Origin of the sequence: Rothia sp. HMSC058E10, from assembly GCF_001809415.1 — a bacterium.
Taxonomy (GTDB): Bacteria; Actinomycetota; Actinomycetes; order Actinomycetales; family Micrococcaceae; genus Rothia; species Rothia dentocariosa.
On the sequence record NZ_KV797612.1, the window covers coordinates 1 to 57,671 of the forward strand.

The 57,671-nt window shown below is 52.1% G+C and carries 54 protein-coding genes, 3 tRNA genes and 2 rRNA genes (1 of these 59 running past the window's edge); 30 read left to right on the top strand and 29 right to left on the bottom strand.

Annotation, left to right across the window (positions count from 1 at the left end):
* Positions 1-552, bottom strand: a 552-nt coding sequence (locus HMPREF2609_RS01055) for an ABC transporter permease subunit (protein ID WP_371326029.1), incomplete at its 3' end; no start/stop codon positions are given.
* A complete protein-coding gene (locus HMPREF2609_RS01060) occupies positions 553-1,593 on the bottom strand; it encodes an ABC transporter ATP-binding protein (RefSeq protein WP_070534534.1) in 1,041 nt (346 codons plus the stop codon).
* A gap of 338 nt (positions 1,594-1,931) precedes the next feature.
* Here HMPREF2609_RS01060 and HMPREF2609_RS01065 point away from each other — a divergent pair, with 338 nt between their 5' ends.
* A complete protein-coding gene (locus HMPREF2609_RS01065) occupies positions 1,932-2,924 on the top strand; it encodes an alpha/beta fold hydrolase (protein ID WP_070534536.1) in 993 nt (330 codons plus the stop codon).
* A 139-nt stretch (positions 2,925-3,063) separates the two neighbouring features.
* On the opposite strand, the gene rplI is transcribed toward HMPREF2609_RS01065, so the two are convergent.
* The 7 genes from rplI to HMPREF2609_RS01100 form a co-directional block, all read right to left on the bottom strand.
* Positions 3,064-3,516, bottom strand: coding sequence for a 50S ribosomal protein L9 (gene rplI, locus HMPREF2609_RS01070; RefSeq protein WP_004005949.1), 453 nt, complete (start codon positions 3,514-3,516; stop codon positions 3,064-3,066).
* A 23-nt stretch (positions 3,517-3,539) separates the two neighbouring features.
* Entirely contained in the window at positions 3,540-3,776 is a 237-nt protein-coding gene (gene rpsR / locus HMPREF2609_RS01075; protein ID WP_004005948.1) for a 30S ribosomal protein S18, read from the bottom strand.
* A gap of 88 nt (positions 3,777-3,864) precedes the next feature.
* Positions 3,865-4,515: a single-stranded DNA-binding protein gene (locus HMPREF2609_RS01080; RefSeq protein ID WP_004005947.1), complete on the bottom strand. Its 651-nt coding sequence runs from the start codon at positions 4,513-4,515 to the stop codon at positions 3,865-3,867.
* A gap of 85 nt (positions 4,516-4,600) precedes the next feature.
* Positions 4,601-4,903 (bottom strand): 30S ribosomal protein S6, encoded by a 303-nt coding sequence (gene rpsF, locus HMPREF2609_RS01085; protein WP_070534538.1) that lies wholly within the window; start codon positions 4,901-4,903, stop codon positions 4,601-4,603.
* Positions 4,904-5,127: 224 nt separating this feature from the next.
* Positions 5,128-5,490, bottom strand: coding sequence for a TM2 domain-containing protein (locus HMPREF2609_RS01090; protein ID WP_070534540.1), 363 nt, complete (start codon positions 5,488-5,490; stop codon positions 5,128-5,130).
* Between the two features lie 216 nt (positions 5,491-5,706).
* The gene (locus HMPREF2609_RS01095) at positions 5,707-6,075 is read right to left on the bottom strand and encodes a TM2 domain-containing protein (protein WP_102034942.1); all 369 of its coding nucleotides are present in this window, start codon (positions 6,073-6,075) and stop codon (positions 5,707-5,709) included.
* Between the two features lie 161 nt (positions 6,076-6,236).
* Positions 6,237-7,661 (bottom strand): CCA tRNA nucleotidyltransferase, encoded by a 1,425-nt coding sequence (locus HMPREF2609_RS01100; protein ID WP_070534542.1) that lies wholly within the window; start codon positions 7,659-7,661, stop codon positions 6,237-6,239.
* Between the two features lie 102 nt (positions 7,662-7,763).
* Between HMPREF2609_RS01100 and HMPREF2609_RS01105 the strand changes: the two genes are divergently transcribed.
* The 5 genes from HMPREF2609_RS01105 to trxA all read left to right on the top strand — a co-directional run bounded on the left by HMPREF2609_RS01105 (position 7,764) and on the right by trxA (position 12,938).
* A complete protein-coding gene (locus tag HMPREF2609_RS01105) occupies positions 7,764-8,264 on the top strand; it encodes an NUDIX hydrolase (protein WP_048755438.1) in 501 nt (166 codons plus the stop codon).
* A gap of 21 nt (positions 8,265-8,285) precedes the next feature.
* Entirely contained in the window at positions 8,286-9,971 is a 1,686-nt protein-coding gene (gene murJ, locus HMPREF2609_RS01110; RefSeq protein ID WP_048752390.1) for a murein biosynthesis integral membrane protein MurJ, read from the top strand.
* A 90-nt stretch (positions 9,972-10,061) separates the two neighbouring features.
* The gene (locus tag HMPREF2609_RS01115) at positions 10,062-11,297 is read left to right on the top strand and encodes a serine/threonine protein kinase (RefSeq protein ID WP_070534544.1); all 1,236 of its coding nucleotides are present in this window, start codon (positions 10,062-10,064) and stop codon (positions 11,295-11,297) included.
* A 255-nt stretch (positions 11,298-11,552) separates the two neighbouring features.
* Entirely contained in the window at positions 11,553-12,596 is a 1,044-nt protein-coding gene (gene trxB, locus HMPREF2609_RS01120; protein ID WP_013398160.1) for a thioredoxin-disulfide reductase, read from the top strand.
* Between the two features lie 15 nt (positions 12,597-12,611).
* Positions 12,612-12,938, top strand: a complete 327-nt coding sequence (gene trxA, locus HMPREF2609_RS01125; RefSeq protein ID WP_070534546.1) for a thioredoxin — start codon at positions 12,612-12,614, stop codon at positions 12,936-12,938.
* Positions 12,939-13,527: 589 nt separating this feature from the next.
* Here trxA and HMPREF2609_RS01130 read toward each other — a convergent pair.
* The 8 genes from HMPREF2609_RS01130 to rpmH form a co-directional block, all read right to left on the bottom strand.
* Entirely contained in the window at positions 13,528-15,000 is a 1,473-nt protein-coding gene (locus HMPREF2609_RS01130) for a ParB/RepB/Spo0J family partition protein (RefSeq protein WP_037231457.1), read from the bottom strand.
* 211 nt (positions 15,001-15,211) lie between these two features.
* Positions 15,212-16,048, bottom strand: a complete 837-nt coding sequence (locus HMPREF2609_RS01135) for a ParA family protein (protein WP_004005936.1) — start codon at positions 16,046-16,048, stop codon at positions 15,212-15,214.
* 504 nt (positions 16,049-16,552) lie between these two features.
* A complete protein-coding gene (gene rsmG, locus HMPREF2609_RS01140; protein ID WP_070449421.1) occupies positions 16,553-17,185 on the bottom strand; it encodes a 16S rRNA (guanine(527)-N(7))-methyltransferase RsmG in 633 nt (210 codons plus the stop codon).
* On the bottom strand, positions 17,186-17,740 hold the full coding sequence (locus HMPREF2609_RS01145; RefSeq protein ID WP_004005934.1) for a Jag family protein: 555 nt from the start codon (positions 17,738-17,740) through the stop codon (positions 17,186-17,188). It lies immediately after the preceding gene.
* A 29-nt stretch (positions 17,741-17,769) separates the two neighbouring features.
* Positions 17,770-18,798, bottom strand: coding sequence for a membrane protein insertase YidC (gene yidC, locus HMPREF2609_RS01150; RefSeq protein ID WP_070449419.1), 1,029 nt, complete (start codon positions 18,796-18,798; stop codon positions 17,770-17,772).
* 54 nt (positions 18,799-18,852) lie between these two features.
* Positions 18,853-19,299: a membrane protein insertion efficiency factor YidD gene (yidD, locus tag HMPREF2609_RS01155; protein WP_048752400.1), complete on the bottom strand. Its 447-nt coding sequence runs from the start codon at positions 19,297-19,299 to the stop codon at positions 18,853-18,855.
* Positions 19,280-19,684: a ribonuclease P protein component gene (rnpA, locus tag HMPREF2609_RS01160; protein WP_048752402.1), complete on the bottom strand. Its 405-nt coding sequence runs from the start codon at positions 19,682-19,684 to the stop codon at positions 19,280-19,282. Before rnpA ends, yidD begins: the two co-directional genes overlap by 20 nt.
* Positions 19,685-19,748: 64 nt before the next feature.
* Positions 19,749-19,886 carry a 50S ribosomal protein L34 gene (gene rpmH / locus HMPREF2609_RS01165; protein ID WP_004005930.1) on the bottom strand — a complete coding sequence of 46 codons (138 nt, stop codon included), beginning with the start codon at positions 19,884-19,886 and terminating at the stop codon, positions 19,749-19,751.
* 444 nt (positions 19,887-20,330) lie between these two features.
* On the opposite strand from rpmH, the gene dnaA reads away from it, so the two are divergent.
* The 18 genes from dnaA (at position 20,331) to HMPREF2609_RS01250 (ending at position 36,675) form a co-directional block, all read left to right on the top strand.
* Positions 20,331-21,992: a chromosomal replication initiator protein DnaA gene (dnaA, locus tag HMPREF2609_RS01170; RefSeq protein WP_070449416.1), complete on the top strand. Its 1,662-nt coding sequence runs from the start codon at positions 20,331-20,333 to the stop codon at positions 21,990-21,992.
* 614 nt (positions 21,993-22,606) lie between these two features.
* On the top strand, positions 22,607-23,734 hold the full coding sequence (gene dnaN, locus HMPREF2609_RS01175; RefSeq protein WP_004005928.1) for a DNA polymerase III subunit beta: 1,128 nt from the start codon (positions 22,607-22,609) through the stop codon (positions 23,732-23,734).
* A gap of 66 nt (positions 23,735-23,800) precedes the next feature.
* Positions 23,801-25,012 (top strand): DNA replication/repair protein RecF, encoded by a 1,212-nt coding sequence (gene recF / locus HMPREF2609_RS01180; RefSeq protein WP_070534547.1) that lies wholly within the window; start codon positions 23,801-23,803, stop codon positions 25,010-25,012.
* Positions 25,009-25,674, top strand: coding sequence for a DciA family protein (locus tag HMPREF2609_RS01185; RefSeq protein WP_083296666.1), 666 nt, complete (start codon positions 25,009-25,011; stop codon positions 25,672-25,674). Before recF ends, HMPREF2609_RS01185 begins: the two co-directional genes overlap by 4 nt.
* 247 nt (positions 25,675-25,921) lie before the next feature.
* Positions 25,922-27,982 (top strand): DNA topoisomerase (ATP-hydrolyzing) subunit B, encoded by a 2,061-nt coding sequence (gyrB, locus tag HMPREF2609_RS01190; protein WP_179958860.1) that lies wholly within the window; start codon positions 25,922-25,924, stop codon positions 27,980-27,982.
* A gap of 79 nt (positions 27,983-28,061) precedes the next feature.
* On the top strand, positions 28,062-30,701 hold the full coding sequence (gyrA, locus tag HMPREF2609_RS01195; protein ID WP_013398147.1) for a DNA gyrase subunit A: 2,640 nt from the start codon (positions 28,062-28,064) through the stop codon (positions 30,699-30,701).
* Positions 30,701-31,282: a DUF3566 domain-containing protein gene (locus HMPREF2609_RS01200; RefSeq protein WP_070534549.1), complete on the top strand. Its 582-nt coding sequence runs from the start codon at positions 30,701-30,703 to the stop codon at positions 31,280-31,282. The genes gyrA and HMPREF2609_RS01200 overlap by 1 nt, the downstream gene beginning before the upstream one ends.
* 195 nt (positions 31,283-31,477) lie before the next feature.
* Positions 31,478-31,551, top strand: a tRNA-Ile gene (locus tag HMPREF2609_RS01205).
* Between the two features lie 22 nt (positions 31,552-31,573).
* Positions 31,574-31,687 (top strand): DUF2648 domain-containing protein, encoded by a 114-nt coding sequence (locus tag HMPREF2609_RS10740; protein ID WP_115333524.1) that lies wholly within the window; start codon positions 31,574-31,576, stop codon positions 31,685-31,687.
* Between the two features lie 27 nt (positions 31,688-31,714).
* Positions 31,715-31,787, top strand: a tRNA-Ala gene (locus HMPREF2609_RS01210).
* Positions 31,788-31,790: 3 nt separating this feature from the next.
* Positions 31,791-31,907 (top strand): 5S ribosomal RNA (gene rrf, locus HMPREF2609_RS01215).
* Between the two features lie 412 nt (positions 31,908-32,319).
* Positions 32,320-33,588: an inorganic phosphate transporter gene (locus tag HMPREF2609_RS01220; protein WP_070534551.1), complete on the top strand. Its 1,269-nt coding sequence runs from the start codon at positions 32,320-32,322 to the stop codon at positions 33,586-33,588.
* Positions 33,588-33,890, top strand: coding sequence for a hypothetical protein (locus HMPREF2609_RS01225; RefSeq protein WP_004005921.1), 303 nt, complete (start codon positions 33,588-33,590; stop codon positions 33,888-33,890). Before HMPREF2609_RS01220 ends, HMPREF2609_RS01225 begins: the two co-directional genes overlap by 1 nt.
* A gap of 47 nt (positions 33,891-33,937) precedes the next feature.
* Positions 33,938-34,423, top strand: coding sequence for a DUF3349 domain-containing protein (locus HMPREF2609_RS01230; protein ID WP_004005920.1), 486 nt, complete (start codon positions 33,938-33,940; stop codon positions 34,421-34,423).
* 217 nt (positions 34,424-34,640) lie between these two features.
* On the top strand, positions 34,641-35,684 hold the full coding sequence (locus HMPREF2609_RS01235; RefSeq protein WP_070534553.1) for a Tat (twin-arginine translocation) pathway signal sequence: 1,044 nt from the start codon (positions 34,641-34,643) through the stop codon (positions 35,682-35,684).
* 83 nt (positions 35,685-35,767) lie between these two features.
* Positions 35,768-35,840: transfer RNA gene (locus HMPREF2609_RS01240), tRNA-Ala, on the top strand.
* A gap of 3 nt (positions 35,841-35,843) precedes the next feature.
* Positions 35,844-35,960, top strand: a 5S ribosomal RNA gene (gene rrf / locus HMPREF2609_RS01245).
* A gap of 325 nt (positions 35,961-36,285) precedes the next feature.
* Positions 36,286-36,675, top strand: a complete 390-nt coding sequence (locus HMPREF2609_RS01250; protein WP_048755421.1) for a hypothetical protein — start codon at positions 36,286-36,288, stop codon at positions 36,673-36,675.
* 142 nt (positions 36,676-36,817) lie between these two features.
* On the opposite strand, the gene HMPREF2609_RS01255 is transcribed toward HMPREF2609_RS01250, so the two are convergent.
* A complete protein-coding gene (locus HMPREF2609_RS01255) occupies positions 36,818-37,159 on the bottom strand; it encodes a hypothetical protein (RefSeq protein ID WP_048755420.1) in 342 nt (113 codons plus the stop codon).
* A 218-nt stretch (positions 37,160-37,377) separates the two neighbouring features.
* Between HMPREF2609_RS01255 and HMPREF2609_RS01260 the strand changes: the two genes are divergently transcribed.
* Positions 37,378-37,905 carry a peptidylprolyl isomerase gene (locus HMPREF2609_RS01260; protein ID WP_004005916.1) on the top strand — a complete coding sequence of 176 codons (528 nt, stop codon included), beginning with the start codon at positions 37,378-37,380 and terminating at the stop codon, positions 37,903-37,905.
* Between the two features lie 273 nt (positions 37,906-38,178).
* Positions 38,179-38,820, top strand: a complete 642-nt coding sequence (locus HMPREF2609_RS01265) for a rhomboid family intramembrane serine protease (RefSeq protein ID WP_239661995.1) — start codon at positions 38,179-38,181, stop codon at positions 38,818-38,820.
* Between the two features lie 362 nt (positions 38,821-39,182).
* Here the strand turns inward: HMPREF2609_RS01265 and HMPREF2609_RS01270 are convergent, their stop codons facing one another.
* The 5 genes from HMPREF2609_RS01270 to HMPREF2609_RS11230 form a co-directional block, all read right to left on the bottom strand.
* Positions 39,183-40,001, bottom strand: coding sequence for a shikimate 5-dehydrogenase (locus HMPREF2609_RS01270; RefSeq protein ID WP_070534555.1), 819 nt, complete (start codon positions 39,999-40,001; stop codon positions 39,183-39,185).
* A gap of 19 nt (positions 40,002-40,020) precedes the next feature.
* On the bottom strand, positions 40,021-40,326 hold the full coding sequence (locus tag HMPREF2609_RS01275; protein WP_013398139.1) for a glutaredoxin domain-containing protein: 306 nt from the start codon (positions 40,324-40,326) through the stop codon (positions 40,021-40,023).
* A 231-nt stretch (positions 40,327-40,557) separates the two neighbouring features.
* Positions 40,558-40,722, bottom strand: a complete 165-nt coding sequence (locus tag HMPREF2609_RS01280; protein WP_070534557.1) for a ribosome recycling factor — start codon at positions 40,720-40,722, stop codon at positions 40,558-40,560.
* A gap of 101 nt (positions 40,723-40,823) precedes the next feature.
* Positions 40,824-42,215 carry a galactokinase gene (locus HMPREF2609_RS01285; RefSeq protein WP_070534559.1) on the bottom strand — a complete coding sequence of 464 codons (1,392 nt, stop codon included), beginning with the start codon at positions 42,213-42,215 and terminating at the stop codon, positions 40,824-40,826.
* A 126-nt stretch (positions 42,216-42,341) separates the two neighbouring features.
* Entirely contained in the window at positions 42,342-42,935 is a 594-nt protein-coding gene (locus HMPREF2609_RS11230) for a TetR/AcrR family transcriptional regulator (RefSeq protein ID WP_037231446.1), read from the bottom strand.
* 160 nt (positions 42,936-43,095) lie between these two features.
* Here HMPREF2609_RS11230 and HMPREF2609_RS01295 point away from each other — a divergent pair, with 160 nt between their 5' ends.
* The 4 genes from HMPREF2609_RS01295 to HMPREF2609_RS01310 all read left to right on the top strand — a co-directional run bounded on the left by HMPREF2609_RS01295 (position 43,096) and on the right by HMPREF2609_RS01310 (position 46,956).
* Positions 43,096-43,986, top strand: coding sequence for a hypothetical protein (locus HMPREF2609_RS01295; protein WP_048751392.1), 891 nt, complete (start codon positions 43,096-43,098; stop codon positions 43,984-43,986).
* Positions 43,987-44,237: 251 nt separating this feature from the next.
* Positions 44,238-45,974, top strand: coding sequence for a cation:proton antiporter (locus HMPREF2609_RS01300; protein WP_048751393.1), 1,737 nt, complete (start codon positions 44,238-44,240; stop codon positions 45,972-45,974).
* A gap of 172 nt (positions 45,975-46,146) precedes the next feature.
* A complete protein-coding gene (locus HMPREF2609_RS01305; protein ID WP_070534561.1) occupies positions 46,147-46,578 on the top strand; it encodes a hypothetical protein in 432 nt (143 codons plus the stop codon).
* A 9-nt stretch (positions 46,579-46,587) separates the two neighbouring features.
* On the top strand, positions 46,588-46,956 hold the full coding sequence (locus HMPREF2609_RS01310) for a hypothetical protein (protein WP_070534562.1): 369 nt from the start codon (positions 46,588-46,590) through the stop codon (positions 46,954-46,956).
* Positions 46,957-47,627: 671 nt separating this feature from the next.
* Here the strand turns inward: HMPREF2609_RS01310 and HMPREF2609_RS01315 are convergent.
* From HMPREF2609_RS01315 to HMPREF2609_RS01340, 6 genes are all read right to left on the bottom strand, one after another.
* Entirely contained in the window at positions 47,628-50,486 is a 2,859-nt protein-coding gene (locus HMPREF2609_RS01315) for an SNF2-related protein (protein WP_070534564.1), read from the bottom strand.
* A 2-nt stretch (positions 50,487-50,488) separates the two neighbouring features.
* Positions 50,489-53,452: a restriction endonuclease gene (locus HMPREF2609_RS01320; protein WP_070534566.1), complete on the bottom strand. Its 2,964-nt coding sequence runs from the start codon at positions 53,450-53,452 to the stop codon at positions 50,489-50,491.
* A 16-nt stretch (positions 53,453-53,468) separates the two neighbouring features.
* On the bottom strand, positions 53,469-55,346 hold the full coding sequence (locus tag HMPREF2609_RS11065; RefSeq protein WP_070534568.1) for a site-specific DNA-methyltransferase: 1,878 nt from the start codon (positions 55,344-55,346) through the stop codon (positions 53,469-53,471).
* A gap of 392 nt (positions 55,347-55,738) precedes the next feature.
* Positions 55,739-56,167: a hypothetical protein gene (locus HMPREF2609_RS01330; RefSeq protein ID WP_048751402.1), complete on the bottom strand. Its 429-nt coding sequence runs from the start codon at positions 56,165-56,167 to the stop codon at positions 55,739-55,741.
* Positions 56,168-56,237: 70 nt separating this feature from the next.
* Positions 56,238-57,005 carry an HAD family hydrolase gene (locus tag HMPREF2609_RS01335; RefSeq protein ID WP_048755410.1) on the bottom strand — a complete coding sequence of 256 codons (768 nt, stop codon included), beginning with the start codon at positions 57,003-57,005 and terminating at the stop codon, positions 56,238-56,240.
* A gap of 104 nt (positions 57,006-57,109) precedes the next feature.
* Positions 57,110-57,671, bottom strand: partial view of a PTS system mannose/fructose/sorbose family transporter subunit IID gene (locus HMPREF2609_RS01340; RefSeq protein ID WP_004005902.1) — the 3' portion only. 302 nt of this gene lie beyond the right edge of the window; only the last 562 of its 864 coding nucleotides appear in the window; its start codon lies off the right edge, out of view; it ends in the stop codon at positions 57,110-57,112.

Consider the following 57,671-nt stretch of genomic DNA (forward strand, 5'->3'; position numbering starts at 1 on the left):
AAGTACTTCACCATCGAAAGAGACTCGTAGCTTTTCCGTGAGTATCATCTGGCCTAAGAAGAATGCCAAGATACCACTCAAGGTTCCTACGACAAAAGCTACCACCGTCACCACAAGGGCTTTAGCAGAATATAAAAGAGAACGACGCGGTACTGCTAACTGACTTGTTTGCATAGCACCCGTGGCATATTCAGATGCAATAAATACCGTCGCCATGGAAGAAAGAATAATGCCTCCCAATGAAGCGCCTACAACTCCGATAGAATACGACGCGCTCTTCATCTGGTCAATGATCTCGGAACCGTTGACTGATTGCCCATTCACAATCTGCGATGTACTCACATCTTTCTCATACTGTGCCAATTGTTCGTTAAAAACAGGAGCCAGCAGCATTGCGAGTCCTAAAATCAGCACTACCGTAATGATGAAGAGAACCTGCTGAGAACGTAGGGAGCGCATCTTTAACCATTCTGAGCGGAGCACACCCAGGAATGATAGATTATGAGCAACCGGTGCAGGCGCATTTTTAGTAGCGTAAGTTTGAGTACTCATTTATATGTTCCTCCCATTCCCCTGCTGGGTTTCATCGATAAAGCTGTGCTCTGGAGAACTAGTCACCGGTTGCAGTTGAGGATCGGCTGCCGGTGCATTCGGCACCGAAGAAACCGCGGCTACGGCACCAGCACCTGGAAGACTATCAGAGACATATTCAACCTCTGAACGTGTAATTTCAAGGTAAACATCCTCAAGAGTCGCTTCATGAGGTGCCAGCTCATAGAGCAAAATTTGCTCACGCAAAGCGAGTTCACCCAGGTCGCGAGCATCAGCCGAAACCAACAAACCATCGGTATCGACTGCTTCGAAAGGAAGCGACCGTTCTGCAAGGAGCGAAGCGAAAAGGTCACGTTCATCGGTACGAACCAGAACTTTATGACCGCCTACTCGCGAGATAAGTTCATCAATAGACGTGTGTTCCAGCAGGCGACCGCGTCCAATAATAATGAGGTCGTCAGCGGTCTGCGCCATCTCGCTCATGAGGTGTGAAGAAATCAGCACCGCCCGGCCTTCGGATGCCAAATACTTTGCCAACTGACGAACCCACACCACGCCTTCGGGATCAAGACCATTAACCGGCTCATCCAGAATAACGTTATGGGGATCGCCCAAGATAGCTGAGGCAATACCTAAACGCTGGTTCATACCGAGGGAAAAACCGCCAACCTTCCGTTTAGCGACTTGGCTTAGACCGGTCATACCGATGACTTCGTCCACACGTTTCGCCGAAATACCGTGGGTAAGCGCAATAGACATGAGATGCGCGCGTGCGCTGCGCCCCGGATGCACCGATTTACCGTCGAGGAGGGCTCCTACCGTATGGAGCGGGGATTTAAGAGACTGATAATTTTTTCCGTCGACAAGGGCTTCGCCCGAGGTGGGCTTATGGAGTCCGACCAGCATGCGCATCGTGGTCGATTTACCTGCCCCATTGGGACCCAAAAAACCGGTGACTTTACCGTCGGGAACGATAAAAGACATATCGTTAACGGCGGTTTTATCACCATACCTCTTGGTAAGATTCTGAACCTGTAACATCTATACCTATCCTTCTGCAGAAATTTAAGGATATTCTGTCACGTCCAGTCTACGTTTCTCACTCCGGAGAATATAGGATTTTTGAGGTCCTCCCGATATTTTTATTATTTCTCAATCTTTTACGCACACCGTTTCACGTGAAACATTAATGCTGTATATAAGAATATTCGGTACTAAGACAACAAAAAATAGCGTTATCCAACGTATAGAGATAGAAATACTACTATATCGAAGTATCTCCAAGATATAGTCCTGATACCCGTCCCCTAGGGTTGTGCGCCCACGTCTGTGAAATTAGTGTAGTTAAAAATAGACCGTATACGAAGGAGTAGGGAGCTATGCGTGGGACTAGCAGTACACCGGAACCACAGAAAAACCGTGCAGGATACGGCCGGTGGGGTTGGTTCCTCCTTGGTGGTACAGCGCTTGCTGCCACAACCTACATGAGTGTTCAGGGCATACGATGTCGTCGGGCACTCCACGATGCTGTGGACAAACTCGCGTCGTATCCGGCCAAAACGGTGCATCTCAGCTATGGAGAGATAGCATATCTCGACATTATGCCCACAGGATCGTCCTCAGCATATAGCGACCCTCCCGTCATCCTATATCTTCACGGACTCTACGGAGGCTACGACCAAGCCTTTGAGAACGTTAGGGATCTCTCGGAACACTACAGGATTATTGCTCCATCGCGTTTTGGGTATCCCGGAAGCTCGGTTGCAGGTGAAGGAACTCCTAAAGAACAGGCAGCGGCTCTGATGGCACTCCTTGATATCCTCAATATCGAGACGGTCTATGTGCTAGGCGCCTCTGCCGGAGGAACCCTCGCTCTTCGTTTTGCTCTGGATTATCCGGAACGGACAGCAGGTCTTATTCTCCTCAGCTCTGCCCCGCCCTGGGAGGAAAAACCACGAAAGCTGCCCACGCGTATGGGGCCTCCTGCTGCTCTGAACCATGACTACGCCATGTGGCTGCTGTCTCCGTTTTTCAAACCTCTATTTGGGCTTCCCTCACACACCATATATGGGATGCTCCCCCTACAGGAGCGACGTATGGGAGCCAAGATCGACGCAACTATCACGAACCTGGATATGGCGGTCCATCTTGAGGAATACCCCATTGAGAGCTTGGAACCGCCCGTTTTTCTAATCCACGCACAAGATGACCGAGTTGTGCCTTTTGCCCAGCCGCGAGGGCATGTGCAGAGTTCTATGTACCGATACCCGAATCTCACCACGTGTATCTTCGAAACGGGTGGTCATATGATCGAGGGGCATTCGGAAGAGGTAACCCAAGCGGTCATAGATTTTATTGACGGCACTCTATAACAGTCAATGTTTCACGTGAAACATACCCCTCCCCTACCCCGCACTTCTCGGGTAAGAACAAACAATTGTTCCACATATGAAAAGGGCGTCGCATCCCAGTCGGGATGCGACGCCCTCACAGCGTCTAAATACGCCCTGCTTATGCGGCTGCTACAACGTCCAGAGTAACGTTGGCAACAACATCCTCATGCAGACGAGCGGTCACCTGGTACTCACCAGTGCGCTTGATAGCGGAACCGAGGTGAATGGTGCGCTTGTCGATAGTGCCGAGACCTGCCTCTTCAATAGCGTCAGCAATAGCATCTGCCTTAACGGAGCCGAAGAGACGACCATCAGCACCAGCCTTGTGTGCCACTACAATCGGGCGAGCAGAGAGCTTAGCTGCGGTCTCCTGGGCTTCTTCCAGGGATGCCTTCGCACGCGCCGCACGGGCCGCACGGATAGATTCAACCTGCTTCTCGCCGCCAACGGTCCACGAAACGGCAAAGCCGCGAGGAAGAAGGTAGTTACGTGCATAGCCGTTCTTGACGGTGACGATGTCACCAGCGGCACCCAGACCGGTTACTTCCTGAGTCAGAATAATCTTAGCCATAGTACTTGTTACTCTCCTTCTCGTTAGCGGCCAGCGCCGGAGTAGGGAAGCAGTGCAACCTCACGGGCATTCTTAATTGCCTGAGCGATCTTGCGCTGTTCCTGAACGGTCACGCCAGTTACGCGGCGAGCGCGGATCTTGCCGCGATCGGAGATGAACTTGCGTAGCAAGGCGACGTCTTTGTAATCGATAACGGTGACGTCAGCAGCTTTCAGGGGGTTCTGCTTAGGTTTGGGCTTACGGATTTCAGCCTTAGCCATCGTGGTGCTCCTTTAGGTTGGGAGCCCGCGGCGTTAACCGCGGGATGGATTGATATATGGTTTGGTTTGAGGAAGACGGAACGTTTCTTTAGAACGGAGGTTCGTCATCGGCGCCGGTACCCCAATCGTAGTTTCCGCCGGACTGTGAGGTCCACGGATCAGCCGCAGGTGCCTGCTGCTGTGCCGGTTGTGCGGGGGCCTGCTGGGCTCCCCCACCGAATCCGGCATTACTGGAGTAACCGTTTCCACCCTGCTGCTGAGCGAAGCCCTGCTGCGGTGCGGAATTGTTAAAACCACCCTGCTGGGGGTTATTACCGAAGTTATTACCGCCAAAGTTGCCGCCCTGCTGACCACCGAAGTTACCTCCAGAGGTGCGCTGTGAACGGGTTACCTGGGCGGTAGCGTACCGTAGAGCGGGACCGATCTCATCGAGCTCGATCTCCATTGAGGTACGACGTTCGCCTTCCTTCGTTTCATACGAGCGAGACTTCAAACGACCCTGGGCGATCACACGGGTTCCCTTTTTCAGGGTCTCTGCGACGTTCTCTGCGTAGTCGCGCCAAATAGACGCACGCAGGAACAGTGCCTCACCGTCTTCCCACTGACCGGTTTGACGGTTGTAGGTACGCGGGGTAGATGCAATCGTAAAGTTTGCAACCGCTGCACCTGCGGGAGTGTAGCGCAACTCAGGGTCGCTGGTGAGATTCCCGACCACAGTGATAATGGTTTCGCCTGCCATTGATGCCTCCTCGAATGGATTCAAGTATATAACTCTAGGTAACCATAGGAACCTGACATTTTAATCAGGTCGCGGTTTTAGAGTCTTACTTGTTGACCTTCTGATCCTCCGGACGGATGATCTTGGTACGCATAACGGACTCGTTCAAGTTTAGAACACGGTCGAGCTCAGCGGCGGTCTCAGGGCTCGCGGTGAAGTTAACAACCGCATAGATACCTTCGGACTTCTTCTGGATCTCGTATGCCAGACGGCGGCGACCCCAGATGTCAAGGTTGTCGATGGTACCGCCAGCGTTGGTGACGATTTCCAGGAACTTCGACAGAGACGGCTCTACCGCTCGGTCCTCAACCTCGGGGTTGAGGATAATCATCAGTTCGTATGCACGCATGATTAAACCCCTCCTTTGGGCTAAACGGCTATGGGATTTCCATAGCAGGAGATTCATGTGGCACCCGGTGCAGCATCCTCTTGTTCAGGATGCACACACAGATTCTTCTATACTACACGAGAATACGCGGCAGAATCCAGCAAAGAGAAGGATGCGCCCGCCACACCGCGTGGGTGTAACGGGCGCATCCTGAAGCTAGAGTCTTGAACGCTAAAAATTCTGGTTTAGTAGTAACGAACCGAAGAGTCCCGAAGGTTGAGGATGGCGACTCGAAGAATATTCGTGAAGAGGTCTTTGAAGAGCAGAAGGCCTAGCGGAATACCGGTTATCCAACCTAAACCTAGGGGCGTCAGCAGGCTGGTTATACCGGTGAGCGCCAGATAAAGCAGCCCCTGAATTGGCTGACGCAGATAAAACTTGTGGATGCCTAACCATCCGAGGAAAAGCCACAGCACATAGGTGAGAATCACGGATTTGGGGTGGACCACAACGACGGTCGACTGTTCATGTTCGGAGTTCACATAAGTACGGCTGCCCGGAACGGTTCCATGGGCGAAAAGTTTAGGTTCATAAACCTGCTGCGACATATTTCCTTCCTTCGTGAGTGTTTCAGCGCGCTGTATATAACGCGCTCACTGCAAGTTTAGACAGTTCACATGCGCAAACCCTGGGAACGGGGTGTGTATTCGGTGGGAGTCTGTCCTCCCCCACCGCACCAACCTTCGTTCAGACAGAAATCCCGCATCCTCGACTGTGAGGATGCGGGAATCTCCAATGCGCGATGGAGTCGTGATAATGGGCTGTTACTGCTTCACGACAACGGGGGTTACACCGTTGAGTTGGTTCACTCGGCCAGGTATCAGGAAAATATCAATGATGAGCAAGATACCCAAAATTACAAGAGGAATTATCCCGATAAGAAACCAAACAGTTGCCCAGCCAGTAAGGAATAAACACAGGTATAGAATCCCTTGACCCGTTTGGTTCAGATAAAACTTGTGAATACCAGGGGAACCTAGGAAAAACCACAGCAGATATGCCACCGCCATGGATTTGGGTTGCTGCACCATCATGACCGGTGCTACGGCGATAGGTTGTACGGACTGTCCGTGAGGTTGAGAACCGTTGAATGCGGGGTTAGAAGCCGGATTAAAGGCAGAGTTATCAGACATAGTAATGCCCTTTCGGTGAATGTGTATTCGTGCGCGGCGAACGCTGCTGCTGAGTACCATCCTACACGTCAATTTAGCTTCACAGAGGCATTTAGTGAACCTTATGTACCGTAGTCTCCGTCATATTCTATTTCCGCAGTATTCCGCCGTATTATGGGGATTTAGGACTCTCCGTGCTCCTGCCACCATACGAGCAGACGGCGGGTCGCTTTTTCTTCACCAAGTTCACCCTCATCTAAACGCAGGTTCAGCAGGAATTTATACGCCTGCCCCACAAGAGGCCCAGGGCCGATGCCCAGCACCGCCATAATCTGTTCGCCATCCAGTTCAGGGCGCATCGCATCCAGCTCTTCTTGAGCGGCAAGCTCATCAATACGCCGCTCCAAATCATCGTATGCCTGCGCCAGCGAGCGCGCCATGCGCTTATTGCGCGTGGTGACATCCGACCGAGAAAGCCTGTGGAGACGCTGCAGCTGCCCCCCTGCGTCCCGCACATATCGACGTACCGCAGAGTCGGTCCACCCGGCCTCACGGTAGCCGTAGAAGCGCATATGAAGCTCTACGAGGCGCGCCACCGCCTTGATGGTGTCGTTATCAAAGCGTAGGGCGCGCATCCGTTTTTTGACCATGCGCGCGCCAACCACATCGTGCTGCAAAAAAGATACCGAGCCGTCTTTCTCGAATCTGCGGGTTTTGGGTTTGCCGATGTCGTGCAGAAGCGATGCGAAACGCAGCACAAAATCGGGCGCGGGGCAGGGACCGTCAGCGTCAGTTTCCTTCTCGATCGCCTGTTCCATGACTTTGAGCGAGTGCTCATAAACGTCTTTATGGTGGTGTGAAGGGTCCATTTCCATGCGCAGGGCGGGCAGCTCCGGGAGCACATAGTCCGCAAGCCCGGTTTCTACGAGCAAGTTCAGGCCCACGCGCGGGTAATCTGCACAGATGAGTTTGATGAGTTCGTCGCGCACCCGTTCCGCCGAAATAATCTCGATGCGCGGTGCCATCTGCCGCATCGCTTCGAATACTTCCGGCGCTACAGTGAGGTTAAACCGAGCAGCGAACCGTGCCGCGCGCATCATACGAAGCGGGTCTTCGGAAAAGGATTCTTGAGGCGAGCGCGGGGTGCGCAAAACGCCCTCTGCTAAATCTTTAGTGCCGTGGAAAAGATCCACGATCTCCCCCGAAGGCAGCGCAGCAGCCATAGCGTTGATAGTGAAGTCACGCCGTATTAGGTCAGCCTTCAGATCGGTGCCGAATTCCACTGTGGGTTTGCGGGAATCGGCGACGTACACTTCGGCGCGATAGGTCGTTACCTCGTAAACAGCGCCGTTTTTGCGGGCGCTGATGGTGCCGTATTCTTTGCCGATATCCCAGATATGCTCTCCCCAGGCGCTCAAAATCTGCTCGCTCTGGGCGGGAGTGGCGTTCGTAGTCATATCGAAATCAGTGAATTCGCCGGGGGCATTGCGTAGTTCATCACGCACCAAACCACCGACTAGATAGAGATCAAAACCCGCCTGGCGGTAGAGTTCGCCGAGTTCAACAGCATCCGGATATTTTGAGAGCACATCAAGTTTTTGCGACATAGTCTCTTAATCCTGCCAGATATTAGCGGCAAGAGCATATTAGCGGGCTCCTATCAGCCGCACCATAGCCCAAAATAGCGCCGCATCGGATAAGGTAGAACTATGAGTTTTCCCGTACCACGCGCACCCAAAATGCGCCCCTTCGCGCCCCAGCTTCCGGTGCCTGCGCTTGAAGAGGTCTCTTCGGGAGGGCTCATGATTAATTTTGATAGTCCCGACCTGCCGGTGGCAATCATTGCGCGCTATAACCGCAACAGACAGCTCGAATGGTGTCTACCTAAGGGACATGTTGAAGGTCATGAAAGTCTGATAGAAACAGCTCAGCGAGAAATAGCCGAAGAAACCGGAATTACCGGTTACATTGTTGCTACCCTCGGGTATATCGACTACTGGTTTACGTCTAGTGGGCAGCGCATCCATAAAACGGTACATCACTACCTTTTTTGTGCTACCGGCGGCCGCCTAACCATTGAGCATGACCCCGATCATGAAGCAGTCGATGTTGCGTGGGTACCCCTGGCGGAGCTTAGCCAGAAACTCTCTTTCGCTAATGAACGGCGCATCGCAGATATTGCACGAGAGTATATTAATACCCAGCTCTAACGTCACAACCAGGAGAAGAAGTTGGCACGTACCGATGCACGCTCAAGCGCCATTATGGCGGCGGGAACGCTCGTATCCCGTGTTCTAGGGTTCCTTAAGGCAATCCTTCTCACGGTGGCACTGGGTGCCCTCTCGACCGTAGGTGACGTCTTCGAGACCGCAAATACGCTCCCCAACCTCATCTACGTGTTGGTCGCCGGTGGTGTGTTCAACGCCGTGCTCGTGCCGCAGATTATCAAAGCCGCTAAAGCCCAAGACGGCGGCGAACGGTATATTTCCAAGCTCGTAACAATTACGGTGACGGCTATCGGTCTGATTACAGCGATTACGCTGGCGTGCGCCATCCCTATTATCAACGTTATGGGCTCTACATGGACGCCAGAGCAGAAAGAACTCGGGTATATATTCTCGTTCTGGTGTTTGCCGCAAATCTTCTTCTACGGGCTTTATACGGTCATTGGGCAGGTACTCAACGCGAAAGAGGCCTTCGGGGCTTTCATGTGGGCGCCCGTGCTCAATAACGTCGTTGCTATCGCTGCGCTCTTCATCTTTATTTTCACCTTCGGGGCGCAGGATACAACCATCAATCCGCCACGCCACTCGGTCGAAAGCTGGACGTCGATGCAGACGATTTTCCTCGCCGGATCGGCAACTCTGGGCGTGGCGCTGCAGGCTATCGTTCTCTTTATCCCGCTCAGGAAGCTGGGGCTGCGGCTCAAGCCGGACTTCGGCTGGCGCGGTATCGGACTGCGGGAAGCATCTCGTCTGGCGATTTGGACCCTTGCCGCCGGTGCCGTCTCCAACCTGTCGTATATGTATATGACGCGGGTTGCCGCATCCGTGGTGAGCGCCCGCGCCCAGTATGCCGATATGGGTATTCAGATTCCCGGTCTGCAGGCAATGAACTACGCCTCGATGCTCTACTCGCTCCCCCACGGCGTGATCGGCATTTCCATCGCTACAGTGCTCTTTAACCGCATGAGTTCCTCCGCCATCGCGGACGATAGTGACAGCGTCATCCACGCCCTTTCACACGGTATGCGTACCGCCGGTATTGCCACCGTTTTCTGTGCGCTCGCACTTATCGTCCTCGCCGGTCCCGTGGCGGTGCTCTTCAGCGGCGGAGATCCGGTTGCGGCAACCGTCATTGGGCGCCTCATTGCTATTACTGCATTGGGAACCCCTGCACTGACTATATCCTTCCTCTACGGGCGCGTTCTCTATGCCCGAGAGAATGCGCGCACCCCCTTCCTCATTCAGTTCTACGCCGCGATTGTTATGGTCATTATGAGTGGGGTTGCCTCCCTGCTTGACCCGCGCTACACCGTGTATGCGCTCTCCCTGATTTTCCCGGTACAGAACCTCTTCGTGGTCGCCATCAGCCACTACGAAATTCGCCGCAGACTTGGGTATTATGGGCAGAAGCGTATTATCAACATGTACGCTCGTACTACCCTCGCGGCATGTTTTGCGGGAGTTATTGCCGCCGCCGTATTGTGGGTATTGGGCGGATACAATCTTGATGGCTTCGCCTGGGCATCAAAAATTTCAGCGGTTATAACCCTTATAATCTGTGGTCTCACCATGCTCTTCAGCTATGTGGTGATGCTCAAGATTTTCCGCGTGCGTGAGGCAGATGCTCTCTTCGCACCCATTGCAGGCAAGGTGAAAGCACTCGCACGGCGAGGGGCCTCAAACGAATCTTAAACCAGCCCGCAAACCGCTAAAAACACCGTATCCGGCGTAATCCGGGTAAAATCTTTGGAAGGGCCTACTAAACTATAGGCGAGAAAATACATGACGGGAGAGAACTTGTCGCAGCAGATTCCGGTCGGAACCGTTTTGGGTGGCCGTTACGAAATCACCGCACAGATTATCATCACCGCCGAATCAGATATGATCCTCGAAGGTAAGGATCAGATTCTGAACCGTAAGGTTTCGGTGGTGGTGGCTTCTCCCGTGCGCAGCCACCTCTTGGAGAAGAATTCGCGGGCGCTGGCGGTCAATAGCCGCTACAACATTCAGATTCTCGATATGGGAATCGCCCCCGAAGGCAATAAATACCTGGTGACCTCATACAGCCGCCCGGATGTTTTGCTTGACACCCTACTGACCGATAACCCCTCGGTCTCTCCCGACGGCAACCCTGATGAGGCGCTCGGTGCCGAAATCTTCGGTGACAGCCTTACCGGTGCCGCGCCGCAAACCTACGAGAACATTCCAATGGTGGGTTCCGAAACCTCCGCTATCAGCGCTGTAAAGGCCTGGGAGGTCTCACAGATCCCCTCGATGAACGTTGCACCTATGGTCTCCGGACCGAACGATGACGGCGTCTATGAAGACGACGAAGACGAGGGTACAAACCGCGGAACCTGGGCTATTGCCTTCGCCGCCGTGCTTCTATTGGTCATTGTTGCCGGTGGCGTGCTCACCACACTGACCGGCCTGGGGTCGAATCACGCATCGAATCCGGTTAAAGGCAAGAACGCCTCGACAAGCGCAAGCGCTACGGCAGGGTCTACAGAATCTGAGGAAGCCTCCCCGTCGGCATCTCCCAGCGCCTCCAATGCGCCAGTAAAGGTTACCTCCGTATCGCGTCTGGTGCCGAGCAACCCTAACTTTATGGCGGATATGGACTCCGGTCTTCCCGCACTGACCGATGGTAGCCCCTCAACCACCTGGTCCAGCTATGGTTTTGGCAGTCCCGCCTTCGGTGGTGTCGTCAAGGAATTCGGGCTTGCCGCTAAACTGGAATCTCCCACGGTTGTCTCTAAACTAACTATTCAGCAGGCGGGCGGTTCCGGCGGTTCTTTCACCGTATACACCAATAACCAAGCCTCGATGAGCGGTGCTACCGAAGTTGGCAAGGGAAGCTTCTCTGGGCAGGACGTCACGGTTGAGCTGGATAAGGACAAGCAGTCTGCCGATAAGGGCGGCTACATCATCATCTCCTTCGATGAAGCACCCAAGCTCTCACAGCCTATCGCAGGATACAGCTACGGTCTGCGCATTGGCGAGATTAAGGCCGAGTAGCGTATAGCCTCAACGAGTGGCGCATCCTCATACATGGGGATGCGCCATTTATTTTGCCTCGATCTCACTCTCTCAAAGCTTCCGCCCAGTATTCTCCGTCGGGTGCAACCCTGAACATAAAATGTCACATTTTTCTTCGGTACCCGGCATTTTTACTTCGACCCCAGTCAATATGGATTAGCCGCCCCCAGAATGGAATAATTGGGGATACTGTTGCGTTGAGCGACTATCAGCAGAAAATTGAGGAAGAGAAGAATGAGCACTGAAAATACATTGGGCAATCTGTTCGGAGGCGCCGCTCTCGGCGGTCTGAACCTTGCCGCATCCTCTACCCCCCAAGAAAAAGCCCAAGAAACGGCCTCTGAGGGCGATCAGAAGGTCCACAACGTTATTATCGTGGGTTCCGGCCCTGCCGGGTACACTGCCGCCGTCTACGCGGCGCGTGCCAACCTTGAGCCGGTACTTTTCGCGAGCTCCCTCTCCCCCGGCGGCGCTCTCATGACCACAACCGAGGTCGAAAATTTCCCCGGTTTTGTGCAGGGCATTCAGGGACCCGAGCTCATGACCAATTTCGGTGCCCAGGCGGAGCGCTTCGGCACGGATATTCGCTACCAGGATGTCGAAAAGTTGGAACTCGACGGCGATATTAAGAAGGTTATTCTCTCCGACGGTTCCGTGCACCTCGCAAAAACCGTTATTCTCTCGACCGGTTCGCAGTACCGCAAGCTGGGTGTTGAAGGTGAGGATACGCTCTCTGGCTATGGCGTCTCGTGGTGCGCAACCTGCGATGGATTCTTCTTCAAAGATAAAGAAATCGCGGTGGTAGGCGGCGGCGATTCTGCCCTGGAAGAAGCACTCTTCCTCACCACCTACGCATCCAAGGTCTATCTGATCCACCGCCGTGATTCTTTGCGCGCATCAGATATTATGCAGCAGCGCGTCTTCGACAACCCCAAGATTGAAGTTCTCTGGAATTCCGTGGTGAGCGAGATTCACGGCGATTCCAAGCTGGAAGAGGTTGTTCTGACCGATACCGTTACTGGCGCTACCCGCGATATGAAGCTCGACGGACTGTTCATTGCTATCGGTTCTGATCCGCGTATCGAGATGGTTAAGGATCAACTGGAGATTACCGATCAGAACACGATTGCGGTTCAGGGACGCTCATCAAAAACCTCTCTGCCCGGCGTTTTCGCCGCGGGCGACGTCATTGACCCAACCTACCGTCAGGCGATTATCGCCGCCGGTTCGGGTGCGGTAGCAGCACTCGACGCACAGCACTACCTCGAAAACCTTTAGTCAGGAGAAACAGATATGAGCAACGCAAAAGCAGTAACCGATGCCACCTTTAAGGCTGAGGTTCTGGATAATTCCAAGCCGGTGATCGTCGACTTCTGGGCCGAGTGGTGCGGTCCCTGCCGCATGGTCGCCCCGGTTCTCGATGAAATCGCCGCCGAATATGGCGAGAAGGTCGATGTCGTGAAGGTCAATGTCGAAGAGAGCGGCGACACTGCTATGGAATACGGCATTACTTCTATCCCCGCGATCTACCTTTTCAAAGATGGGCAGGTTGTAAAGAAGAGCGTAGGCGCTCGTCCCAAACAGGCACTCATTGCTGATTTTGAGGAATACATCAAGTAGGTTTTCTTCAAGCCTTCATCCTCAAAAACCCATAGAAGGTGTGGATGTTTCACGTGAAACATCCACACCTTCTATCTTTATACCTGCTTCGTTTACAGGGCTAAAAACACTTTATATACTTTTTGAGGTTGTATTTTAGATAAGAATATCTTATGAAGATACTATCCATGAATCTCTGTATGACTTCGGCATAGTTCTTCCTGTAACCATTTCATAGTGTCGAAAACGTGGATTTTAGCCTGTCTCGATAAATACCCTTGTAATCCTCAATATCCAAAAAGGAGGCGCAGGCTTACAATTACCTTCAGCTCGGAGTTCGTGTTAGTCTCATCCCACTCCCCTGCTCTGCTATATACACCGTTGTAGGGTCCGCAAAGACTCGTATACCTACCGTTTTCACACATGCTCCAGACCTCTGTGAGCTCTTCTTCTCCGGAGACAATGGCAGATGGACAAGGCAAACAACCCGCCACGATGCTCACTAAACCAGATATACACGCCTTATACAGGGCTGGGGGTGGTGATGTTTCACGTGAAACATCACCACCCCCAGTAGATTACGGGGAAGGGTTCTAAGCTATCGTATGAACTAAGAACCTTTGAAATCAGAATCCAGAACCCGAATAATGCGGTTGAGATCCTCGACATTAGCAAACTCAATAGTCATCTTGCCCTTACGAGCACCGAGCGAAATCTTAACCGATGTATCCAGTTTATCGGCAAATGCATCCGCGATATAGTCCAATCGCTCGTGATGCTTCTGTGGCTGCGGGGTTTTCCGCTCTTTCTCTGCCGGAGCTTCGCTCGCATGGGCAACAAGCTCCTCAACGGCACGCACAGAAAGCCCTTCATTCACGATCTTCTGAGCAATGGTCTCTATCTTTGCCTGATCGGTTAAAGTCAGCAGGGCACGCGCATGCCCGGCAGCGATAACGCCTGCCGCTACCCTGCGCTGTACGAGAGGAGGCAACCTAAGCAAACGAATCGTGTTTGAGATCTGTGGGCGAGAGCGCCCAATACGCTTTGCAAGCTGCTCCTGGGTGGTACTGAACTCTTCCATAAGCTGCTGATATGCGGCCGCCTCTTCAATAGGATTCAGCTGGCTACGATGCAGGTTTTCCAGCAGGGCATCTCGAAGCAGATCAATATCTTGCGTGTCACGGATAATGGCAGGAATAGTTTCTAGACCCGCAGCCTGGGTTGCGCGCCAACGCCGCTCGCCCATTACCAGCTCATATTTTTCAGCATTTTTCTCGCGTGAAGGGCGCACCACAATAGGCTGCAGAACACCAATCTCGCGAACCGAATGGATGAGCTCAGCCATGTCTTGTTCATCAAAATCAACGCGAGGCTGTTTGCGGTTTGGGTGAATATCAGAAACTTTGATTTCTGCGAACTGAGCTCCAGGAACGGGTACGAGGTTGCTGTTGCCTTCTTCCTCAGCTTCCTTCGTTTCTTCACCAAAGAAGAAATCTACCGGGCGGCGTGTTAACGTCGTATTGCGAAGTGCCGCACCCATATCCATACGAGGTTTCTTCTTCTGAACTTCACGAGGCTGAGACAATGTTTCACGTGAAACATCTGATTTCTGCACAGGCTGCGATGCGGACAAAGAAGCAGATGAGACGTGTACGTTCTCTTCTTTTTTCTCCCCCGCTTTCACGGCAGGGGCTTTAAGACTAGGCATCTTAATCGCAGAAACCTTTTGCGGTTTCGATGAACCAGAAGGTTTCCGAGTCTCAGCAGAAGATTCCTGAGGTTTCGGATCCGTAGCCTTTTGCGACGAAGAGATGCGGTTCTCTTGCTGTTCTGTCCGTTTCGTTGTCGCAGACGGTTCCTTTTTCGGGGCAGATTTTTTCTGCGGCTCCGGCTTTACGTTGCGAGTCTTCGGGCGTTTTGCTGAGGATGCGGCGGCTTGTTCCTCCTGCTGAGGTTTGCGAGTCGCCGCTACCTTCTTTTCCGCCTCTTTCTCGGCAACATCGGAAGCAGTCACAACAGGCGTCGTATTGTTGGGAATGAGAGCACCCAGTCCCCTTCCGAGACCCCGTCGCTTCTCTGCCATGTTTTTCCTTCCTCACACCAAATTTCCTACCGCTCTCATGCATGCCGATTACACTTCATATGAACCTTGCAGCACCATAAAATCTGCGCTCAGAAAATTCGGTATTTCCCTAGATATAAATCTCAAAAAGTTTATTTATGGAGAATATCGGAGTAATTACCAGTCCTGATATGCCGATATTTCAGAGCATTTATATGCTCCGTATTCCTTCTTAGCGGCGCGCAATTTCCTGCGCCGCTTCACGATAGGCCTGAGCACCGGTAGACGTTGGATCATAGCTAATAACGGTCTGTTGGTAGCTCGGCGCCTCCGAAATTCGTACAGAACGCGGAATCTTGGTCTGTAGAGTTTCCTTCGGGAAATGTTCCCGAACCTCTTCCGCTACCTGATATGCAAGATTGGTACGTCCGTCGTACATAGTCAGCAGAATCGTACTAATCTCTAGATTGGAATTCAGATGTTTCTGAATCATCTGAATGTTCTTGAGCAGCTGGCTCAAACCTTCCAGGGCATAGTATTCACACTGAATAGGAATCAGGATTTCCTCTGCCGCCACGAAAGCATTAACGGTCAACAGTCCCAAGCTCGGCGGGCAGTCGATAAATACGTAGTCGAGCCGCCCCATCCCCTGCTGGGCACGCCACTCAGTATAGTCTTCCAGAGCGTTTTTAAGGCGTTTCTCACGTGCCACGACCGAAACAAGTTCAATCTCTGCCCCGGCAAGGTCTATATTCGCAGGCGCGCACCACAGATTGTCGAGATCGGGGCACTCCTGCACAATATCGGAAAGCGGAGTATCGTCAATCAAAGTGTTGTAAGTACTGGGAAGCTCCACGCCATGCTCAATACCGAGAGCCGTCGAAGCATTTCCCTGGGGGTCATTATCAATGACCAAAACGTTCATTCCCGCTTCTGCAAGGGCGGCCGCAATATTCACGGCGGTACTCGTTTTACCGACTCCACCCTTCTGATTCGAGATGGTAAAGACGCGTGTATGTGGGGGCTTGGGCAGTAAAGGCGGCGTCGAGCCACCGGGGGTGATCGTCATATATCCTCCGCGCCTGATGCTGATGGTTGATGTGTCTTTCGCCAGATAAAGATACGCACACCGTGTTTCACGTGAAACATTGAATAAAGAGCATCAAGGATGTTTCACGTGAAACACCGATGCTGTCTCCGGTCTGCGCGTTCCTCTTTAAGATTACCTGTCAAAACAGCGATATACCACGTACACCCTCGAGAAGTTGTCTAGGATTCGTATTTTTTCACGAAAATTTATGATTTCATCCCCAAGTATTCACTCTCAGCACAGCATCATGAACCGATTATCAACCTCTCAGCCAGGAAAATTTATACAACTTCTATTACTCATTTTTAATATTCCACATTCACGAAAAACTACGGTGCCCCGCCGAAAGTTCCCCTTCATCTCTCACGTACCACAAACTCTTTCTCCGGTATCAAATAAAGACCATAAGAAAAGGGGTTGAAGATACATTCTCGGATGTATCTTCAACCCCTATGAAGCTCGCAGCTTCAGAGTTTATCGAGACTAGAGTGTAACTCGCACAACGGTTGTGGGCTCATCCAGCAGCCCCTCCCCCGCCGTCAGGATTTCAGTCTCGCGAGCCCCGAAACGGTTGAGTTTCTTCTTAGCCTTCTTGATTTCCTCCCGTGCAGAACGCCCTTTGAGAGCCAGAAGCTCACCGGTACCGCGCAAAATCGGCAGGGTAATATCCACAAGACCCACCAGCGCAGATACGGCGCGAGCAGTCACCACATCGGCTTCAACCTGCCCGACAGCCTGCTCGGCACGCGAGCGCAGAATTTTTACATTCTCAAGGCCTAGATCCTCAACCACTTCATGAAGCCATATCACACGGCGTTCCAGAGGCTCTATGAGCGTGATTGATAGATCGAGGCGGGCAATAGCCAGACAAAGCCCCGGCAGACCCGCTCCAGAGCCTACATCCGCCACGGATGCGCCTTCGGCGATATATTCCTGCACGGCGGCACAGTTGAGCACGTGACGAGCCCACAGCCGCGGTACTTCGCGCGGACCAATGAGCCCGCGCTCAATCCCCGTCGTCGCCAAATGTTCCACATAGCGCTGTGCCAGAGGAAGACGATCACCAAAAATTGCGGTGGCGGCTACAAGGTCTTGACCTTCACAAGGAACCGTCATTTACGCCTCCGGAAGGGAAATCACCACATGGCGACGTGTGCCTTCGCCTTCGGATTCGCTGTAGAGTCCCTGCTCAGCAACCACATCGTGTACAACCTTGCGTTCATAGGCGCCCAGTGGTTTCAGGTGGAAATCTTCGCCGGAGGCACGCACCTTCTCGACGGCGTCGAGGGCTATTTCGGTGAGCTGTTCTCGACGTTGTGCACGGTAACCCGCAATATCGAGAATAAGACGCGAACGGTTGCCGCTGGCGGCCAGAACCGACAGGCGCACGAGTTCCTGCAGAGCGTCTAAGACCTCACCGCGGCGACCGACAAGGTGGCGCAGATCTTCATTCCCATCGTCATCATTGACCACCGAGAGATAGATGCGCTGGTTGCGCACCTCAATATCAATATCTCCGTCAAGATCAACGATATCGAGAAGTTCTTCGAGGTAGTCAGCGGCTATATCCCCTTCTTCCTCAATCATGCTGATTTCGTCGATTTCTTCGACAGCCTCAGTTTCCGATGCGGTGCTTGGCGATTCTGCGGTTTCTTCAAATATTTCAGTCATGGTTTTCCTTGAATTTATCGATGCTGTGTTTAGTTGAGTTTCGGCTTATTCGAGTTTTTATTGCCCGAATTGTTCTGCCCGCCACCTTTACGCTGCTGCTGTTTCTGGCGTTTCTTACTCATGGGCTGCTGACGCTGACCCGCGGCAGCACGCTCACGCGCCTCCTCAAGCTCTTTTTCGTGCTGTTCTTTGGTTTTCCCAACGGGGGGCAGACCTTTAGCGGCGCGGCGTTCGTTGAGTTCCTTCTCAGCCTGGGAACCGGGGGTGGGGTTATTGCGGATCACCCACCACTGCTGGCCCAGTGCCCAGAAGTTTGAGACGGTCCAGTAGTACATCACACCAAGAGGGAAGTTAATGCCCGTCACCGCGAAAATAATGGGGAAAATGTACATCATCATCTGCTGCTGACGGAACATCGGGGAGCTTTTAGCTGCCTCGGAAATGTTCTTGGCACTGAGCTGTTTCTGAATGAAGAATTGGGTACCGCTCATGAGCAGAATCATGATGATGGCCTGGGCAACGGTGGCGGCATGATTGCCGTTGCCGGGGTTCATCATGGTCGAGAAAATGGGGGCACCGAAAATGTGGGCTTCACTGAACTGTTTCACCAGATCGGCAGGAAGCATAAGGATGCCTTCATTCGCTGCTGCCGCCCCGGAAACTCCCATGAGCACCTGGTACAAACCGAAGAAGATAGGCATCTGGGCAATAATCGGCAGGCAGGAGGCAAACGGGTTGGTGCCGTGTTTTTTGTACAGCGCCATCTGCTCCTGTGCCATCGCCTGGCGGGAAAGCTGATCTTTCTTACCTTTGTATTTGGCCTGCAGCTTTGCAATATCACCCTGCATGGCGTTCATACCGCGCATCGATTTAATTTGGCGCATAAATAGGGGAATGGTTACGGCACGCATCACGAGAGTCAGACAGATAATGCACAGCACCCAGGTCAGACCTGAGGACGGATCCATACCAATACTGGTAAAGATCGTGTGGAAGAACCACAGCACCGCAGACACGGCCAATTTAAAGGGCCAAAGGATCATGTCAAAAATGTTCACGGGAGTTTTTCTCCTTATGACTCGGCTAAGTCTTCGTAGGAATCTCGACAACCGTTAGTGGTTGTTCGAGTGAGTTTCTAGGGGATGGTTCAGGAGCATAATTTTAGGTTCCTGACCGGAAGCAAAGGTCCGTTTTCCGGGCGGGACGGGATCGACTCCGCCGGTTGCCCAGGGATTACACCGCAGAATGCGCCGCACGGTTAAGCTGAGACCGCCGAGGGCTCCGTGAGTGGTGACCGCTTCCAACCCGTAGGCGGAGCAGGTCGGATAATACCGGCACACATCCCCATAGAGTGGGGATACGACTTTACGATAAGCCTTAATAAGCCCAATCAGAATATTCTGCGGCAGGGTATAGACCGCATGCAGAAAAGATACCGGATGCACAAACTCATGGGGCGCTTGTGCGAGGCATTCATCGGGATCAAGCTGATGTGTGTGGGGATGATGTGTGCTGCTGTGATGAGGGTGAAAACGCTCATCACATCGACGATGGTTCATAGTCCCCTCCCCCACGGTTTTCAACATTGCAGTGTTGATCTTGACGGTCAAGTTTTTTTAGAGAGGATTCTAGGGCACCTCGATAGTCTGCGCGTAATTCTTCCCAGTTCGCTCCAGCGGATGCGGGAAGCGCCCGCACGGCAATATACAGTCCCTGCGGGTAGGTGCTAACGGTTGCGGCAGCGAGTTCACGCAAACGCCGTTTAACACGGTTACGAGTCACAGCATTTCCAACGGCTTTTGACACAATGAAACCTATCCTGGTTGTATTTCCGGGTTTTTGAGCCGTATATACAACTAAGTTCCGGCGCCCTGAGCGGGTACCGGAACGAAAAGTCGCGGAAAATTGGGAGCTGGTGCGCATCCGGTGCTGGATTGGCAGCACGTTTTCCTTCCCTGTAGTGGAAAACCCGCTAACACGAATGCGTTAGCGGGTTTTGCTGAGTTCTTTATGCCGAAAGCTTGGAACGACCCTTGGAACGACGGTTCGACAGGATAGAACGACCGGCACGAGTACGCATACGAAGACGGAAACCGTGTTTCTTCGCACGACGGCGGTTATTCGGCTGGAAAGTACGTTTACTCATACTTATCTCCTTGGACACAAAATCCTACCCGCTGGTTAGGATTTCTAAGCTTTTTCGTGCCCGATGGTACCTCGACACTTCGAGGTAGGCGGTACACATACAACAGAACAACTTTAGAAGAGTCTATGCTGCAAAGCAAGTTAATCCGCCCCGCACATAACCCCAGGTTATCCCCAGGTTGTGGGGATTAGACTATCCACAGGTGTTCTCAACGGGTCTTCAAAACATCATATCCACAGTTTTCCACATCCTTGTTATACACTTAATTTCCTTGATATATCAAGGAAAAATAACGAAATTCAAGAATTTTTCAACCGGTTATCCTCAGGAAAGACACATTTTTTCCACATTGTGTATAACTCCTGTGGATAAGCTGTTTATGATGTGTATAACCTACGGTAGAATCGGTACATATCTTTGTCATCTTTACGAGGGGAATCACTGATGAACGCTGAGCACACGCAGCTTCAGGAACGCTGGGAACAGGTCATAAGCATTCTGCAAGCGAATCCTGAGGTCTCTCAGCGTCTGCGTGGTTTTGTGAGTCTTGCGCAGCCTCAGGCTTTCGTGGGAACCGTTCTTCTGATTGCCGTTCCCAGCGAACTAACCCGCAATATTTTTCAGTCTCAGCTCAAGGCCCCCTTCCAACAGGCTCTGACCACCGTTTTTGGCCCCGGTGTATCAGAGGCTTTCACGATTGATGAATCGCTTGCGCAAACATCTCAGACGGTTTCGCCTTCGATACCGCAGATCGAAGACGATTCTCCTATGCCCCCGCTTCATGAGGTTGAGGCCGAGCTCCACACCCCTGTACCGCCTCATCAAACTGCGGATGTGCCCGTTGCCGATGCACCGACAGCGTCACCGGTTGATCCCGCCATCTTCGCCGAGCGCCCGCAGAGTTCTTCCCCCTCCCCCACCGATTTTTCCGAAGTACACACGCCGCAGCATGTGGACTCTGCCATTCCCGCTCAGCCGATTTCTTCTCCTGCAGAGACTGAGGACATTTCTTCCCAAACCGCAGATACTCATACCGCTGTTTCTTCGGATTCCGGTTGGGATTCTTCGGCACGTCTGAACCCAAATTACACCTTTGATACTTTTGTGATTGGTCAGTCTAACCGCTTTGCACACGCCGCAGCATTTGCTGTTTCAGAGTCCCCCGCCCAAGCCTATAATCCCCTCTTTATTTATGGCGATTCGGGGCTGGGTAAAACCCACCTCCTGCACGCGATTGGGCACTATGCCAAGCATCTTTTCCCGAGCTTGCGCGTGCGGTACGTAAATTCTGAGGAGTTCACGAACGATTTCATCAATTCGATTCGTGACGATGAGGGATCATCTTTCAAGCAGATTTATCGCAATGTCGATATGCTTCTGATTGACGATATCCAGTTTTTGGCGGGTAAAGAACATACGCAGGAAGAGTTCTTCCATACTTTCAATGCCCTGCATAATCACCAAAAGCAGGTTGTGATTACTTCTGATCTGCCACCAAAACAGCTCACTGGATTTGCCGAACGTATGCGTTCGCGCTTCGAGTGGGGTCTGATTACCGATGTTCAGCCTCCCGAGTTGGAGACTCGTATCGCTATTTTGCGCAAGAAGGCACAGAGTGAATCGCTCAACGTTCCCGATGATGTGATGGAGTATATTGCATCGCATATTACGGCGAATATCCGCGAGTTGGAGGGCGCGCTCATTCGTGTAACGGCATTCGCCTCGCTCAATAAGCAGCCCGTCGATGTTGCTTTAGCCGAAGTTGTGCTCAAGGATCTCATTACAGATGCGGGCGACACCGAAATTACCTCGGGGCAAGTGCTGGCGACTACGGCTTCCTATTTCGATGTGACTTTAGAAGATTTACGGTCAAAGTCCCGCACTCGAACCCTTACAAATGCACGTCAGATTGCCATGTACTTACTGCGTGAGCTCACAGATATGTCATTGCCGCGCATCGGGCAGGAATTAGGCGGCCGCGACCACACCACGGTTATGCACGCGGTACGGAAGGTGGGAGCACAAATGGCCGAACGACGCACTACCTTTAACCAGGTCACCGATTTGACGAACAAAATCAAGCAGGATCAGCGTGAAAGTCGGTAGTTCCCCGGAATTTCAAGGTTTAAACAGCCTGTGGATAACGTGTGTGTTAAACCGGGGCGTTAAGTGGATATTAAGTGCATGATTATTCATGATGTGTGGACGAAGGTAGATGTATAAATATCCATACACAATACATCCTCAGAAACGCTAATTTTTGTCCACTTAATATCCACAGGTGATTTCCTTGATTTTACAGGGGAACTCTGGTTTTTCCACGATATCCACAGGGGTTATTAACATTACTGTACTTTAAAGAAAACACCCTCACATAACATGAAGCGCACCCACGCAGGTCCAATCGAACGCAGTATCCAACTATTTTGACGATGGTAGCGAGACAACAGCATCAGATTTTTGTAATTACAATTTTCATAACCTTCTGAAGCTGTACTGCATGATCTACCTTTCTAAAGATGTAATTACAAAATTTTCTAAACCCTCTGAGCGGAACTAACCTGTACCCTCTCCTTGACGAACCTGTATCCGGTAGGATGGATTATGCAGTTTTGCATAAACTACACACGCACGATGTCGGGTTCTCAATTCCATACGCATCCGTGAGCTCATCATCGTTTTTTTCAAACCCGTTTGCTTCATCACCGAAAGGCTCTTTGATGAAATTTACCGTTGAACGTGACGTACTTGCCGAGGCGGTTGGTTGGACCGCACGCTCGCTACCTCTTCGTCCCACCTCTCCCGTGCTCAACGGCCTTCTCATCAAAGCTAAAAGTGGTGAGGTTTCTATTTCGAGCTTCGATCATGAAATCAGTGCCAAGCAGACGATCGAGGCGTCGGTAGAGCAGGAAGGAACCTGTTTAGTACCGGGTAAGATGCTTGCCGAAATTTGCCGCTCGCTGCCTAACGCAGATGTCGAGTTCGTGGCTAATGACTCCACAATTTTTATGACCTGTCGCTCCGCAAAGTTCCAGCTGGCGGGTATGCCGGTGGCGGACTATCCGGAGCTTCCCGAACTCCCGCAGATCTCCGGTACTGTTGATGGCGCGGAATTCGCTAAGGCTGTCTCCCAGGTTCAGATCGCGGTTTCCAAAGACGAAACTTTGCCGTTGCTTACCGGTATTCGCCTGGAAATCTCCGGTTCAACCATGACTCTTCTTGCTACCGACCGGTACCGCCTGGCAATGCGCGAAATTACCTGGAATCCTGAGAACCCTGAAATTGAGGCTGCGGTTCTGCTCAAGGCCAAAACCATGACCGAGGTGGGGCGTACCCTCTCAAGCTCAGGAGAGCTTTCTATCGCACTTCCTGAAAATGGCGATCTTATCGGTTTCTCTGCGGGATCCCGCCGAACCACGAGTGTTCTCATGGACGGTCAGTACCCGAATCTTCGTGCCCTCTTCCCAACCGAAACCGCGGTTCATGCTGTGGTTCGTACATCAGATTTGGCGGAGGCGGCGCGCCGTATTTCCCTCGTGGCGGAACGTAACACTCCCCTGCGTCTACAGTTCACCGAAGACGGACAGGTCTCGATCGATGCCGGGCGTGGCGATGAGGCTCGCGCATCCGAATCGATGCCCGCGCAGCTGGACGGTCACGAAATTACGGTGGCATACAACCCCACGTACCTTTCGGAGGGGTTGGGTGCCTTCGATACCGACTTTGTACGTTTCTCCTTTACTGAGGCTCCTAAACCTGCCGTGCTCTCCGGTCAGGATGAGCCGCTAAGTGAAGAAGATCTTAGCTACCGGTACCTGGTTCAACCGATTCGACTGCCCGCTAACTAATCGCGCATTCTGGCGCCGGGGCATAGAAAATTAGAATAAACATTCGTTTTTATAGAAGGGGGTATTGTGTATCTTGATCATCTTTCGCTTCTTGATTACCGCACCTACCCCCTTCTCAACCTACCGCTGAGCGCCGGAGTTACCGTTTTTTTAGGGCCTAACGGTGTTGGAAAAACCAATATTATTGAGGCTATCGACTACACCGCGAATCTTTCCTCGCACCGCGTAAGCCATGATGGTCCGCTCGTGCGGGTGGGCGCATCCCGAGCCTATATTCGTGTGCGCACGGTGCGCGGTTCACAACAAACGGTCACCGAATTCGAGATAGCACCCGGGGCGAGCAATCGGGTGCGCATCAATCGAGCCGCTCCCGTGCGCGCCCGTGAAGCCCTAGGGATTACGCGCACCGTGTTGTTCTCGCCCGAAGATTTGCAGCTCGTCAAGGGTGAACCCGCGGGGCGACGTCGTTTTATTGATGATTTAGCGGTTTCGCTGCGACCCGTTGTTGCCGGGTACCGTCAGGAATACGAACGCATTTTGCGCCAGCGCAATTCGCTGTTGAAAACATTGCAGCGCCGCGGTTCCTTGGCGGCAGACGATGAAAACGCGATGCATACCCTTGATGTGTGGTCGGAACAATTGGCTCAGCTAGGGGCACAGCTCCTCGCAGCACGATTTCGTGTTCTATGGCTTCTGCTTCCCCACTTGAGGCGCGCCTACACCGGGCTGACCGATGGGTCAAAGGACATCTCATTTACCTACGATTCGACGGTTTTTCCCGAGATCACTGAGCGAGGGCTCGAACATGTTTCGCGTATGAGCATCGACGACATTAAAGATGCGATGGCGCAGCGCTTACGCGAGCGCCGTACCGCCGAACTGGAGCGCGGGGTGACTCTGGTGGGACCGCATCGGGACGATATAACGCTGCTTTTGGGTGGGTTAGCTGTTAAACAATTTGCCTCTCACGGGGAAAGCTGGTCGGTTGCGCTTTCTTTGCGGTTGGCTTCCTGGTTTGTACATCGTGCCGACGACGATTCCCCCGGGTCCTCCCCCATTCTTATTCTTGACGATGTTTTTGCCGAACTAGATTCAGAACGACGTCACCGTCTCGGTGCTTTAGTAGCCCAGGCAGAACAGGTTTTGCTCACCAGCGCCGTGCTGAGCGATATTCCCGAGGAACTGGGGACGTACCGCTTAGTGCGGGTGAGTGCCGCTCACGCCGAATATGCGCCCGAAACTACAGACGCACCGCAGACTGAGGATTTGTCCTCATGAGCGAGAAACTCTGGGATGACGGTGAGGAAATAGGCATTCAACCGTCGAATCATGAAGAATCTTCACTTGATCCCGAGCAAGAATACTATCGTGATGAGGTCGATGCCCCCGCCGCCATAGTAGAACGAATGCGCGCCGCCGCAGCAGCCCGCGGCGAGGGGCGACTCAACGCATTCTCTGCAAAGAAGATTCTTCGTGAATTTGGCTCTGCCATGAGCGCCGAACCGGGACAGCGGAAAACTCGCGCCCAGCGGGTCGATATGCGCGTGTTGGGCGGCTATACCGCCTCTGGAGAAGATTCTCGCGATCCGAAGCTGCTTGACGGCGTGATCTCGTACCTGATTCGTTCTCGTGGGTGGAAAGAGCCCGTGGCGGTCTCCAGTGTTATGGCGCGATGGAGTGAACTTGTTGGGCCCGAACTTGCCACGCATGCTAAACCCACGCGCTTTGAGAATGCCGTGGTCGATGTGCAGTGTGATTCGACCGCTTGGGCAACGCAGCTTAGGCTCATGCGTAATCAGATTGTGCAGATGTTCGCGCGTGAGCTTGGTGAAGGCGTGGTGGCGAACATCCGTATTTACGGGCCGAATAACGGGCGCTGGGCATCGCGCGGTCCTAAACGGGCACCGGGAGGCCGAGGGGTACGAGACACTTACGGATAACCCGCTTATTTGACACTTTTGCGTCATAAGGGCCTAAATCGCCGGAAACGAAGATAACGGTACGGTATATATCCCCCACCGCATACCGGGGTGAGTATGCTCAGAAAAGCCTTAGAAGGCTGTATATTCGAAATAAGCCGTTCCACACCCTTCAAAATATGGGCGTAAAGTCGTGAAATTCGGTAGAATAGTAGAGAATATGCTGATGCTGCGCTCATCTAGGTGCAGCGGTGATACATCACCGGGCATGAGATCTACCCCAAGGAGTTACGCACTCGTGACATCTGAACAACCCCATGAATACGGCGCATCTGACATTACCGTTTTGGAGGGTCTGGAAGCGGTTCGTAAACGTCCCGGTATGTATATCGGCTCGACAACTGAACGCGGTCTACACCATCTGGTTTACGAGGTGGTCGATAACTCCGTAGATGAGGCGCTCGCAGGCTACGCAAGTCATATTGAAGTTACAATTCAGGCCGATGGTGGCGTGCGCGTTCAAGATGATGGCCGCGGTATTCCCGTGGATGAGCATCCAACTGAGCATAAATCCACGGTCGAGGTCGTTATGACTGTTCTTCACGCTGGCGGTAAATTCGGCGGCGGCGGATATGCCGTTTCCGGTGGTTTGCACGGCGTGGGTATTTCTGTCGTTAATGCGCTCTCGAAAAAGGTTATAACCGAAGTCCACCGTCAGGGTTATTCCTGGCACATTTCTTTTGCTAACGGTGGTATTCCTGATGGTCCCCTGCGCCGCGGTAAAGCCTCTCAGAAGACCGGTACTATTCAGACGTTCTACCCTGATCCCGAGATTTTTGAGACCGTTGAGTTTGATTTTGAGACTCTGCGTGCCAGGTTCCAGCAGATGGCGTTCCTGAACAAGGGACTGACAATTTCTCTCACCGATGAGCGTGATCAATTTGAGGGGGGCGACGAGGTCGCCGAAGAAGAGGATGAGAAAGATAAAGTTCTCCCTCTCAACCGTGTAGGTGCAAACGCTGAAGGACACCGCACGGTCACCTATCGTTACGATAATGGTCTTTTCGATTACGTGCACTTCCTCAACGCAGGCTCAAAAACCGTTATCAACGAAGATATTATCTACTTTGAGGCTGAGGACACCGTGCGCCATATGGCGCTTGAGGTGGCTATGCAATGGACCGGGTCGTATAAAGAGTCGGTGCACTCCTATGCGAATACGATCAACACTCACGAAGGCGGCACTCACGAAGAAGGTTTCCGTGCTGCGCTGACTTCCCTGGTGAATCGTTATGCTCGCGAAAATAAACTGCTGCGGGATAAAGACGATAACCTCACCGGTGAAGACGTGCGTGAGGGTCTGACTGCGGTTATTTCGATTAAGATTTCCGAGCCGCAGTTCGAAGGGCAGACGAAGACGAAGCTCGGTAACTCCGAGGCAAAATCCTTTACCCAGCGCGAGATCAACGATCATATGGCCGATTGGTTCGATCGTAACCCCGCTGTTGCCAAGGATGTGGTGCGCCGCGCTATTACGGCGGCACAGGCACGTATGGCGGCACGTAAAGCGCGAGAGACGACTCGGCGTAAGGGACTGCTGGAAACCAGTTCGATGCCCGGAAAACTCAAAGACTGTGCTTCAAAGGATCCGTCGATCTCCGAAATTTATCTGGTGGAGGGTGATTCCGCAGGCGGTTCGGCAGTGCAGGGGCGCGATCCAAACAGCCAAGCTATTTTGCCGCTGCGCGGTAAGATTCTCAACGTGGAGCGTGCCCGCCTCGATCGAGCCCTTTCCAATGCTGAGATTCAGGCTATGATTACGGCTTTCGGTACCGGTATTGGCGACGATTTCGACCTGGAGAAGGCTCGCTACCACAAGATCGTTCTTATGGCCGATGCCGATGTGGACGGCCAGCATATCACCACCCTATTGCTAACCCTGCTCTTCCGCTTTATGCGCCCGCTCATTGAAGCCGGATATGTGTATTTGGCACAGCCTCCGTTGTACCGCATCAAGTGGTCGAACGCTCCGCACGATTATGTGTTCTCTGATGCCGAGCGAGATGAGGCTCTGGCACGCGGCCAGGCAAAGAATCAGCGTTTGCCTAAAGACAATGGCATTCAGCGTTACAAGGGTCTTGGCGAGATGGATTATACCGAGCTGTGGGATACCACGATGGATCCTCAACGCCGTACCCTGCTTCAGGTGAAGATGGAGGATGCGGCTGCAGCCGATCAGATCTTCTCGGTTCTGATGGGTGAGGATGTAGAAGCCCGCCGCGACTTTATTCAGCAGAACGCCAAGGACATTCGATTCCTCGATATCTAAAGAGTTTGGCATATAGCCAGTTGGCTATATTTCCCAAACGGAATATAAGCGAGAGAGTCACAGAGGAACGGAAAAACTCATGAGTGAAGAAAACCAAAGCGAAAACCCAGATATCGAGGTCACCACAAATAGTGGTGAGATTGTGCTTGACGATCCCCACGGTCATATTGAACAGGTAGATCTGCAGACCGAGATGCAGCGTTCCTACTTGGACTATGCAATGGCGGTTATTATCGGTCGCGCCCTGCCCGATGTGCGTGATGGACTCAAGCCTGTGCATCGTCGCGTCATCTACGCGATGTATGACGGCGGGTATCGACCCGATCGTGCCTTCAATAAGTGCGCTCGCGTGGTGGGCGATGTGATGGGTCAATTCCACCCCCACGGCGACAGTGCCATTTACGATACCCTTGTACGCCTGATCCAGAGCTGGATTATGCGCTATCCTCTGGCGCTTGGTCAGGGTAACTTCGGGTCCCCCGGTAATGACGGCGCTGCGGCTCCGCGTTATACCGAGACGAAGATGGCACCTATCGCCTTGGAAATGGTGCGTGACATCAATGAAGATACCGTCGATTTTCAGCCTAACTATGACGGTAAATCGCTTGAGCCCACGGTATTGCCGGCGCGCATCCCGAACCTTCTGGTGAACGGTTCCTCAGGTATCGCTGTGGGTATGGCAACCAATATTCCTCCGCATAATCTGCGTGAAGTTGCCGCAGGTGTGGAATGGTTCCTGAAGAACCCGAACGCCACGAATGAAGAGCTTCTGAGCGCCCTCATGGAGCGTATTAAGGGACCGGACTTCCCCACCGGTGCCACCATTTTGGGTACCAAGGGTATTGAGGATGCTTACCGCACCGGCCGCGGTTCCATTACGATGCGCGCGGTCGTCAATGTCGAAGAGATCCACGGGCGCACTTGCCTTGTGGTGACCGAGCTGCCGTACCAGGCAAACCCCGATAACCTGGCGATTAAGATTGCCGATCTCATCAAGGAAGGTAAAGTCACCGGAATTTCCGATCTGCGTGATGAAACCTCAGGCCGTACCGGTCAGCGCCTCGTGATTGTGCTCAAACGCGATGCCGTGCCCAAGGTTGTACTCAACAACCTGTATAAGCACACACAGCTGCAGGAGAACTTCTCTGCCAATATGCTGGCGATTGTGGATGGCGTACCGCGTACTCTCTCACTTGATGCCTTCATTCGCCACTGGGTAAACCACCAGATGGACGTGATTGTACGTCGTACTCGGTACCGTCTGCGCCAGGCTGAGGAAGAAGCACATATTCTGCGCGGTCTGCTCAAGGCTCTGGACGCTCTGGATGAGGTTATTGCACTTATCCGCCGCTCCCCCACAGCCGATGAAGCTCGTTCGGCCTTGATGGACTTCCTGGATATTGATGAAGCGCAGGCTCAGGCAATTCTGAATATGCAGCTTCGTCGTCTGGCGGCTCTGGAACGCCAGAAGATTCAGGATCGCCACGACGAGCTGCAGCGCCTCATTTCGGAATACAACGCGATTATTGCCTCTGAAGACCGCCAGCGCGAGATTATTTCCGAGGAACTGGGCGAGATCGTGAATCGTTACGGTGATGACCGCCGTACCGAGATTCTGCGCGGTTTCAACGGCGATATGTCGATGGAAGACCTTATTCCTGAGGAAGAAGTTGTCGTGACGATTACCCGCGGCGGATACATCAAACGCACCCGCAGCGACCAGTACCGCAGCCAGCATCGCGGCGGTAAGGGTATTCGAGGCGCTCAGCTGCGCGGCGATGATGTTGTGGAACATTTCTTCGTGACCACCACGCACAGCTGGATTCTGTTCTTCACCAATTTGGGGCGCGTATATCGCACCAAGGGCTATGAACTGCAAGAGGCCGGGCGTGATGCCAAGGGACAACATTTGGCGAACCTCTTGGAATTCCAGCCGGATGAGCATATTGCCCAGGTCATGGACCTGAAGACCTATGAGGATGCCGAGTACCTGGTTCTTGCCACGAAGGGTGGATTGGTCAAGAAATCTCGCCTGAGCGACTACGATACGAACCGTACCGCCGGTCTAATCGCGATTAACCTGCGTGACGATGACGAAGTGGTCTCTGCGTTCCTCGTCTCCCCCGAAGATGATATTCTGCTGATTTCGCGCAATGGTATGTCGTTGCGCTTCCACGCTAACAATGAGTCTCTGCGTCCTATGGGGCGCTCGACTTCGGGCGTGACCGGCATGAAGTTCCGTGACGGTGATGAACTGATCTCGGCACAGGTTGTTATCCCTGAGTCCTTCGTGTTCGTCGTGACCGAGGGCGGATACGCCAAGCGTACTCATGTTGAGGGATATCGCGTTCAGGGTCGTAACGGTTTCGGTATTAAGGTTGCTAAGCTTGTGGAAGGTCGTGGCGCTCTTGTGGGTGGCCTGATCGTATCTGAGAACGATGAGGTGCTCGTGGTGATGCAGAGCGGTAAAGTTGTTCGCACCAATGTGAGCGAAGTTCCTGCCAAGGGACGCGACACTATGGGCGTTATCTTTGCGAAGCCGGGTAAGGGCGATAGCATTATTGGTATTGCTCGTAACCAAGATCGCCAGCTAGATGAACAGAAAGAAGACGACGCTGAGGTGGAAGCCACAGAAGAATCTGTGATAAATTCCGAGGTGGTGGATACGCAAGAAAATACGCCAACCACCGCATCCACCGATGTAGACGGAGGTAACTAATGAGCGCAAACCCACAGGGGTCGGCTCCAGGAAAACAAACGGCACCCGCAGCACAGGGATCCCCTGCGGGCGGTACGAATGCTTCTAACCGGCAAAGCAACGCATCTAAGCCTGGTGGTTCATCACAGCAGCGTCCTGCGAAGCGTCCCGCCAACGGCGCGCGTCCTAAGAATAAGGGACAACGACGCCAGTCTATCCGCCCGGTTCCACGCTCACGTATTCGCCGCGCTCGTCTGGTGGTTCAGCGAATTGATACCTGGTCGGTTGCGAAGATGGTCTTCCTGCTCTCTATGGCTCTGGGCATTGTGACCATTGTGGCTTCGGTAATCCTCTGGCTTTTCTTGCAGGCCTCGGGTGCTTTTACTGGCGTGAACCAGATCTTAACCTCCATGGGTACCGGTAACACTAATATTGATATTACCCAGATGGTCAATATCGGTCAGGTGGCTTTGGCAACGACTATTCTGTCGGTCATTAACACCGTTATCTTCACGCTTTTGAGTATGATCGGCGCAATTTTGTATAACTTGGCCGCTAAGCTCGTGGGTGGTATTACGCTGACCCTCAGCGACGAATCATAAGATAGTCCTGAGTATCTAAAACCGCCGTCTTTGTGCGTTATCGACCGGGGTGAGTATCGGAGTGATACTCCCCCGGTTTTCTGGTTTTATGGGGTTTCTCCCTGTGTTGTAATGCACATCTAAGAGATTTGGCAACAGGGTAAAACATCTGTATAGTTATATTTCGTTCTTGCGGAGAATTCCGCCGGAATGGGAGGGCGTATAGCTCAGGCGGTTAGAGCGCTTCGCTGATAACGAAGAGGTCCCAAGTTCAAGTCTTGGTACGCCCACTCTCCATGACGAAAGGTTGCTATGAAAAAGCTCTTTGTTCTTGCGGCTGTCTCGATCGTGGCATTTCTGGGCTTCAAAAAGGTTCAGTCGCAGCAGGTTCGTCAGGCCTGGCAGGAATCTACAGATTCCATTTAGAACTTCATAGCGATTTTCCGCTAATGCGGGGGCGTGGCGCAATTGGTAGCGCATCTGCTTTGCAAGCAGAGGGTTAGGGGTTCGAGTCCCCTCGCCTCCACGTTTCGGTGATTATAGTGAGAGGGAAACGCCTGGTTCCATTCCGAACCCAGTAGCTAAGCCTCTTTGCGCTGATGGTACTGCACTTTGATGGGTGTGGGAGAGTAGGTTGTCGCCGGACTAGTTTTAGAAAAGGACCCCGAGCATAGAACTCGGGGTCCTTTGTTTCATTACCAAAATGCCGCTGAATTCTCTCAAATATGTAGTGTTCCTAGATAGAATTACAAACCTTATAATCGCGCTGCGTCATAAATCCTCGCATCTACATGAACAGTAGATGAACACGTGTTATACATGAGGAGACCTGCTGTTGGGGAGAATCTTAGGAAACGCTATAAACCACAGAAAACCATGGAAAAGGCTCGTGATATATGGTGGATTTATTATTCGTATATCCTTTATTTCTCGGGTTTTTAGGTCAAGATGAGGCATTGTAGCCCACAGGCATTGTGTTGGTTTATGTTGTTTTAAGTGTTATTTCGTTTCGGGGAAGAATACTTTAGATTTTACGCGAGACATTCCATAATCAAAATGTGACTACTGAACTTATCATCCTCGTGATTGTGGTGTTGACGGCACTGGCCTTCGACTTCACAAACGGCTTTCACGATACCGGAAACGCGATGGCGACCTCCATCGCTACCGGTGCGCTTAAGCCTAAGACAGCGGTGGCGTTGTCAGCATCGCTGAACCTAGTGGGTGCCTTTCTATCCGTTGAGGTTGCTAAAACCGTCGGTAAAGGGCTGGTAAACCTTGACAGGATTGATATCAGTACCAACGGCGCCGATCTTATGTTGATCGTCTTTACCGGCCTTGTAGGCGGTATTCTCTGGAATGTGCTGACCTGGCTTTTTGGGCTTCCCTCCAGTTCTTCCCACGCTCTTTTCGGTGGTTTGATCGGTTCCGCGCTTGCCGCTATGGGGCTCAATGGTGTGCAGTGGGAAGGCGTTGTTTCCAAGATCGTAATTCCCGCCGTGATGTCCCCGGTTGTGGCGGCTCTTGTTTCTACGGTGGGTACATGGTTGGTCTATCGCGTCGCCTCGCCGGTATCTGACGATAAGAAGACCAATGGATTCCGTTGGGGTCAGGTGGGTACCGCATCCCTTATGTCCTTGGCGCACGGCACCAACGATGCGCAGAAAACTATGGGCGTGATCTTCCTAGCCCTAGTTGCTTCCGGTACCGTAAAAAACGACGATGCTATTCCGTTCTGGGTCAAAGCATCTTGTGCCATAGCCATTGCCTTGGGTACCTACCTGGGTGGCTGGCGTATTATCCGCACTCTGGGTAAGGGCATTGTGGAAGTTGATACCCCGCAGGGCGTAGCCGCCGACGGAGCATCCGCAGCAATTATTCTGACCTCCTCGCACTTTGGTATGGCACTTTCGACCACCCATGTTGCTACCGGCTCAATTCTGGGTACCGGTTTGGGTCGTAAAGGCGCAGAAGTGCGCTGGGGTGTTGCCGGGCGTATGGTGATTGCCTGGGTTATTACTCTTCCCGCCGCATCCGCTATCGGTGCTATTACATGGCTGATTGGTACGGGACTAAACAACCTGACGAACACTCATTACGTGGGTGAATTGGTTGTCTTCTTGATCCTGCTGGCCTTTAGTATCTGGATGTGGCGCCATTCCCAGAAGGATGTTGTGGACGCATCGAACGTAACCGCCGACTGGAACGACAGCAAGAATGACAGCAAGGCAGAGGAGACTCAGGACGAAACTCTTGAGAGTCGCCAAAGCGATGATCAAGACATTCCTGAATTATCCTCTCCGGCACGTGAAAAGGCGGGTGCATAATGTCTCTTTTCGAATTGTTTGAAAAGATCGTCCCTGTTGTTCTTGCTGGGCTTTTCTTAGGTGCCGGTTTGCCAGCACTCTACGCCTTTGGAATGCGCTTGCTGGCGGGGGATACCGAGTACACGGCAGACGGTAAACTTATCGAGATTCAGCCTCCTAGTCGCGGTTCAAAGATTGCCGCGAGCGTTGTATTTGCTATCATCATAGGAATTGTGTTTATTGGCATTCTGTGGGTCGCCAAAGATTTCATCTTCCATACTTTTGGGTGGAATATCTTTGGTGTGACCGGTGGAGGTCACTAAATACATGCTTGAAGATAGATATGATGAACGTATAGAGGAGGTATCCGATGCCGGATAAAAACATCATCTCGCGTGTTGTTGACTGGCTCAGTGTCGGTTACCCGAAGGACGTTCCTGTTCAAGACCGTGCAGCGGTTATGGCAATTTTGAAAATGCGTTTGACTGACGAACAGCTTCAAGAAGTTGTGCGTCGTCTTATGCAGTCGCGTGCCGCTCGCGGCGAGGCGTATGTAAGTGACCAACGCATTAACGAATATATTCGTCGTGTGGTAGACCATACACCAACCCCTCAAGATATTGACCGAGTCGCCAAAATTTTAGGTGCACACGGTTTCTTAATATCGGAGACTCACGTAAATGACGGTACTGAGATCGAGGGGCATCCTGAATATGTCACCTATGATGACCCCACTACCGGGGAAATCCGTATTGCCGAACTTGCGGCAGCCGATGTGACACTCCAGAACGAGGCACTTGAACAAAATAACGCCGGGCAGCATGAAGAAGAGACTCAAAAAGCTGAATCTGCCTAGGATAATCCGAAGACAAAGCTGTGGGGCGAGAATTGCAGTAATTCTTGCCCCACAGCTTTAAGTGTTTATGGTGCGCATACTAATCTGCCTGAACGTAATCTCATGTGATGTGAAGCGGATGAGACAGTCCTGATGAGTTCTTCTGCGATGGTATTGGGTATTCTGGGAGTAGAGATAAAAACGTAGAATCTCACTCACCGGTGAAAGGAATATCGTAATGTCGCAGAACGCGGAAAATAACGATGTTGCACACAAAGATGCTCAGTCTAGCGGATGGAAGAAATATGTTCCTCAGCGTGTGAATTCTCTGAGCAGGCGCTCGCTTTTGCTGACGGCGGGATGCATCGTGGCTGCCGACGTTGTTGCGATGATGCCCCAATTTGCCCGTGCCGGAATATTAGGCGATGAGGCGGCGGCGACTGTTTCGCGGAGGAAACAGCTTGAAAAATGGGAGCGCGATATTCGAGAGAATATTGACGGAACCTATCTCAAGGTCGAAGAATTTACGATTCAGGGTCGGAACAAGGACGATAACTCCGAGGATGATCTTGAACTTATTGGGCGTATCTCGATAACGAGTCGTGGGCGACAAGATTCTGCCGGTACCGCACGTGCTCTTTCGGCCTTGTGGGAATATGGACACCCCGAGTCCATTACTCTTGAACCCTCGGATAATGAAGCAGCTATGACCATTCCTTCCCCACAAGGAATATCCGAAGCTGAGTGGGGAACAATTCTTGGGGTTTCAGTACCTCGCTATGCTGTTGATACGTTGAGCATTCAAAAAGATAACGATTCGAATACCCTTGACGTCGATGCAAGCCTCACGAAGGGCGCATGGAACAAGATCAAGGAAAATCTGCGAACCCTGCAAAACGCGCAGTTCTCGCAGGGAATGCGAGTGCAATATACCGTGCAGCGCAATAAACTTCAGGTTCCTTCGGGTGCTACTGCGGATATTTCAATTCAGGTTTTGGGCGCCGAGCGTTTGAATCTGATAACTATGGCGCTTCAGGATGCTATGGAGACCCAGGAATTCAATAACTTGAAGAGCTTCACGGCACGCTGGATGGACGATACCTCAGGAAAAAGCAGCAGCCGTAAGTCGGGTGAGAAGGACAGTCTGATTATTGTTATTGATGGAAATCCCGAAGATCTCGTCGATGTGGCTCAAACGTATATGCGTGAACAGAGGGTTACGCTGGAGGGGCTCAAAGAAATGCACATTCGTGTGAAGGAAACAATTTTTAGGGGTCTGTAAATCTTGTGATGTACTTCTCATAAGAAACGCTCTGCTGGATTTGCTTACGTTATAAAAAGTAGTTTATAGTAGTAGAGCACCGCGGGGGCGTGGCGCAATTGGTAGCGCATCTGCTTTGCAAGCAGAGGGTTAGGGGTTCGAGTCCCCTCGCCTCCACGTTTCGGTGATTATAGTGAGAGGGAAACGCCTGGTTCCATTCCGAACCCAGTAGCTAAGCCTCTTTGCGCTGATGGTACTGCACTTTGATGGGTGTGGGAGAGTAGGTTGTCGCCGGACTAGTTTTCCGAAGAGGCCTCAGACATGACGTCTGAGGCCTCTTTGTTTTGTTATATCTGCCTGCTTGCTGCATATATAAAACGGGCTAATGGTCAGAATGCATGTCTGCACGATACCGAACCTACTAGCCTTCTGCTGTGTATATGACTTATCCTTGTCGAAATAGTCTTCTTCACCAGATAATTCAGCAGGCTCTATCTGCTGCGGCGCTGAATATTCAGCCAATATCCGTCAGTGCTACGTTCAGTTGCCACCCTATGGACTCTAGCCATGACAGGTGTAAACAGTAGGATAGAATCCCTGCCCGGGCGATGGGAGCACCTTGATGACCGATATGATGAAAAAGGATAACGACATTTCCCGCGTGGCTTCAGGTCTTATGGCCGTAGCCGTTGTGGCACTGGTTATCATCGGCTGGATAGCCGCAGTTGTCACCTCGGGCGAAGCTGGGATCAGCAAGCTGGAACCGTGGTGGCGAGGACTATCCGCCATTTTCTTCCTGATGGCTTTACTGTGGATTGCCCACTTCTTTCTGCCGCGCCGTGTTCCGCTGATTACTTCGGTAATCTTGGCGGCAGCATCCGCAATGATCACGGGCTTTGGCGTCGCATTCTTTCGACCTTTTGGCTGGGGAGATCTCCTCTGGCCGGTATCGGCTCTCTTCGCCTCGATTGCCATCTTGAAGCTTCTAGAACCCACTGGACGTACGCAGTGAATTACGTGTCCGCACGTTGGTTTGGCATCAGACTTATATGACCTCAGTGAGGAACGTTAAAACAGAAAAGCCATCTTCTGCGATCCGCCGTGAGAACAAGGGAATCAAGAAAATGGCTTTTCGGATATGGGGGAGAGGGTAACTAGGCGCTCTTCCAGGGGTCTTCAACCGGACGGGCCGCGTTGTAGGCGGCAATGCCTCCAATGCCCAGCGCAAGAACCAGACCCACCAGGGCTAGACCCTTACGGGGGCGCTTACCGCCGTTGCGCTCGATGCGTGCCAGCTCTTTATGAGCCTTGCGTGCGGTTTTCGAGGCGGCCTTGCGAGCCTTCTTCATGGCTTTTTTCTTGCCGGTGAGCTTCTCAGCAAACATATCTGCGTGCCCGGGGATATTCAGGTCATCGACCTTCTCTGCCATGGCCATAGCGGCGACGACAGCCGAATTCTTCGCGGCTTTACGAGCCTTGCGCTTCTTGCAGAACATTGTGAACCTCCATCAGTCATACCGCAATACCTCACGTACGCGGGTAAATGTTCACCTCTCAGCATAAGGAATTACCCTGAAAAATGCTTGTTGAAACCCTCACCTCAGCTAAAAATACTGATAAACCGCCCGTGTTTTCTCAGCAGGCTAAATTTAACGTGACGCCGTGATAGCGCGGCTTCTAGCGCATCATAGAGACAACATGACAAAATAGACCTATGACTAATGCAACAGCTCAAGCAACTATTCACACCAACTACGGTGATATTGTCGTTGATCTCTTTGGCAACCATGCACCGCTGACCGTTGAGAACTTTATCGGTCTGGCAGACGGTTCTAAAGAGTGGAAGCACCCCCGCAGCGGCGAGGTCATGAACACTCCGCTCTACAAAGATGTGGTGTTCCACCGTATTATCAAGGACTTCATGATTCAAGGCGGTGACCCTCTCGGCATGGGTATTGGCGGCCCCGGCTACCAGTTCAAGGACGAGATTCACCCCGAGCTTTCTTTCTCTAAGCCCTACCTGCTCGCAATGGCAAACGCAGGCCCCGGCACCAACGGCTCGCAGTTCTTTATTACCACGGCAGAGACTCCTTGGCTGAACGGTCGCCACACCATCTTCGGTGAGGTCGCTGATGAAGCCTCAAAGAAGGTTGTAGACGCTATTGAAAGCGTTGAAACCGGTGCACAGGATCGTCCGGTGAAGGATGTCGTCATTTCTTCAATCGACATCAAGAAACTCTAATTTCGTGCTGGGAAAGGACCCGCCTGGGTAACCGGGACGGGTCCTTCACCGTATCTGCGTTCTTCTCGTAATCCATGAGCCGAACCACGGGAACCGAGGGACTGAGTAAGAGCGTATGAAAGGAAAAACGTGGACTACCCATCTAATCCACAGCAAAATAGCTCTCAGACGGAGCCCACTTGCCCGCGGCATTCCGACCGTGTGAGCTATGCACGGTGTAAACGGTGCATGCGTCCCGCCTGCGGGGAATGCCAAATTAATCTGGACGTCGGGATGATCTGTCCTGACTGCTACCGAGAGCTATATGGACGTCAATATCAGGCGCGCGCACCGCGCAGGTTCGTTCCCTACGTAACTTACACCCTGATCGGGATTAACGTAGTGGTATATCTGCTTCAGCTCATCATCCCGCAGTATTGGGTGTATTCCATGTTTGCCCTGAAATGGGATTATACCGAATTCACGGGGGAGTACTATCGCGTGCTGACCAGTGGTTTCTTGCACTCACAGAACGATTACTCGCATATTGTGATGAATATGCTCTCCCTCTATATCTTTGGTATTGCCCTTGAACAGATGATGGGATGGTGGCGGTATTTGCTCGTATACCTGTTCTCCATCGTAGGCGGTTCTTTTGGCGTGCTTCTTCTGGACGATCCAACTGCGGAGGTTGTGGGCGCATCCGGCGGTATTTTCGGGCTGATTGGTGCCTACCTGGTGATTATGGTGGTTCTGCGCGAACGGGATAATATACGGGCCCTCATGATTATGATCGCCGTGAACGTCGCCTTTGGATTCCTCGTTCCCGGGATTTCCTGGCAGGCTCATGCGGGCGGTTTTGTGGTCGGTGCTCTTGCCACGGCAGCGCTTTTAGCGCCTCAGATTATTCAGCGCACACGAAGTATCCGAAGGTAATACTCGAAATACCTGTGGATAACTAATTTTTGGTGGGCCGCAGTATCCCAATTTTCCCTGTGGGGACAGGGCGGGATACGGTGGTCCACCGATTGCTTTAAAACACAGAAAAGCACCTGTATTTTTTGATTATCCACATGAGTTTTCCACACTGTGAATAACTACAGTGATGTAATTTCACATTTGTTAGTACCCCGTAGTTACCTGTGGATAGAAGGCTTTATCATCTCGAAATTACAGGCATGTAAGGTTTTCCCCATGTTTATCCCCACCTGTGGAAAACTTAAAACCCAGGATGTGTAATTACAAAAAACGGGTGCAGCTCGATCAACGAACTGCACCCAGAGGAACGCTTGTACAGACTAGTTCGCCTGCGCCTCAGCCTGAGCAATGTCATCGGGGCTAAGCGTGACGCCCGTATACAGCCGGAATTGTTCAGCTGCCTGCAGAGCAATCACCTCGCCGCCCGTGATAACCTCATGACCGGCAGCGCGAGCGGCACGAATCAGTGGGGTTTCCACAGGCATCGCCACAACATCGAATACCACCGACGCCGCCTCAATCGTGGGTTGCGGATATGCCAACTGCTCGCTCTCGGCACCGCCAGACATACCGATCGGGGTAACATTCACAATCACTGGAGCGGTAAGATCGCCGGGTTCAGGCGCCCACGCATACCCGTACCGGTGCGCGAGCGCCGTGCCTGCATCCTCATTGCGAGCGATAATAGTGCCCGCCCGGAACCCAGCATCGTAGAAGGCACCCGCAACGGCCGCCGCCATGCCTCCTGAACCGCGCAGAAGAAACGGCAGCTTAGGATCAACGGCATGCGATTTCAGCAAGGAAGCTACTGCAATCACGTCGGTATTGTAGGCGTGCAGGTACCCGTCCGTATTGACGATAGTATTGACCGCCCCAATGACCTGCGCCGAATGATCGACCTCGTCCATGAGCGGAATAACCGCCTGTTTGAAGGGCATAGAAACGGAACATCCGCGAATACCCAGAGCGCGCACACCCGCGATAGCACCCTCAATGTCCGTGGTTGTCATCGCCTTATACAAGTAATCAAGGCCGTGTTTCTCATACAGATAATTGTGGAACTTGATGCCGTGGTTTGACGGTCGTCCAGACAGGGAAATGCAAAGGGTCGTATCGCGGTTCAGTGGTGGACGCGGCATAGGGGAGTCCTTCGGTGGTTTAGGAAAGAGTGTTGCGAATGAGAGTTGCGGCTTTCTCGCGAGTTTGGCGGTCAGCTACCACGAAATGCATATCGCCGGTATCGAGTGTGGGAACAACCGCGTTGCCATCGTTGAGGCTCTTCACATGGGCCTCCGCCTGAGGATCCTCCCAAATATTGACCCAGGTTGCATGATTGCCCAGGTCGCCTAACGACGAATCGAGGCGCTCGCAGAAGGGGCATCCAGGGCGCCAATAGATGACGACTCCGCCGTCTTCCTGAACTTTGCGTGCGTCTTCTTGGGTTGCTTGTTGACGTTCGAGCATTTTGATCTCCAAAGGTATAACACAATAGGGAGCCCGCCGCGGTTACTGTGACCCATCGGGGTAAAGCAACAGGCTGCATGCGGGCTGTCTAACACTACAAAAACAGAGCGTTTGAGACAATAATTCCAGCATAGGCGAAAGAATCATGAATCTGCTGGTAAAGGCCTTCGAATACAGAAAAATTCCCCGCATCATGAAAATGAATGCGGGGAATTCTTGAAGACTAGAGTCTTACTTACCGAACTTATCGGTAATCTTCTGGACGTTCTCATTGACGACCTCTTCGGCCTTCGAGGTGTGCTCGTCGTTGACGACTTCCTTACCTGCCTTGTCGTTAACGAAGTTCTTTGCCTTGTCGATGCCCTGCTCGACGATGTTCTTCGGATCGAAACCCATAAGACTCTCCTTTATTTTGGGTGACTGGTTGAAACACAGTGTAGAGGTTGTACAGAGTATAAACAACCCTCAAAATATCATGACATGAGTTAGGGTGAAATTTATCTAAAGTTCTCCGAGAGCCAATCACAATCCGCAGGGAAACCGGCAACCATCGGCAGAAAACGAGGCTCGGCGTACCCGTGTTCGGCGTATGCTTGGGCGATCGCCTGAGCTGTTTCCTCAAGTCGGGATTTTTTAACAAGAGCCATCACAGCACCGCCGAAACCGCCTCCAACGATGCGCGCCCCTAGGGCCTCGTGTGCCAGGCAGGCTTCAACCGCAACGTCGATCTCCGGGCGGGAGACGCGAAGCTCGTCGCGCATCGAAATAAAGGACTCGGTAAAGATGCGCCCAGCCTCTTCAAAAGCCCGATACCCCAGTTCATCCGCATGTTTGAGCAGGTAGCTGGCGCGCCCCACCAGTGTCATATCGTGAAACGCATGGCGAACCCAGCCGCGCGGGAAAGTTGCCGGACCCTCACGTTCCTCTAATGCTGTCAGAGAACGATTAACCGAAGAATCTACTAGTTCCAAACGCCACTCTTTAGCCTCACGTTCGTCGTGGTGTGCACATGAAAGATCTTCGGGAAGAGCATCACGCAGAAAGGTGAGACCAAGCGCTTTCGCACACGATTCAGAGGCGGCACGCCGGTCGGCAAAACCATTATGTGCAAGCGCGTGCGGGGTATTCGTATCAACAACAAGAAAACTTAGCCCGTGCTTCTGCAGGTTCAGATGAATAGGGTCTATCGAAAAATCACGGAAATCGATGACCAAAGCCTGACCTGGCTTTGACCGCAGCGACGCCGTCTGATCGAGTCCGCCGGTATGGGCGCCCGCAACCTTGTTCTCTGCGGTGATGCACACCTGTGCCAGGCGAGCCCGGAGTGCATCGTTATCGGGGGAGCGGTCGGAAGGAACCGCATCTGTATCCGGGCAACCGGGGCGCAGCGGGCAGGAAAGGTCAAGAAGCGCCAGTGCTGTGGAGCATTCTAAAGCGGCGGACGAAGAAAGCCCCCCTCCCACGGGAACCCGCGAGTTAATGAGCAAATCAGCCCCGAACTGACCGGGAAGCATAATATCGCGACCACCTTCATGATTCATCGCCCACGCAACACCGGCAACATAGGTGAACCAGCCCTTAATATGCCCGGGTTGAATATCCCGAATTACAATTGTGCGTTCGTCTCCGGGCATCTGCAGAGAGGATGCGCGCAGCACCCCGTCTCGGCGCAGCGACCCCGCAATGTAGGTACGGTAGGGTAGCGGCATGGGCATGCACGAACCACCCAGAAAATCGATGTATTCGCCCAAGAGATTCAAACGACCGGGGGCGGACCATACCCCATCGGGCTCTTTACCATAGGTCTGTCGAAACGCTTGGCGTACCCGCTGAATTTCATCCTGATGTTCGGGCAGAGAAGCCCACTGCGGGATTGCGGTGGTCGTCATAGAACTCCATTCAGGCAATGCGATAAAACGGTACTCTTCAACATACCATCTGCACGCCTGCGTACCGGGGCACGACTGCACAACAGCAGCAGCCCCGGCTGATGCATATGCATCTGTATGCGGGAATTATTTGGAGAGCATGAGCCCATCGATCGCGGTGGAAATATCAGCCGTATATGCTTCACACACCGGCTTAGGAATTTCCTGCAGGGGATTCTCTTCGGCTTCCGCAGTCAGCGAAGTCAATACAGGAATAGCCTGTGCCTCTTCCACCAGGCTCAAGGCAAGGTGAATGAGCATGCGGGCGCGGCGCAGCGCCTCTCCAGGCTCAAACCCCATATTTTGAGCGTCGTAGGCAATAGCCGCCACGGGTTTGAGCCGCTCAGGATTAGTTGCCAATGCCAGGCGAATAACTTCAGGAAATTCTGGAATGGAATAAATGGTCTCGAAAAGGACCTGTCCGCGCACGATCAAGGACTCTTTCACTGCCTCTGGATCCTTAGAATCCGCGGGCATAAGAAGCTCCTTTGGAGCTTTCTTATCCAAGATATAGTTCGCAAGAAGCACCAAAAGGTGCTGTTTATTCTTGACATGGTAATAGAGGGCGCCGGGAGCAACTTGAAGTTCAGCCGCCAAACGGCGCATCGACAAATCCGCTAAACCATTGGTTACCAGAAGATCAAATGCTGTGTCTAAAATTTTTGCTTGAGAAAGTACCACACGTCTATTTTACGGGTGAAATCTCTCTGCTGTCATGAAAAACACCTATAAATTCTCGTAAAGAGTATGAAGAAGTAATTGTATTTATGTAGAAAACTATAGAAATTGCTAGTGGCATAACTGTAAAAATTGAGGCTTACGTAGGTGTTTAATAAATGGTATGAGTAACGCATATTCCGAACTTGTGGCACGCATTAGCGGGGGAGAAGGATTGACCCGCGATGAAGCGCAGTCGCTTCTGAGCACTGAAGACGGTCAAGATTTTGCGCTTATTGAAGCAGCATCTGCACTTCGCCGCCAAGAATTTCGCAATGTAATAGCAATTCATACTGAAGATGAGGAATTAGCTGAAGCATTAGGTACACGTTCAATTTCTATTGATTCTTATGAAATTTTAGATATAAGCCAAGATATTGATTCTCATGAACTCGCTGACCGGATGGTGGCTTTAGGAGCTGGGAAATCTACCGGCATTACCGTAAAACTACCTCAGCAGGCGGTTCCGATGACGCTGATGCGTATCCTCTCCGTCTTGCGGCTTGCCGCCCCCGATAAGGTTATTCACCTTCCCGAAGGCTATGAAGAGTCGCTGCGTTCGCTGGCATCTCTGGCCATGCATATTGTGAGTGCTATTACCATTACCGATGATATTGAGCGTTGGCCGCTCGTGAATGAAACCCTCAAAGCACTGCGTCACGGCGGGATTGTGATCGCCGGTTCGGGCAGTCGTGATGCGCTCGCTGGGTACCTAGCGTATCTTTCGGAGCTCGGCGTTGATTTGATGGGTCACCGTGAGGCACGCGGCTCAGCCTGCGGTTCCGTTGATGGCGGCGGATGCTGTGGCGGACACGAAAGCGAGCCTGCCGCATCCTCGGGCGGATGCGGCTGTGGCTCGGGCGGATGCGGTTCCGATTCCGTCTCGACAGAACAGCATGCGCATTCCGAAGGTGGATGCTGCGGCGGGCACGACTCCACTCAGCCGGTTGAGACTCCGAAACCTGCCGCCTCCGGTGGGTGCGGATGCGGTTCCGGCGGCTGTGGGTCGGCATAGCATTCAGCTTCCCTCACAGAATATAATTGCCCCTTCACCAAGATCGCAGAGGTTGATTTTGGTGAAGGGGTTCCCTGTCTTTGCGGGGTAAAACGATATATTCCAAAATTGGAATAGTATTACCTTACGGTTATTCGTCTTGTAGGTGAACATTACCCGAACTCTCCTGCGAGAAGGGCTGTTACCTGTGACTCTCCGGTAAAGTTGAGTATGAGTGTATCTAAAAATACAAGGGGTTGATACGAGAGACAATGCTCTACTTATCCGTTATAGTTCTGATTCTACTTGCAACAGTCATTATGGTGAGCGTTGGCGATCGCCTTAATCTTCCCTGGCCCGTGATGATGACCATCCTGGGTGTTGGAGCGCTGCTGCTACCTCCCGATCGACCCCATATTGAAATCGACAGCGATATTATTCTGCCGATCTTCCTGCCGCCGCTGCTGTGGGCCATCGGTGTGAAATTCTCCTGGGGTACACTCCGGCGCCGCTGGAAGTCCGTTCTCCTCTATTCGGTACTGCTCACCACGGCATCTGCGCTTGCCGTTGCCGGTGTTGCCCTGTGGTGGGTTCCCGGAATGACGGTCGCTGTCGCCCTGGCGCTCGGTGCCGCAGTTTCGCCTCCGGATCCCGTTGCTGTTGAGGCCGTTGCCGAACCTGTCGGTATTCCACGACGTTTGATTGGCACGCTCCAGACTGAGGGTAGTTTCAACGATGCTATATCGATTGTGCTCTTTCATGCTGCTATTCATTCGATGGAGGAGCACCACGCCATCGAACCACTCGAAGTTATGAGGGACTTCGCTTTAGGCTCGGTTCTAGCAGTTATTATCGGTTTTGCGTTTGGCTGGATCGGTGGTTATGTGCGTCTGCGCGCCCACGATGTGGTGACGAGAAATGCCGTAACTCTTGTGATTCCCTTCGCTGCCTACCTGGTGGCAGAAAATATTCATGCATCCGGCGTTATTGCCGTGGTGATTGCCGCAATTCAATTCACCAGCACTAAGTATTTGGTGGCCTTAGAAGCAGAGGATCGTCTAACGACCTCATCTTTCTGGCAGATTATTGAATTGCTTATGACCGGTATTGCTTTCGGGCTGATCGGTCTGCAGGCGAGCGAAATTATCTATAAAGCCAACTCAGAGCGTATTGCCGGTCTCTTCGTCGATGGTGCCGTTATTGCTGTGGTCGCAATGATAATTCGTCTTGTGTGGTTCTCGGTAATCTGGCTGATTGGTAAGGCTGCCCGCCCGGTGCATGAAGGCGCTCCTGAATCCTTCGCCGAGGTTATCGTGATGACCTGGTCGGGGATGCGCGGCCTAGTGACCCTGATTCTTGCGCTCTCTATTCCCATGATCGACGGTATGGAACAGGTGCGCGAAGACGCTATCGTGATGATGATTTCGGTTCTGTTCTTTACCCTCGTGGTGCCCGGACTGACCCTGCCGTTTGTGGTGAGGATCTTGAAGGTGCAGGTGAACCATGAGGAAGATACCGCCGTTCCAGAACTGCTCAAACTGGCTCAGAATGCGGCTTTGGAAGCCCTGCAGGAAGAAGCAAAGGCAACGGTTGATCCAGAGACCTACGCTCGCGTGAAGGATATGTACACCGCTATTACTCGCCGCGACGAGATTATCGAGAGCCTGCCTGAGGAATATAAGCCCCATATCGAAAAGCTCAAGGATAAGCGAAGCGACTATATTCGTCTGCGTGATGCGGCGCTGATGGCGGCACAGCGTGCAGTGATTTCAGCTCAGGATCGTTACGATTCCCACGATGTTTCCCGAGTAATTCGTAAGTTGGATATTCTGGTTCAGGCTGAGAATGTGCGCACGAATAATAACTTTATTCTGCCTTCGTTGCCTGCCGTAGCTCTTGAAAGGTATAACATGCTCCGCAGTCATCTGGGAACTTCGACTATTCCCATCGTGAAGGACGCCCCTTCTTCGCCATATGTTTCTAATGCCATATTTGATGAACAACGTTAAGCTATGATTTTCACACCGTGAACCTGGGAAAATTAAGGAAATTCACGGTATGAAATGCTTTGAGACCTCATATCATCTAAAATTGGATTAAGAGGAATTTTACGCCGTTCAAACGCATAATGTGTACGAATATTTTATGCGTTTCTTCATAATTGAAAAGCTGTGAAAACCCATGAATTCTAAAAAACTTTCGCCCGCCTATCTCACCTCCCTACTTCTTATCGTGGTCGGTGCCTTGCTGATTAGCCTCTCACAGACATGGCTGCTGTGGCTCGGATGGATTCTAGTTCTTGCCGCGCTGGGATTGAATGTTCTTGCACATATGGTCACTATTTCCAAGGCTCAAGGAGAGCCTACACCCGCTTTGGTGACAAGCTTAAGTGAGATGGAAAATAATCTTGTGGGCGCTATGCGCGATAAAAATGCGGAGCGTCATGACAGTCCTGAGGGTGATGACGGGGCTTATGATGGTGAAGAAGGAAACTCCGCATCGGATGAAGCCGCGCAGTCTTCGACCCGCGAGTCTGACGCCGGTAAACTTGGAGTTCTTCCCTCAAAACCCAACGGTTCACGAGGCTCTCACCCACGCTCAAACGTTCGCTAAAGGTCTGCTATGAACACAAAATTCCTTCTCTCACCCGCGTATCTATGCTCGGCGGCACTGCTGATAGTAGGTGCTGTGCTCAGTGGAGGAAGGTTTATGCTGATCGGCTGGATTTTCTTTATCGTCGGTCTTTTCCTGAACGCTTTGGTATTAGTTGTCTTGGTTAACCGCGATCAACTGACGCATCTTGGCGCTCAGCTCAAACGTCCCGATGAATCAGAACTAGAGATCGGCGAACCGGTGGTGCAGCGTCTTGATGAAGAAGTTGCTGAACCGGCTGTGGATATGGATGCGGAACCTCTGCCGGAGGATCTTCCTGATGCTCCAGAGGTTGCTCAGAACATAGTAAAAGATACTGCTTCTGTGAAAAGAACATAAGACCCTCAGAAAATAAGCGTGGCGTATATTCGCCCTCACGGAAGACCTGATAGTAAGGGGAGATTCGGTGCACTGTTGTACTGAATCTCCCCTACATTTTTCTCATGTCAATAATGGAATATTGCCAGGTCAGCAGGTATATATTCCAAAATAAGAATATAGGGGTGGGTGGACTTTGATAGTCCGCCCACCCTTATATCTCACCATAGAACTACACACTGAGGCGCACATACCAGGTAGAACTGCGAGTTTATACTTCCATCGAAAGCGGCGTGCGGGGGAGCGGGGCAGCGGATTAAAGCCAGGATGATGCGTAGTCGGCGTACTCCTGTACACGCTTGTGTGCATCTTGAGTCAGGACGTTACGTATCTGATGCCGAAAAAATAAACCCAAAAACCTAGGCTCCCGAACCTTTCGGTTAAAAAGACAGTGCTGGAATTGACTCAAACTAATAGTGCATCCAGTTTGTACTTACTGCCTAATTTTGCTTAATATTTCCTGATATCTGGGGAGTTACTAGGTGATCATGACTATGATACTTCTCTGATCCCCTGTAGTATCTGCAACAACATCTGATCTCCATATTGAGTGTTTTGATGTCTGACACCTTAGTTGTTGTATAGGGGTGTTAAATTGTTATGGTGCCGTAGATTATTTCTGCATGATGGTATCAGCGAACCTCCCAGTTGACAGTGAATAGTTCATTGGTGGATTGTTCTGCTTCTAGGGCTTGTGCAGCATTGTCAAGATAGGTGTCTGACTCATTGCGGAGTTTGTCGCGCTGGCGGCGGTATTCGTCGTCTGCCTCTTCGGCTCGGCGTCTCCATTGGCGTGCCTCGCGGGTGAGTTTGAGTTGTTCGGCTGTACTGGAGGCTTTGCGTGCAGCCTTAGTAGCGGTGGATTCTTTGGCGTGGAAGTCTCGAATCTTCGCGTCAAACGTAGCCTTAAGATCAAGGCGCGCAGCATCAATGAGAGCTTCTTGTTGCAGGTAGAAAATTGCGTTACGATCTTGCACGTCTTTGGCAAATTGACTTCGTAAAGCATCAATCGTTTCACTGAAACCATCGGTGTTCACGGCTTCCGGGGCTACGTTGATACAAGTGAGGTCAAAAAGGTCACGGATCTGCTCGTGGTCCATGGTCGTGCCATCATCAAAGAACCCAGCCAGTAAAAGATAGGTTTCACGTAGGCTCTGATTACCGGATTGCATAGTAAATGTCGTTTCGTGAACGGTGAGTCGACCGCTTTTATCGCATAGTTGCCTTGCGATGGTGGTGACGCGCGTCGAGCCCTTGACCTGGAATATGAGTCGAGCCGGGGGCGTCTCATGCCTTTTTGCAGATTCAATCACCCATTGACACAGGTCGCTGGAGTACCTGTACTGGTGGGCACCCTTGCGTGGTTCGGTCTTGAAGAAATACTCTCCAACGGTGATGTTGGGTGTGGGAGACTGAGTGAGCGTGAACTGTGTAGCGGTGTCGTTGAATGTTGCTAGACCGGTTAGCTCGTAGTGTGTTAGGGCGATGAGAAGCCTTTCGAAGGCGTTGAGTACCACCCCGGTTTGGGTATTGTAGGATTTGAGTTTATCGCGGACTTTCGGGTCGAGATTGTCGAAAACCTTCTTTCGGGTTCCTTTCATCTCGCGGCTGATCTGTGTCGCGTAGTGCGCCTCAAGATCGGTAAAAGCGGCATCAATCTGCTCAGCTGTAGTGCATCGATCCAGGATTGCGGCAATGTTCTTCTCAAAACCTAGACCGTCTTCGATCTGCCCCAGAACCTCATCAGAAGCTCCAAAGACGGAGGTGAACAATTGGAATTTCTCCGTGAGAAGCTGCAAAATACGCTCTTCAGCCAAGTTACCTTTGTTGGAGAAATTCACGACGATAACATTGTGTTTCTGCCCAAACCGGTGGACACGCCCGATACGTTGCTCCACACGCTGGGGATTCCACGGCAGGTCGTAGTTGACCAACATGGAACAGAACTGCAAGTTGATGCCTTCGGAAGCCGCTTCAGTGGCTATCATGAGCCGTCCGCGCTGATGGAACTCATCGACCAAGGCTTTGCGTCGGTCGGCTGCAGGGATACCTGTGACGAGGTCTCCACCTTTGTTTCCCTCCAACCATTCCCGGTAGATCGCGTTGGCTTCAGCGGAGTCGTTGGTGCCGTTGAATAGCACCAGCCCTTCACCCCAACCCGCATTACGCAGGGATTGGGCGAGGTAGTTCTGAGTGACAGTCGAGTCGGTGAAAATAATCGCTTTCTCAGGTGCGCCGATCTCGCGTAGTTTTGCAAAGCCTTGCTCAAGAGCATCAACCAGCTTGACGGCTTTCTGGTTGACAGTAATGGAGCGTGCGAGTGCAGCGTAGTCACGGAGTTCCTGTACCTCAGCCAGCATCGAAGCGTGATCACCACCGTCGATAACTTCCGTCAGGGCGGGTGTGCTGTCAGCTTCCTCGCGCTCCTCCCCGGTCAGATCTGGATCTGCAATGAACGCACCAGCGTCGTTGCGGCGTTTACCACTATTTGCCTCAGCCTCCAGACGATTCGCGATGCTCTCCAACGTGGAAGCTACCGCGTAGGATGACGAACCAAGACGTTTGCGGAGAATAAGTGCAGATAGATGCCGTTGAGACTTGGCAAAAGCCCACAGAAACGGCCGCTGCAGGTAGGAATTGATGAATTCATAGAGCTGGATCTCATCCTCGCTGGGTGTGAAGGCAACGGTCAGTGGCATCCGAGTGGTAAAGCGAATGTACTTATTCGCGTCCTTGCGCAGGGTTCGCTTTGTGATCTGCGCAACCCTAGCTGCCAGGTCATCGTTACCCACCCCATCAGGGTTGTTGATGTAGCGCTCTTTGAACGTCTCCAGAGAGTGGAAATAGTCGGGAGCGAACACGCTCACAAGTCCGAAGAGTTCCTCAAGGCGATTTTGCAATGGAGTGGCCGTGAGCATGACAGTTTTTGTAGCTCCACGGCAGATTCTTGCAACATTAGCAGCAATTTTCGCCTGTCCTGTCCAATAAGAGCGCAAACGGTGTGCCTCATCACATACCACCAGATCCCACATGTGCGTGAGCCTAAGGTATTGAGAGTTGGCGAACTCATAAGAGCAGATGAGGACTTGCTCGTGTGCACCCGATCTAGTGAGCTCATCAAAGCTGCCGCGTTCGAGTAAAGATGCGGGAAGAGCAAATTTCTCATTGAGCTCTTGCTTCCACTGCTGGCGCAAAGATGAAGGCGCGATGATTAAGATGCGGCGTTTGCGTTCAGCCCAGTACTGACTGATAACAATTCCGGCCTCGATAGTTTTTCCAAGGCCCACCTCGTCAGCCAAAATCACACCGGGAGTAAACGGGGTCTGCAAAGCAAATAAAGCGGCATCAATCTGATGAGGCTTGGGCTCTACTTGCGCATCAAATAACAACCCGGCTAGTCGGCCGACATGGTCCGAGGCGTAGGAACGGTCGAGTTCATGAGCGTAGAACTTGGCCTGATAATCGCTGAGCAAACCAGCACGCACTTCCATTATTAGATACCCCACCGATCAGGTGCGCTGACGTTGTAATCCACGCCAATAGCTTCAAAGTGTTTGATTGCCGCGTTGATTTTCGCGTTCTCACTTGGACGGCGCTTGGTTGGATCCAGACTGCTCTTGGTTTCGCGGATTAAGTAGAGGTGTTCGGTTCCGTCTTCGACCTTGATGATTGCCCAGTCTGGGTTGTAGTCACCTACCGGGGTAGGGATACGGAACTTGTTGGGCAGCTTCATAAACAGTTTGATGTCCTCCCGTCCATCCAGATACTGGGCGAACTGTCGCTCCACCGCGGAGTCCAACACAACGTAGTTAAAATCGGTTTTTTCCGTGTTCTTGACTTCATAGAGCTGATCGATGAATCGGTCTTTCTCGTCTAAGCCATCTGCCTGCAGTTCACGAAGCTCATAGATGCTGCCTCCAATTGGCTCGTATTGGATGCCATTAATGAGAGCATGGGCCAGCTCGGTTTCAATGCAGTCTGTGACCATCTTGATGTAGTCATTAGGGTTTGTGAGGAACTCGCCCAAACGATCTGATCCAAGCAGGATATCGATAATAGTCTTACGTGTCAGGGAGCTTGTCTCCTGGAGCTGCATAATGATGTCAGGGAGGGGATAGGATTCCTTGAGAACCTCATCGCGTAAATCGAGAATAGATCCTTTAGGACCGCCACGGGTCAGTTCCAGTCCTGTGCGGGTCACTTGAATTCGGATCGGGTCAATGGGCGGGGCTTCCTTAATGCGTGCCACGCACCGCTGGACCAAGTCGGTACGGTTCAAGCTTACCCGGTAGGTCGTGCGGCTAGTGATCTTCTCCCAGAACTCTTCGAACTCGGGAGTGGCGTACACCTGTTTGTTGAGTTTACGGACCACTCGCTTGCGTTTGGGTTTAACTATGGTCTCGATCTTACAGCCATTAACAATGTTGATGATGTCATCTTCGTAGTCTGCGTATTGAGCGGGCAGGTCAAGTGTGAAATCGAGCTGTTCAGGAACCCAGGTGCCCATGACTTCACCGGAATCATTGATATAACCACGATCATGCAAGAACTTCCAGATCTTACCCGAGCGCCGCGAACCCAACCTGGATTCTTTACCGTCTTCCATGATGGGTAGGTGGGCGAACTCCGTACGCCGCACAAACCCGATCGCCACACCCGCCTTCGTATATTCATCTTGAAGGGCAGCAGCAAACGCCTGATATGACTCATTGGCCACCACGGTTAGCTGCGCAAGTCCACGGTCGGAAACCCGCTCACCTTCTTGGTTGACGGGTAGACGTAGGCCACGCCCAATGGTCTGGCGACGCTCAGTCTCCGAGGCCATGTCACGTAGCGTGCAGATCTGGAACACGTTGGGGTTATCCCAACCCTCACGCAAAGCTGAATGAGAGAAAATGAAACGTACCGGCTCATCCATACTCAAAAGCCTGGCCTTATCCCGCATAATCAATTCGTAGGCATCATCATCGGCTTTCGTCTTACCTGATGAATCTTTGAACACCATTGGCGCGCCTTTACCTTTGCCTTTCATTTGAGCAAAATAGCCTGAGCGCGCCTGAAGCGGATCGGCGGGTAGAAAACGTGCAGCCTTAGGGCACTTCGCCAGTTCCTCGCGGTAAAGCTCGTCAAACCAGGTTGCAAAATCCCCGTTTGCATCTAGATTGTTATTCCCGGATCCAAGGTAGGATGCGACCTTGTCGATGAAGAAAAGGGAAAGAACTTTGATGCCACGGTCATGGACCTGGAGTTCCTTGCGAATGTGTTCCCGGATAGTTTCGCGGATCATTTCACGGAATACTGCATCCTGGTTGGAGCCGATTGCCTCACCAACCCCCAGGATCCCGTAGTTGGACAACTCGATCTGCTCAGGTTGCACACTAATTTCATTAATGCGCCAATTGCCCTCATAAGCCGGGTTTCCACCCGACAAGCGTTCTAAATCATCCCCCTGGGAGGCATTGATTTTGCACTTGGCGTATGAGCCGTCCTTCTTCCGGCACACCAATTCCAACGTCGCTTTGAAAGGTTCCCTACACACCTCCAGCAGCTTCACATAGGGCTTTGCGGCGCTACCAAGCTCCTGGGCGTCAGCGACCACGATGGTTTTCACGAGACTTAACTTGTGAGCATCCAACGGATCGAGACGGTACACCACGTTGCGAGTGGTGCGATGGGTTGCTGAGTAGCGCAGCGTACACAACGGGTCCAGGTCTGCAACTGCTGATTGGGCTAGCAGGGTTTCCATGTTCTGTGGCTCATCCATAATCACAACAGGACGAGTAGCTTGCAAATAATCTAAAGGCCGCAAACCAGCAAGCTTGTCTCGATTCTGGTGAATGATGCGAGTGTTCTTATCTCCACGCAGGGAATCAATCGTCATCACCAAGAATTGCAAGCTCGTGGCAGTGGCAAAGTCACGCACCTCTTCAGCCCGCTCACCCGAATACACTGTGGCATCCATGTTGATTTCTGGGTACAAGTGTCGGAAGTGCTCGCGCATCAAGTTAATAGAGGTTTTTACACCTTCACGGATCGCAACTGACGGCACCAATATAATGAACTTGGTGAACCGGTAACGCTTTACCAGCTCGAATGCAGTACGCAGGTAGACGTAGGTTTTGCCGGTACCAGTTTCCATTTCAATGTCAAACTGTAGGCCATCAACCAGCTCATCCGTGATGTCCAGACCGTTGCGGTCTTGAACACGGCGAAGGTTAGACAAAATCGTGCCCTCATCCAACACCAGATTATTTCCTACAGCACCGACTTCGGTCGCAATGTCAAACTCGCGTTGACCGGATAATTCACACTGATCAATTAACGACGGCTGAGCAGGAAGTAATCTAAAAGAAGTTACTAACTGATCCGCATCCGCTGGCTGACTATCGAAGAGATCAGTGACCGCTTCAATTGCCGATGTTTGATAAGGCTGGTGAGGATCAAACTGAAAACGCATCGAAACCCATACCCCCTTACGCGGTCCACAAGTCCACGCCGTGAGTACGGCACTCTTGCACTAGGTTCGTCTTTAGTCCGTCGTCGCCCTGGAAAGCATCTTCTAGGATGACGAGGCGTTCGGGCTCGAGAACAACGAGCGATCGCAGCTGCTCCAGTGTGGGTTTCTTATGTTCATTGAGGTAAGCCATCACTAAGCCATCCGCGACGCTGAAGGCATGTAAACCAGCCACGTCCACGCTCGTGACCTGTTCTGTGAGAGAAAATCCAAGCTTGAGAAGAACCTCAGTTAGTAAGGCCTCTGGGCGGGCATTATCATCAACTGACCCACCCATCTGCGCAAACAAATCGGAAAGGTCATCCACATTCAAAGAAGAGTCAGCACGCCACTTGGTGAAATTTGTATCCACCAGCCTGTACGCACGGAAACCTACATCAAGGGGCTCAGCGCGGATCTCCAGCTTCGATGCTTCCTCCTCTAAGATCTTGGTACCAGCACGGCGAATACGCTCACGGGAAATATCCGCAATTGTTTCAAATCCCTGCTCACGCACTACAGACCCTGTTGGAGTTGGCTCCGGCAGCTGAACAGAGATACAGTGCCGATTGCCGCCATCCTCAGCATTGAGCTGCATAATGGCATGGGCGGTAGTGCCGGAACCAGCGAAAAAGTCAAGGATGAGGTGATTATCGTTGGGGGAAGTCAGCACTTGCAATAATCGTTTTATCAGACGTGTCGGTTTAGGCGTATCAAAGATCGCCGTGGTATGGAACAATGCGCGAATCTCTTTTCGAGCCTCATCATTATGGCCGGCAAACTCATGCGTCCACCATGTACTGGGAACAGTTCCCTGCTGCACCTCGCTTAAATATCTCTTTAATTGCGGTGCTCCAGTGCCGTTCTTACCCCAGTAAATACGATTTTCATCAATATAGCGGTGGAGAGTTTCTTTAGAGAACGCCCAGCATCGTCCAGCTGGCGGGCTGTAAACATCACCTGTATTGGGGTTAGCGATCGGGAAGTCGTTTGCAGCGTTATATGTGCGTACTGAGAGATCACCTGTACGATAGGGTCCTCGACCATCTCCATCATCATACTTGTAAGGCTTATTATTCTCGGCCGTACGCGGAAATAATCCACGCATAAATGCATCTGACCGGCTGAATAGAATAATAAAATCGTGCATATCCGAGAAGCGCTTCGCATCATTTGCTGGAGAGTATTTCTTCTGCCAGCAAATATTTGCATAGAACATATCGGACGAAAAAATTTCTTCCATCACCATGCGTAGCCGGGGTAATTCGTCATCATCAATACTGACGGCAATAACCCCATCCTCCCGCAGCAAATTCTTTGCCAGCTTCAGTCGCGGATACATCATATTGAGCCAGTTCGAGTGGAAACGTCCTGCCGATTCGGTGTTAGTGGAGAGTTTGCCATCACCGTCACGTTGGTCAGTGAGATCCAGGTAAGTGCCGATTGGGTCAGCATAGTTGTCTTCGTATACAAAGTCGTTGCCGGTGTTATACGGAGGGTCAATGTAAATCATCTTGATCTGCCCATAGTAGTGCTTCTGCAGCACTTTGAGTACTTCCAGGTTGTCACCCTCAATGACCACGTTCTGTGTTTTCTCCCAATTCACGGAGTTGTCATGGTCGGGTGCGAGTGTTGCTGTGGTTGGAGTCTGGGCGGCGCGAATTGCCTGTGTCTTTCCTGGCCAGAACAAGCCGAAACGTTCATCCCCTGCAGCGTCTTCGCCGAGGAGCGTTTGCAGGGCTGCAATGTCAATTTTGCCATCGGCAATCACTTCAGGAAATAGCGATGCGAGCTTCTGCGAAGCCTCACTCTGGAAGTTAGGTGAGGAGGCGGGAATTTTGTTGATTTGGTCGCTCATTGTGTACTCCGTTAAACCTTTGGTGAGGGATTGGGATGTCATGGTGGGCAGGTATCAGGCATCGTCGTCTCTACTTTCTCCCATATATTAACATGCCTATTCAATAGCTTTCCCATCATCTGGGGGTAATATCAACCTCGGTAACTCACTCAATCCGTTTATCGACAGACGGATTCATGATCGCTTTCATTACTTACAACAACTGCACTCTCTCCAAAGAAATTATGCGGTTCACCCATCAAGAGGACCCTGTACATACTCGTTATGCCGCGTGCAACCCATCTCCGTGCGCCAACTACGCCATACTTCCCACCTAATGAAAGTAATAAGTATTCTGGAACCCTAATATACAACTAATACATGAGGATGTTTCAGGGGTGATATACCAGAGCTTAAAGCCGGGATGAGGCGTAGTCGGCGTACTCCTGCACACGCTTGCGCGCATCCTTGGTCAGCGCCTTATTCTCCTTCAGGATGCGCCCGGCATTCTCCGCCATAAACTCTAAATACTGCTTATCGCGGGTTTTACGCCAAGCCGTGCGCGCCGCATCCAGCTGCGCAAAATCGCGGGAAATCTGCCGCTGCATGGTGTACCGCACCCACATGAGCACCAGCACCACTCCCAGCGGAATCAAGCACAACCAACTATTCCACAGGGCATAAATACCTATAGCCAACGCGGCGAGCGCCAGTTGAATCGGGGCAATAGAAACAATATCGCTGGAACGCTCGCGCTGGTTCTTCACCAAAGACTCACGGGCGGCCTGCCGAAAAGCATCGCCAAAACTCTCGGGATTGCGCTCTTTATTTGTTGAAGACATTCGCCATCTACCCCGCTTTAACAATCTATAGACGTTGTTTTCGCAAAAAGTTTCACGTGAAACGTAGAATCTACGCACCCAACGAAGAGTCAATAAACTCCCACGCATGATCCACCGAAACCTCGGTTCGCGCCTTCACATCATCCGGGGAATAGCTGAACGACGCCGCATGATCCGCCCACTCATGCATGGGTACATCGTTCCAGGAATCCCCAATCGTGTAGGTTTCATACTCAACCGGTTTCAGGTACTCCACAAGCCACGCCAGCCCGGTCGCCTTCGTGCACCGCGGGGGCACAATATCCAGAAAATCCTGATTCTTGTGACAATCCACTGAATCACCGAACTCCTCAAGAATCCAGCGGTAGGTGCGCTCGCGAGCATCGTCTTCAGGAATCCACAGGGGCACGCCCACATAATCTTGGGTATCAATCTCGGACTCTGCCAGCGGCAGGAACTCGGGCAGAATATTAGTCGAAGACCCCACATTATCCGCCAGACGATAGTCATGGGTTAAAGTCGTGGCAAAAAGAGCGACCCCCGGTTCTTCTTTGAACCGTTCATAGCAGGCGCGCACCACTGACACCGGCAGAGTTTGCGCGTGGAGGATGTTGTACTCGGCATCGGTCACAACCGCGCCGGTGTACAGCACGTTGTAATCGAAGGTTACGCCGGTTTTATCGAGGGCAAGTTTCGTGGCGAAAATACTTTTCCCCGTCGCACACACCGCAAGGTTCCCGGCCTGCTGCCAGCGGTGAATAGCCTGTACATTCGCGGGGTCGATGGTCCGGTCAAAAAGCAGAGTTCCATCCAAGTCGAATGCCATCAGTTTTTTCATGGGATTCCTCAGGTCTGTGCGGTGGCTAAAAATCACGGGATGCGTGCCCGGTACCAGTCTACCGGAGCGCGCATCCCGCAGGGTGGCTAAACAGTCACTAGGGCTTACGAGGGAAGTGACAGGAACCCGAGGTAGGAACCTGCAATACCCACGGCAAAGAGACCGAAAATAATCCAAATGGCGTTAACCCTCTTGCGCAGAAGCCACATGCACAGGAAACACAGGGCCAGTGCGGCGAGCCCGGGCAGCAGCTGATCCATCATCGACTGCACGGTGACCTCAACGTTCTTACCGTTTTGTTCGTATTCCGTGAGCTTGAGCGGAATGTTGATGGTCGTCCACCGGTACACGAGCGACCCCATCACGAACAGGCCCATCACCGAGGCACCCTGCGTGATCTTCTGCAGGGTGTTGCCGCCCGCTTCTCCCACGATTTGGGTACCTTTTTCGTACCCATATTTGAAGCCGTACCAGCGGGTGGCCCACCGAATCGCGGTCATGCCGAAGAAGAAAATCAGCGGTCCCAGAATATTGCCCGCAATAGCGAAGGATGCGCCCACCGCCGCCAGCACGATACGCGCGGTACCCCAGTAAATCGGGTCGCCCACACCCGCGAGCGGACCCATTAGACCAACCTTCACGTTGGTAATGGCGGCATCGTCAATG

Bases quoted from the DNA above. Each gene is read 5' to 3' on its own strand.
- HMPREF2609_RS01060 (WP_070534534.1), bottom strand. From the start codon at position 1,593: ATGTTACAGGTTCAGAATCTTACCAAGAGGTATGGTGATAAAACCGCC.
- HMPREF2609_RS01065 (WP_070534536.1), top strand. From the start codon at position 1,932: ATGCGTGGGACTAGCAGTACACCGGAACCACAGAAAAACCGTGCAGGA.
- rplI (WP_004005949.1), bottom strand. From the start codon at position 3,516: ATGGCTAAGATTATTCTGACTCAGGAAGTAACCGGTCTGGGTGCCGCT.
- rpsR (WP_004005948.1), bottom strand. From the start codon at position 3,776: ATGGCTAAGGCTGAAATCCGTAAGCCCAAACCTAAGCAGAACCCCCTG.
- HMPREF2609_RS01080 (WP_004005947.1), bottom strand. From the start codon at position 4,515: ATGGCAGGCGAAACCATTATCACTGTGGTCGGGAATCTCACCAGCGAC.
- rpsF (WP_070534538.1), bottom strand. From the start codon at position 4,903: ATGCGTGCATACGAACTGATGATTATCCTCAACCCCGAGGTTGAGGAC.
- HMPREF2609_RS01090 (WP_070534540.1), bottom strand. From the start codon at position 5,490: ATGTCGCAGCAGGTTTATGAACCTAAACTTTTCGCCCATGGAACCGTT.
- HMPREF2609_RS01095 (WP_102034942.1), bottom strand. From the start codon at position 6,075: ATGTCTGATAACTCTGCCTTTAATCCGGCTTCTAACCCCGCATTCAAC.
- HMPREF2609_RS01100 (WP_070534542.1), bottom strand. From the start codon at position 7,661: ATGTCGCAAAAACTTGATGTGCTCTCAAAATATCCGGATGCTGTTGAA.
- HMPREF2609_RS01105 (WP_048755438.1), top strand. From the start codon at position 7,764: ATGAGTTTTCCCGTACCACGCGCACCCAAAATGCGCCCCTTCGCGCCC.
- HMPREF2609_RS01115 (WP_070534544.1), top strand. From the start codon at position 10,062: ATGACGGGAGAGAACTTGTCGCAGCAGATTCCGGTCGGAACCGTTTTG.
- trxB (WP_013398160.1), top strand. From the start codon at position 11,553: ATGAGCACTGAAAATACATTGGGCAATCTGTTCGGAGGCGCCGCTCTC.
- trxA (WP_070534546.1), top strand. From the start codon at position 12,612: ATGAGCAACGCAAAAGCAGTAACCGATGCCACCTTTAAGGCTGAGGTT.
- HMPREF2609_RS01130 (WP_037231457.1), bottom strand. From the start codon at position 15,000: ATGGCAGAGAAGCGACGGGGTCTCGGAAGGGGACTGGGTGCTCTCATT.
- HMPREF2609_RS01135 (WP_004005936.1), bottom strand. From the start codon at position 16,048: ATGACGATCACCCCCGGTGGCTCGACGCCGCCTTTACTGCCCAAGCCC.
- rsmG (WP_070449421.1), bottom strand. From the start codon at position 17,185: ATGACGGTTCCTTGTGAAGGTCAAGACCTTGTAGCCGCCACCGCAATT.
- HMPREF2609_RS01145 (WP_004005934.1), bottom strand. From the start codon at position 17,740: ATGACTGAAATATTTGAAGAAACCGCAGAATCGCCAAGCACCGCATCG.
- yidD (WP_048752400.1), bottom strand. From the start codon at position 19,299: ATGAACCATCGTCGATGTGATGAGCGTTTTCACCCTCATCACAGCAGC.
- rpmH (WP_004005930.1), bottom strand. From the start codon at position 19,886: ATGAGTAAACGTACTTTCCAGCCGAATAACCGCCGTCGTGCGAAGAAA.
- dnaA (WP_070449416.1), top strand. From the start codon at position 20,331: ATGAACGCTGAGCACACGCAGCTTCAGGAACGCTGGGAACAGGTCATA.
- dnaN (WP_004005928.1), top strand. From the start codon at position 22,607: ATGAAATTTACCGTTGAACGTGACGTACTTGCCGAGGCGGTTGGTTGG.
- HMPREF2609_RS01185 (WP_083296666.1), top strand. From the start codon at position 25,009: ATGAGCGAGAAACTCTGGGATGACGGTGAGGAAATAGGCATTCAACCG.
- gyrB (WP_179958860.1), top strand. From the start codon at position 25,922: ATGAGATCTACCCCAAGGAGTTACGCACTCGTGACATCTGAACAACCC.
- gyrA (WP_013398147.1), top strand. From the start codon at position 28,062: ATGAGTGAAGAAAACCAAAGCGAAAACCCAGATATCGAGGTCACCACA.
- HMPREF2609_RS01200 (WP_070534549.1), top strand. From the start codon at position 30,701: ATGAGCGCAAACCCACAGGGGTCGGCTCCAGGAAAACAAACGGCACCC.
- HMPREF2609_RS10740 (WP_115333524.1), top strand. From the start codon at position 31,574: ATGAAAAAGCTCTTTGTTCTTGCGGCTGTCTCGATCGTGGCATTTCTG.
- HMPREF2609_RS01225 (WP_004005921.1), top strand. From the start codon at position 33,588: ATGTCTCTTTTCGAATTGTTTGAAAAGATCGTCCCTGTTGTTCTTGCT.
- HMPREF2609_RS01230 (WP_004005920.1), top strand. From the start codon at position 33,938: ATGCCGGATAAAAACATCATCTCGCGTGTTGTTGACTGGCTCAGTGTC.
- HMPREF2609_RS01235 (WP_070534553.1), top strand. From the start codon at position 34,641: ATGTCGCAGAACGCGGAAAATAACGATGTTGCACACAAAGATGCTCAG.
- HMPREF2609_RS01250 (WP_048755421.1), top strand. From the start codon at position 36,286: ATGACCGATATGATGAAAAAGGATAACGACATTTCCCGCGTGGCTTCA.
- HMPREF2609_RS01255 (WP_048755420.1), bottom strand. From the start codon at position 37,159: ATGTTCTGCAAGAAGCGCAAGGCTCGTAAAGCCGCGAAGAATTCGGCT.
- HMPREF2609_RS01260 (WP_004005916.1), top strand. From the start codon at position 37,378: ATGACTAATGCAACAGCTCAAGCAACTATTCACACCAACTACGGTGAT.
- HMPREF2609_RS01265 (WP_239661995.1), top strand. From the start codon at position 38,179: ATGATCTGTCCTGACTGCTACCGAGAGCTATATGGACGTCAATATCAG.
- HMPREF2609_RS01270 (WP_070534555.1), bottom strand. From the start codon at position 40,001: ATGCCGCGTCCACCACTGAACCGCGATACGACCCTTTGCATTTCCCTG.
- HMPREF2609_RS01275 (WP_013398139.1), bottom strand. From the start codon at position 40,326: ATGCTCGAACGTCAACAAGCAACCCAAGAAGACGCACGCAAAGTTCAG.
- HMPREF2609_RS01280 (WP_070534557.1), bottom strand. From the start codon at position 40,722: ATGGGTTTCGATCCGAAGAACATCGTCGAGCAGGGCATCGACAAGGCA.
- HMPREF2609_RS01285 (WP_070534559.1), bottom strand. From the start codon at position 42,215: ATGACGACCACCGCAATCCCGCAGTGGGCTTCTCTGCCCGAACATCAG.
- HMPREF2609_RS01295 (WP_048751392.1), top strand. From the start codon at position 43,096: ATGAGTAACGCATATTCCGAACTTGTGGCACGCATTAGCGGGGGAGAA.
- HMPREF2609_RS01300 (WP_048751393.1), top strand. From the start codon at position 44,238: ATGCTCTACTTATCCGTTATAGTTCTGATTCTACTTGCAACAGTCATT.
- HMPREF2609_RS01305 (WP_070534561.1), top strand. From the start codon at position 46,147: ATGAATTCTAAAAAACTTTCGCCCGCCTATCTCACCTCCCTACTTCTT.
- HMPREF2609_RS01310 (WP_070534562.1), top strand. From the start codon at position 46,588: ATGAACACAAAATTCCTTCTCTCACCCGCGTATCTATGCTCGGCGGCA.
- HMPREF2609_RS01315 (WP_070534564.1), bottom strand. From the start codon at position 50,486: ATGGAAGTGCGTGCTGGTTTGCTCAGCGATTATCAGGCCAAGTTCTAC.
- HMPREF2609_RS01320 (WP_070534566.1), bottom strand. From the start codon at position 53,452: ATGCGTTTTCAGTTTGATCCTCACCAGCCTTATCAAACATCGGCAATT.
- HMPREF2609_RS11065 (WP_070534568.1), bottom strand. From the start codon at position 55,346: ATGAGCGACCAAATCAACAAAATTCCCGCCTCCTCACCTAACTTCCAG.
- HMPREF2609_RS01330 (WP_048751402.1), bottom strand. From the start codon at position 56,167: ATGTCTTCAACAAATAAAGAGCGCAATCCCGAGAGTTTTGGCGATGCT.
- HMPREF2609_RS01335 (WP_048755410.1), bottom strand. From the start codon at position 57,005: ATGAAAAAACTGATGGCATTCGACTTGGATGGAACTCTGCTTTTTGAC.